The sequence below is a fragment of the Methylobacterium sp. PvR107 genome (genome assembly GCF_017833295.1).
GTDB lineage: Bacteria > Pseudomonadota > Alphaproteobacteria > Rhizobiales > Beijerinckiaceae > Methylobacterium.
Genome location: NZ_JAFIBW010000001.1, coordinates 3,373,443 through 3,427,500, shown reverse-complemented (window position 1 = coordinate 3,427,500; position 54,058 = coordinate 3,373,443). Strand labels below are relative to the sequence as shown.

General features: G+C 71.1%; 53 protein-coding genes and 1 pseudogene (2 of these 54 only partly in view). 26 read left to right on the top strand and 28 right to left on the bottom strand.

Features of this window, described 5'->3' with window-relative positions:
* The 5 genes from JOE48_RS16185 to metB form a co-directional block, all read left to right on the top strand.
* Positions 1-254, top strand: partial view of a putative bifunctional diguanylate cyclase/phosphodiesterase gene (locus tag JOE48_RS16185; RefSeq protein ID WP_210031379.1) — the 3' end only. It extends 1,474 nt beyond the left edge of the window; the window shows 254 of its 1,728 coding nt (coding positions 1,475-1,728); its start codon lies beyond the left edge, outside the window; the stop codon is at positions 252-254.
* A 25-nt stretch (positions 255-279) separates the two neighbouring features.
* On the top strand, positions 280-1,176 hold the full coding sequence (locus JOE48_RS16180; RefSeq protein ID WP_210031378.1) for a BLUF domain-containing protein: 897 nt from the start codon (positions 280-282) through the stop codon (positions 1,174-1,176).
* Between the two features lie 134 nt (positions 1,177-1,310).
* On the top strand, positions 1,311-2,420 hold the full coding sequence (locus JOE48_RS16175; RefSeq protein ID WP_210031377.1) for a catalase family peroxidase: 1,110 nt from the start codon (positions 1,311-1,313) through the stop codon (positions 2,418-2,420).
* Complete coding sequence (locus tag JOE48_RS16170; protein ID WP_210031376.1) at positions 2,417-2,980, top strand: cytochrome b/b6 domain-containing protein; 564 nt, start codon at positions 2,417-2,419, stop codon at positions 2,978-2,980. The genes JOE48_RS16175 and JOE48_RS16170 overlap by 4 nt, the downstream gene beginning before the upstream one ends.
* A gap of 77 nt (positions 2,981-3,057) precedes the next feature.
* Positions 3,058-4,218: a cystathionine gamma-synthase gene (metB, locus tag JOE48_RS16165; protein WP_210031375.1), complete on the top strand. Its 1,161-nt coding sequence runs from the start codon at positions 3,058-3,060 to the stop codon at positions 4,216-4,218.
* Positions 4,219-4,228: 10 nt separating this feature from the next.
* Here metB and JOE48_RS16160 read toward each other — a convergent pair whose 3' ends face one another.
* Both JOE48_RS16160 and JOE48_RS16155 read right to left on the bottom strand, forming a co-directional pair.
* The gene (locus JOE48_RS16160; protein ID WP_210031374.1) at positions 4,229-4,984 is read right to left on the bottom strand and encodes a hypothetical protein; all 756 of its coding nucleotides are present in this window, start codon (positions 4,982-4,984) and stop codon (positions 4,229-4,231) included.
* A 12-nt stretch (positions 4,985-4,996) separates the two neighbouring features.
* Complete coding sequence (locus JOE48_RS16155; protein ID WP_210031373.1) at positions 4,997-5,206, bottom strand: hypothetical protein; 210 nt, start codon at positions 5,204-5,206, stop codon at positions 4,997-4,999.
* Here JOE48_RS16155 and JOE48_RS30355 point away from each other — a divergent pair.
* Positions 5,205-5,859 (top strand): annotated as a pseudogene (locus JOE48_RS30355) (nucleotidyltransferase family protein); the annotation flags it as partial. The gene JOE48_RS16155 and the pseudogene JOE48_RS30355 overlap by 2 nt on opposite strands.
* A 360-nt stretch (positions 5,860-6,219) precedes the next feature.
* Here the strand turns inward: JOE48_RS30355 and JOE48_RS16140 are convergent.
* The 6 genes from JOE48_RS16140 to JOE48_RS16115 form a co-directional block, all read right to left on the bottom strand.
* Positions 6,220-7,917, bottom strand: a complete 1,698-nt coding sequence (locus JOE48_RS16140) for a methyl-accepting chemotaxis protein (protein ID WP_210031369.1) — start codon at positions 7,915-7,917, stop codon at positions 6,220-6,222.
* 424 nt (positions 7,918-8,341) lie between these two features.
* Positions 8,342-9,652, bottom strand: a complete 1,311-nt coding sequence (locus JOE48_RS16135; protein WP_312893244.1) for a TadE/TadG family type IV pilus assembly protein — start codon at positions 9,650-9,652, stop codon at positions 8,342-8,344.
* On the bottom strand, positions 9,637-10,194 hold the full coding sequence (locus JOE48_RS16130) for a TadE/TadG family type IV pilus assembly protein (RefSeq protein WP_312893242.1): 558 nt from the start codon (positions 10,192-10,194) through the stop codon (positions 9,637-9,639). The genes JOE48_RS16135 and JOE48_RS16130 overlap by 16 nt, the downstream gene beginning before the upstream one ends.
* Positions 10,195-10,271: 77 nt before the next feature.
* Positions 10,272-10,943, bottom strand: coding sequence for a TadE/TadG family type IV pilus assembly protein (locus JOE48_RS16125; RefSeq protein WP_245252846.1), 672 nt, complete (start codon positions 10,941-10,943; stop codon positions 10,272-10,274).
* Positions 10,944-11,261: 318 nt separating this feature from the next.
* A complete protein-coding gene (locus JOE48_RS16120; RefSeq protein WP_210031367.1) occupies positions 11,262-11,612 on the bottom strand; it encodes a helix-turn-helix domain-containing protein in 351 nt (116 codons plus the stop codon).
* On the bottom strand, positions 11,612-11,992 hold the full coding sequence (locus JOE48_RS16115; protein ID WP_210031365.1) for a hypothetical protein: 381 nt from the start codon (positions 11,990-11,992) through the stop codon (positions 11,612-11,614). Before JOE48_RS16115 ends, JOE48_RS16120 begins: the two co-directional genes overlap by 1 nt.
* A gap of 257 nt (positions 11,993-12,249) precedes the next feature.
* On the opposite strand from JOE48_RS16115, the gene JOE48_RS16110 reads away from it, so the two are divergent.
* The 6 genes from JOE48_RS16110 to JOE48_RS16085 all read left to right on the top strand — a co-directional run bounded on the left by JOE48_RS16110 (position 12,250) and on the right by JOE48_RS16085 (position 18,302).
* On the top strand, positions 12,250-12,963 hold the full coding sequence (locus JOE48_RS16110; protein ID WP_312893240.1) for a Crp/Fnr family transcriptional regulator: 714 nt from the start codon (positions 12,250-12,252) through the stop codon (positions 12,961-12,963).
* Positions 12,963-13,220: a DUF6894 family protein gene (locus tag JOE48_RS16105; protein WP_210031364.1), complete on the top strand. Its 258-nt coding sequence runs from the start codon at positions 12,963-12,965 to the stop codon at positions 13,218-13,220. The genes JOE48_RS16110 and JOE48_RS16105 overlap by 1 nt, the downstream gene beginning before the upstream one ends.
* Before the next feature lie 176 nt (positions 13,221-13,396).
* Positions 13,397-14,377, top strand: coding sequence for a hydroxyacid dehydrogenase (locus tag JOE48_RS16100; protein WP_210031363.1), 981 nt, complete (start codon positions 13,397-13,399; stop codon positions 14,375-14,377).
* A gap of 19 nt (positions 14,378-14,396) precedes the next feature.
* Positions 14,397-15,170: a LamB/YcsF family protein gene (locus JOE48_RS16095; protein ID WP_210031362.1), complete on the top strand. Its 774-nt coding sequence runs from the start codon at positions 14,397-14,399 to the stop codon at positions 15,168-15,170.
* A gap of 208 nt (positions 15,171-15,378) precedes the next feature.
* Positions 15,379-17,724: an Orn/Lys/Arg decarboxylase N-terminal domain-containing protein gene (locus tag JOE48_RS16090; protein ID WP_210031361.1), complete on the top strand. Its 2,346-nt coding sequence runs from the start codon at positions 15,379-15,381 to the stop codon at positions 17,722-17,724.
* A complete protein-coding gene (locus JOE48_RS16085; RefSeq protein WP_210031360.1) occupies positions 17,724-18,302 on the top strand; it encodes a GNAT family N-acetyltransferase in 579 nt (192 codons plus the stop codon). Before JOE48_RS16090 ends, JOE48_RS16085 begins: the two co-directional genes overlap by 1 nt.
* 135 nt (positions 18,303-18,437) lie before the next feature.
* On the opposite strand, the gene JOE48_RS16080 is transcribed toward JOE48_RS16085, so the two are convergent.
* The 3 genes from JOE48_RS16080 to JOE48_RS16070 are packed head-to-tail and all read right to left on the bottom strand — an operon-like array spanning position 18,438 to position 20,251.
* Complete coding sequence (locus JOE48_RS16080; RefSeq protein ID WP_210031359.1) at positions 18,438-19,022, bottom strand: YceI family protein; 585 nt, start codon at positions 19,020-19,022, stop codon at positions 18,438-18,440.
* A complete protein-coding gene (locus JOE48_RS16075) occupies positions 19,019-19,624 on the bottom strand; it encodes a cytochrome b (RefSeq protein WP_210031357.1) in 606 nt (201 codons plus the stop codon). Before JOE48_RS16075 ends, JOE48_RS16080 begins: the two co-directional genes overlap by 4 nt.
* 18 nt (positions 19,625-19,642) lie before the next feature.
* A complete protein-coding gene (locus JOE48_RS16070; RefSeq protein WP_210031355.1) occupies positions 19,643-20,251 on the bottom strand; it encodes a YceI family protein in 609 nt (202 codons plus the stop codon).
* Positions 20,252-20,352: 101 nt separating this feature from the next.
* Here JOE48_RS16070 and JOE48_RS16065 point away from each other — a divergent pair, with 101 nt between their 5' ends.
* Together JOE48_RS16065 and JOE48_RS16060 are read left to right on the top strand one after the other, a co-directional pair.
* A complete protein-coding gene (locus JOE48_RS16065) occupies positions 20,353-21,306 on the top strand; it encodes a LysR family transcriptional regulator (RefSeq protein WP_210031353.1) in 954 nt (317 codons plus the stop codon).
* A gap of 175 nt (positions 21,307-21,481) precedes the next feature.
* Positions 21,482-21,844, top strand: a complete 363-nt coding sequence (locus JOE48_RS16060) for a hypothetical protein (protein WP_210031351.1) — start codon at positions 21,482-21,484, stop codon at positions 21,842-21,844.
* Between the two features lie 24 nt (positions 21,845-21,868).
* Here the strand turns inward: JOE48_RS16060 and JOE48_RS16055 are convergent, their stop codons facing one another.
* From JOE48_RS16055 to JOE48_RS16045, 3 genes are all read right to left on the bottom strand, one after another.
* Positions 21,869-22,417: a hypothetical protein gene (locus JOE48_RS16055; RefSeq protein ID WP_210031349.1), complete on the bottom strand. Its 549-nt coding sequence runs from the start codon at positions 22,415-22,417 to the stop codon at positions 21,869-21,871.
* A gap of 267 nt (positions 22,418-22,684) precedes the next feature.
* Entirely contained in the window at positions 22,685-22,891 is a 207-nt protein-coding gene (locus JOE48_RS16050) for a hypothetical protein (protein ID WP_210031348.1), read from the bottom strand.
* A gap of 64 nt (positions 22,892-22,955) precedes the next feature.
* Positions 22,956-23,690, bottom strand: a complete 735-nt coding sequence (locus JOE48_RS16045) for a spermidine synthase (RefSeq protein WP_210031346.1) — start codon at positions 23,688-23,690, stop codon at positions 22,956-22,958.
* 172 nt (positions 23,691-23,862) lie between these two features.
* Here JOE48_RS16045 and JOE48_RS16040 point away from each other — a divergent pair, with 172 nt between their 5' ends.
* Complete coding sequence (locus JOE48_RS16040; protein ID WP_192710665.1) at positions 23,863-24,114, top strand: hypothetical protein; 252 nt, start codon at positions 23,863-23,865, stop codon at positions 24,112-24,114.
* A 21-nt stretch (positions 24,115-24,135) separates the two neighbouring features.
* Here the strand turns inward: JOE48_RS16040 and JOE48_RS16035 are convergent, their stop codons facing one another.
* The 3 genes from JOE48_RS16035 to JOE48_RS16025 form a co-directional block, all read right to left on the bottom strand.
* Positions 24,136-24,594 carry an SRPBCC domain-containing protein gene (locus JOE48_RS16035; protein WP_210031344.1) on the bottom strand — a complete coding sequence of 153 codons (459 nt, stop codon included), beginning with the start codon at positions 24,592-24,594 and terminating at the stop codon, positions 24,136-24,138.
* Positions 24,595-24,702: 108 nt separating this feature from the next.
* Positions 24,703-25,014 (bottom strand): hypothetical protein, encoded by a 312-nt coding sequence (locus JOE48_RS16030; RefSeq protein WP_210031341.1) that lies wholly within the window; start codon positions 25,012-25,014, stop codon positions 24,703-24,705.
* An 18-nt stretch (positions 25,015-25,032) separates the two neighbouring features.
* Positions 25,033-26,304: a Zn-dependent hydrolase gene (locus JOE48_RS16025; RefSeq protein WP_210031339.1), complete on the bottom strand. Its 1,272-nt coding sequence runs from the start codon at positions 26,302-26,304 to the stop codon at positions 25,033-25,035.
* 446 nt (positions 26,305-26,750) lie between these two features.
* On the opposite strand from JOE48_RS16025, the gene JOE48_RS16020 reads away from it, so the two are divergent.
* On the top strand, positions 26,751-27,314 hold the full coding sequence (locus tag JOE48_RS16020) for a PAS domain-containing protein (protein WP_210031337.1): 564 nt from the start codon (positions 26,751-26,753) through the stop codon (positions 27,312-27,314).
* 13 nt (positions 27,315-27,327) lie between these two features.
* Here JOE48_RS16020 and JOE48_RS16015 read toward each other — a convergent pair whose 3' ends face one another.
* Both JOE48_RS16015 and JOE48_RS16010 read right to left on the bottom strand, forming a co-directional pair.
* On the bottom strand, positions 27,328-27,762 hold the full coding sequence (locus tag JOE48_RS16015; protein ID WP_210031335.1) for a heme-binding protein: 435 nt from the start codon (positions 27,760-27,762) through the stop codon (positions 27,328-27,330).
* A gap of 64 nt (positions 27,763-27,826) precedes the next feature.
* Positions 27,827-31,120: a DEAD/DEAH box helicase gene (locus JOE48_RS16010; RefSeq protein WP_210031333.1), complete on the bottom strand. Its 3,294-nt coding sequence runs from the start codon at positions 31,118-31,120 to the stop codon at positions 27,827-27,829.
* A gap of 419 nt (positions 31,121-31,539) precedes the next feature.
* Here JOE48_RS16010 and JOE48_RS16005 point away from each other — a divergent pair, with 419 nt between their 5' ends.
* Together JOE48_RS16005 and JOE48_RS16000 are read left to right on the top strand one after the other, a co-directional pair.
* Positions 31,540-34,374 carry a PAS domain-containing protein gene (locus tag JOE48_RS16005; RefSeq protein ID WP_210031332.1) on the top strand — a complete coding sequence of 945 codons (2,835 nt, stop codon included), beginning with the start codon at positions 31,540-31,542 and terminating at the stop codon, positions 34,372-34,374.
* Positions 34,375-34,474: 100 nt separating this feature from the next.
* Positions 34,475-34,741, top strand: coding sequence for a hypothetical protein (locus JOE48_RS16000; RefSeq protein WP_210031330.1), 267 nt, complete (start codon positions 34,475-34,477; stop codon positions 34,739-34,741).
* A 354-nt stretch (positions 34,742-35,095) separates the two neighbouring features.
* On the opposite strand, the gene JOE48_RS15995 is transcribed toward JOE48_RS16000, so the two are convergent.
* Positions 35,096-36,100, bottom strand: a complete 1,005-nt coding sequence (locus JOE48_RS15995) for a DUF2891 domain-containing protein (protein WP_210031329.1) — start codon at positions 36,098-36,100, stop codon at positions 35,096-35,098.
* A gap of 147 nt (positions 36,101-36,247) precedes the next feature.
* On the opposite strand from JOE48_RS15995, the gene JOE48_RS15990 reads away from it, so the two are divergent.
* A complete protein-coding gene (locus JOE48_RS15990) occupies positions 36,248-37,003 on the top strand; it encodes a CDP-diacylglycerol diphosphatase (protein ID WP_210031328.1) in 756 nt (251 codons plus the stop codon).
* Positions 37,004-37,018: 15 nt separating this feature from the next.
* On the opposite strand, the gene JOE48_RS15985 is transcribed toward JOE48_RS15990, so the two are convergent.
* Entirely contained in the window at positions 37,019-37,921 is a 903-nt protein-coding gene (locus JOE48_RS15985; protein ID WP_210031327.1) for a LysR family transcriptional regulator, read from the bottom strand.
* A 170-nt stretch (positions 37,922-38,091) separates the two neighbouring features.
* Between JOE48_RS15985 and JOE48_RS15980 the strand changes: the two genes are divergently transcribed.
* The 6 genes from JOE48_RS15980 (at position 38,092) to JOE48_RS15955 (ending at position 45,234) form a co-directional block, all read left to right on the top strand.
* On the top strand, positions 38,092-39,624 hold the full coding sequence (locus JOE48_RS15980; protein ID WP_210031326.1) for an ABC transporter substrate-binding protein: 1,533 nt from the start codon (positions 38,092-38,094) through the stop codon (positions 39,622-39,624).
* A gap of 119 nt (positions 39,625-39,743) precedes the next feature.
* Positions 39,744-40,661: an ABC transporter permease gene (locus tag JOE48_RS15975; protein WP_210031325.1), complete on the top strand. Its 918-nt coding sequence runs from the start codon at positions 39,744-39,746 to the stop codon at positions 40,659-40,661.
* Between the two features lie 14 nt (positions 40,662-40,675).
* Positions 40,676-41,611 (top strand): ABC transporter permease, encoded by a 936-nt coding sequence (locus tag JOE48_RS15970; protein WP_210031324.1) that lies wholly within the window; start codon positions 40,676-40,678, stop codon positions 41,609-41,611.
* Between the two features lie 60 nt (positions 41,612-41,671).
* Positions 41,672-43,093 carry a M20 family metallopeptidase gene (locus tag JOE48_RS15965; protein ID WP_210031323.1) on the top strand — a complete coding sequence of 474 codons (1,422 nt, stop codon included), beginning with the start codon at positions 41,672-41,674 and terminating at the stop codon, positions 43,091-43,093.
* Positions 43,094-43,097: 4 nt separating this feature from the next.
* Positions 43,098-44,702, top strand: coding sequence for an ABC transporter ATP-binding protein (locus JOE48_RS15960; RefSeq protein WP_210031321.1), 1,605 nt, complete (start codon positions 43,098-43,100; stop codon positions 44,700-44,702).
* A gap of 190 nt (positions 44,703-44,892) precedes the next feature.
* Complete coding sequence (locus tag JOE48_RS15955) at positions 44,893-45,234, top strand: hypothetical protein (protein WP_210031319.1); 342 nt, start codon at positions 44,893-44,895, stop codon at positions 45,232-45,234.
* On the opposite strand, the gene JOE48_RS15950 is transcribed toward JOE48_RS15955, so the two are convergent.
* From JOE48_RS15950 to JOE48_RS15935, 4 genes are all read right to left on the bottom strand, one after another.
* Positions 45,207-45,656: a MucR family transcriptional regulator gene (locus JOE48_RS15950; RefSeq protein ID WP_312893238.1), complete on the bottom strand. Its 450-nt coding sequence runs from the start codon at positions 45,654-45,656 to the stop codon at positions 45,207-45,209. The two genes, JOE48_RS15955 and JOE48_RS15950, sit on opposite strands and share 28 nt — an antisense overlap.
* A gap of 268 nt (positions 45,657-45,924) precedes the next feature.
* Positions 45,925-47,013, bottom strand: a complete 1,089-nt coding sequence (locus JOE48_RS15945; RefSeq protein ID WP_210031316.1) for a putative sulfate exporter family transporter — start codon at positions 47,011-47,013, stop codon at positions 45,925-45,927.
* Positions 47,014-47,469: 456 nt separating this feature from the next.
* Positions 47,470-48,390, bottom strand: coding sequence for an ABC transporter permease (locus JOE48_RS15940; protein ID WP_210028646.1), 921 nt, complete (start codon positions 48,388-48,390; stop codon positions 47,470-47,472).
* Positions 48,383-49,153: an ABC transporter ATP-binding protein gene (locus tag JOE48_RS15935; protein WP_210028644.1), complete on the bottom strand. Its 771-nt coding sequence runs from the start codon at positions 49,151-49,153 to the stop codon at positions 48,383-48,385. The genes JOE48_RS15940 and JOE48_RS15935 overlap by 8 nt, the downstream gene beginning before the upstream one ends.
* 418 nt (positions 49,154-49,571) lie before the next feature.
* Between JOE48_RS15935 and JOE48_RS15930 the strand changes: the two genes are divergently transcribed.
* Positions 49,572-51,263, top strand: coding sequence for a methyl-accepting chemotaxis protein (locus JOE48_RS15930; protein WP_210031314.1), 1,692 nt, complete (start codon positions 49,572-49,574; stop codon positions 51,261-51,263).
* Positions 51,264-51,287: 24 nt separating this feature from the next.
* Here JOE48_RS15930 and JOE48_RS15925 read toward each other — a convergent pair whose 3' ends face one another.
* From JOE48_RS15925 to JOE48_RS15915, 3 genes are all read right to left on the bottom strand, one after another.
* A complete protein-coding gene (locus JOE48_RS15925; RefSeq protein WP_210031313.1) occupies positions 51,288-52,427 on the bottom strand; it encodes an amidohydrolase/deacetylase family metallohydrolase in 1,140 nt (379 codons plus the stop codon).
* An 81-nt stretch (positions 52,428-52,508) separates the two neighbouring features.
* On the bottom strand, positions 52,509-53,525 hold the full coding sequence (locus JOE48_RS15920; RefSeq protein WP_210031312.1) for an ABC transporter ATP-binding protein: 1,017 nt from the start codon (positions 53,523-53,525) through the stop codon (positions 52,509-52,511).
* A protein-coding gene (locus JOE48_RS15915) for an ABC transporter ATP-binding protein (protein ID WP_210031311.1) crosses the window boundary here: on the bottom strand, positions 53,522-54,058 show its 3' portion. Its footprint extends 462 nt past the window's final position; 537 of the gene's 999 nt are visible here — the last part of the coding sequence; its start codon lies off the right edge, out of view; its stop codon occupies positions 53,522-53,524. The genes JOE48_RS15920 and JOE48_RS15915 overlap by 4 nt, the downstream gene beginning before the upstream one ends.

Genomic DNA, 54,058 nt, shown 5'->3' with positions numbered 1-54,058 from the left:
TCGACAAGATCAAGATCGACCGCTCCTTCGTGAAGGACCTGACGAGCAAGCCCGACGGTGAGGCGATCATCCGGGCGATCGCGGGCCTCGGCAGGAGCCTCGGCATGACCACGGTCGCCGAGGGCGTCGAGACCGCCGAGCAGATGCAGCGCATCCGCTTGGAGGGCTGCACCGACGTCCAGGGCTACCTGATCAGCAAGCCCGTCCCCACCGAAGACCTCGCCCGGGTCTTCGCCGGCTATCCGCAGGCCTGACCCTCCTTCTCCCGGACGCAACGCCATGAGCGACCTCTACCGCCTCGTCTACGCCAGCAAGAACCTGCTCCAGGGACCGGAAGCCGAGGTGACGGCGGCGGTCCGCCAGATCCTGGACGCCTCGCAGCGGAACAACCGGGAGGTCGGCGTGACCGGCGCGCTGATGTTCAACGCGGGCGCCTTCGCGCAGGTGCTGGAGGGCCCGCGCCGGGGAGTCGAAGCCACGTTCGAGCGGATCCAGCGCGATCTCCGCCACAGCGACGTGACCGTCCTGCAATGCGGCCCCGCCGAGAGCCGCGGCTTCGCCAACTGGTCGATGGCCTTCGTGGGCCACTCGTCGCACGGGCAGGCCCGGTTCGACGGCCTCGCGGCCGAGAGCGGGTTCGACCTCGCGCGCCTCGACGGCGACCGGGTCTTCACCATGCTGCACGGCCTCGTCATGGAGGAAGAGGGTATCCCGGCCGCCGAAACGGCTGCCCCGGTTGCCGCGGAGGAACCGGAGCCGCGGGGCGCGGCCGGGCTCGACGTCGCACAGGTACGGGCCGAGATCGCGCAGATCCGCCCGGATGCCGGGCTGGCGGCGGCCGATCGTCCGCCGTCGACCAAGGCCGCCGCGGAGGCGCAAGCCCGCCCGGCAGCGAACCGATCCGCCGGGACCCGCGGGGCGACCGAGGCGGCCCTGTCGGTGCTCAAGGCGGCGCTGGCGAGCGAGCGGCAACGCACGACCGACCTGCGGGCCGAGATCGACGCCCTTCAGGTGGCCCTGGCGGCGGCCGAGGACCGGCTCGGCGCCATGCGCGGCGCGCGCGACCTCTGGGCCGGGCGGGCACGGATTCTCGCGCAGGCCATGGCCCAGGAGGCCGCCGGTATCGAGGACGGGGCCGAGGCGCCGGCCGCGCAGACCGAGAGCCGCGCCGCCTGACCGGCCCAGCGCGCCTGCCTTGCACAGCGCAACCCTCGGCCCTCACCAGCGCATGGCTCGAGACGGCCCGCGCGTGAAACCGCCGCATCCCGCGTTCGAATAGGCGCCATCGCGGCCTGTTGCCGAGGGATCCGATGACGCTTCTGAACGACCTCGCCGGGGCTCCGCCCGGGATGAGCCCGCGCGCCCTGCTGCTCCGCCTGGCCGCGATCGGCGCGCTGGTCGGCACGACGGCCGGCACCTTCGCGTATGCGGGGGGCTGGCTCTCGCCCGGCAGCCTCACCCCGGCGCGGGTCGTCGACCGCTTCGAGCAGGTCAACGGGCCGCATCCCGGCTTCCGGCGCAACCACGCCAAGGGCCTGTGCGTGGCGGGCGCCTTCACCGGCAACGGCGCCGGAGTGCCGCTCTCCCGGGCGGGTGTGTTCTCGGCGGGACGCGTGACCCCCGTCGAGGGGCGGGTCGCGCTGGCCGGCGGCCAGCCCTACGCGGCGGATGCCGGGACCACCGTGCGCAGCCTCGCCCTGCGCTTCCGTCTCCCGGACGGCGAGGAATGGCGCACCGGCGTGAACAATATCCCGGTCTTCCCCGTGCGCACCCCGGAGGCCTTCTACGAGCAGCTCCGCGCCGCCCAGCCCGATCCCGCTACCGGCAAGCCGGATCCGGAGCGCCTGAAGGCGTTCTTCGCCGTGCATCCCGAGAGCGCGAAGGCGGCCGCGCTGATCAAGGCCCGGACGGTGACCTCGGGCTTTGCCGACAGCACCTACTGGAGCCTCAACGCCTTCCGGTTCGTGGCTGCCGACGGCGGCACGCGGGCGGTGCGCTGGGCCTTCGTCCCGGACGGCATTGCGGCGCCGGAGACCGCCCAGGCCGTGCAGGACGACATGAATTACCTGTTCGACGATCTCGCCGCACAGCTGCGGCAAGGCCCGCAAAGCTGGCACCTCGTCGTGACGCTCGCTCAGCCGGAGGATCCGACCGCCGACGCGACCCGGCCCTGGCCCGCTGGGCGCGAGACCGTGGATGTCGGGACCCTGACCCTCACGGGGGCGACGCCGGAGGCCGCCGGCAATTGCCGCGACATCAACTTCGACCCCCTCGTTCTGCCGGACGGCATCGCGCCGAGCGACGACCCGCTCCTGAGCGCCGGCTCAGCCGCCTACGCGCAATCCTTCACCCGCCGCGCCGGCGAGGCGAAGACGCCCAGCGCCGTCACCGGCGCGCCGCACCCGGGAGCCGGCCTGTGACCGCCCCTGCCCGCTTCAATCGGCCGGCGCGCCTGCTCCACTGGGTCATGGCGGCGCTGATCCTGGCCATGCTGCTGATCGGCGTCGCCATGGTGACCTCGCTGGCCGACTACCATGCGCTCGTGGCGCTGCATCGGCCGCTCGGCATCCTGATCCTGATGCTGGCCGTGCTGCGGCTGGCGAACCGCTGGCGGCGCCCGCCGCCGCCTCTGCCGGTGGATCTGCCGGGCTGGCAGCGACGGGCGGCGCACGGCTCGCATGTCCTGCTCTACGGCCTGATGCTGGCGATGCCGCTGGTGGGCTGGGCCATGCTGTCGGCGGCGCGTTATCCGGTCGTGCTCGTCGGCCCGGTGGTGTTGCCGCCGATCCTGCCGCAGAGCCCGATCCTCTACGCAGCGTTGCGGCAGCTCCACACCGTGCTGGCCTACGGTCTGTTCGGCGTGATTCTCGCCCATCTCGGGGCGGCGCTGATGCACGGTCTGATCCGCCGGGATGGCGTCTTCGCCAGCATGGCACCCTGGCGGCCGCACCGGGCCGCTCTGCCCGCTGGGAAGACCTGATTGGCAGGATCGTTCTCTTGAAAGCCGGATCCGTTCTCCATAAAGAACGCGCCACGGATCCGGCGCGGAGAGAATCGATGTCAGAGGGATTTGCGGCTCGCACCGTCGCGGCGGCGAACGGCGTGGCCCAGGATGCGGCTTTCGGGGCCGTGATCGCGCCGATCCACCTGTCGACGACCTTCAAGTTCCCGGCCTTCGAGCAGGCCGGGCCCTACGATTACTCGCGCCTCGGCAATCCGACGCGCGACGCGCTGGCCGACACGATCGCCAAGCTCGAGGGCGGCGCCCGGGCCGTGATGGTCGCGAGCGGCATGGCGGCCCTCGACCTCGCGCTGTCGAGCCTGCGGCCGGGCGACCTGCTGGTCGCGCCGCACGATTGCTACGGCGGGACGCACCGCCTGCTCAGCTTCCGCAGCGCTCGGGGCCATTACCGGGTGGCCTTCGTCGACCAGACCGATCCGGACGCGCTCGCGGCGGCGCTGGCCGAACGGCCGAAGGTCATACTCGTCGAGACGCCGAGCAACCCGCTGATGCGGGTGGTGGATATCCGCCGCATCACCGCGGACGCGAAGGCCGTGGGCGCGTTGGCGGTGGTCGACAACACCTTCCTGTCGCCCGCCCTGCAGCAGCCGATCGCCCTCGGGGCGGATCTCGTCGTCCACTCCACCACCAAGTTCCTGAACGGCCATTCCGACGTCATCGGCGGGGCCGTGATCGCCGCCGACAAAGCCGTGGGCGAGGATCTGGCCGCCTGGGCGAACACGATCGGCGTTACCGGCTCGCCGCTGGACGCCTATCTGACCCTGCGGGGCCTGCGCACCTTGTTCGTGCGGGTGGAGCAGCAGCAGAAGAACGCCGCGGCCCTGGCCGCCTTCCTCGACGCGCATCCGGCGGTGGCCCGCGTGCATTATCCCGGCCTGCCCACGCATCCGGGACACGCCCTGGCCAAGACCCAGCAGGCGGGCTTCGGCGCCATGCTGAGCTTCGAGCTGACGGGCGGGCGCGAGGCGGTGAAGCGCTTCGTCGAGGCGCTCCGGGTGTTCACGCTGGCCGAGTCGCTGGGCGGCGTCGAGAGCCTGGTCGCCCATCCGCCGACCATGACGCACGCCGCGATGGATCCGGAGGCGCGGACGATCGCCGGCATTACGGATGGGCTGCTGCGTCTGTCGGTGGGGCTGGAGGCCGAGGCCGATCTCCTCGCCGACCTGTCGCGCGCCCTGGAGGCCGTGGGCGGCTGAGCCTGTCGGCTCACGCCTCCTCGATCACCTCGAAGCCGGATTCATCCTCGACCACGCGGAATCGGGACAGCCGCAGCGTCTGGGAGCGCTCGGCCGCTTCGTCGCGACACTTGTCGACATGGACGGCCCGGTTCACGACCTGCAGGTTCGGCGTGCCCCAGTAGGCCAGCAATTCCGGCCAGGGCCGGGTGCGGTGCTCGCGCCAGACCCGGTAGAGCGGCAGGGCGTGATCGACCTCGGCGCTGCGCAGCAGCCGCTTGCCGGAGGTCGCGCAGCGGTGCCGCTGGCGGAGCTTCAGCACCCGCACCTGCGCGTGCGGGGCGATCCAGAACTTCCAGGCGGCGACACAGGCCGCATGCCAGGCCGCATTCGCGTTGGGCTGCCCGCGCTTCCACAGGTCTTGGTGCCAGCCGAACTTGTAGACCGGCTGGCCGCAGATGCAGCAGGCGCCTTGGCCCCGGGCGAAGGCGGGCTCGCGAAAGGGCGCGGGCGGCATCCGGAAGCTGCCGGCGCGGCCCTCCGCGCCGAGCTGCCAGGTCCAGCCCTCCGGCGTCCCCGACCGGGCCGCCAGGGCGCGCGCCAGCCGGTCGGCCCGGAGAATATGGGCCCGCCAGTAGCTCTCGACGGCGAGCCGCGGCGTCGGCGGGATCAGGGGCCGCGCCAAAGCGTGATGCAGGACCGGCACGGGAAAGACCGGCGGCAGGGCCCGCTGCAGCCGCGCCCGAGCCTTCTCATTCCGAAGATCGCGCCAGCTCGATGTCGTCATGCTGAGAGGTTGCTAGCCCGCCGGGGCCGAACCGGCGAGGACACCGGAGACACAGGGCCCGGCTCTCGTCGCGGCGACCGAACCAGAGCGGAGATCCTGATCGCTCGCGACCGGTCCGACAAGCTGGCCGCCCTCGGTCGAGGCGACGCCGAGATCCGCCGCATCGCCGCGGCGGGCCGGGCCCGCACCCTGGCGGACCACCCCGCGGCGTGCGCCTGACATGTGGGGGATCGTGCCGGCGGCCGGGCGGGGGAGCCGCATCCAGCCCCTCGCCGTCTCGAAGGAGCTGCTCCCGGTGGGCAGCCGCCTGCGCGACGGGGTCGAGCGGATGATCCGCGGCGGCGCACGCAAGATCTGCTTCGTGATCTCGCCGGACGAGTCGGACATCGTCGAATGTTTCGGCGCCGGCTACGGTGTGACCCCGATCGCCTATGTTGTGCAGCCGAGGCCGAGCGGCCTGTGCGATCCGATCTTCTCCCCCGGCCGCTCATCCCCCCGGGCGAGCCGGTGATCGTCGGCCTGCCGGACACGATCTGGCTGCCCCAGGACGCACTGATCCAGCGGCCCGCCGACACCCTGTCGTTCCTGCTTTTCCCGGTCCAGCCGGAGCACTTCGACGCGGCGGTGGCGGACCGGGCCGGCGCGGTGCGCGAGATCCAGGTCGAGCAGCCGAACTCCACCTCCAGCTGGATCTGGGGCGCGCTCAAGATGCCGGGCCGCATGCTGATGGAGCCGCATGCGCGCTGGCGCGCCCGGCTCTGCGCCGACGAGTATAGCGGTACCGGGTCAAGGCCGACTTGGCAGCGGGCGGCCGGGCACCGGGCGCAGGCGTGGGCTCGGCCTATGTCGATGTCGGGACGCTGGGCGGATACCGGCGGACATGACAATGCCGACCGGCCCCGAGGATGCCGCCGCAGGGCCGCGGCCGGGTCCGGGCATGCCGGCCGCGCAGGCGCCTGCCGCCCCGTGGCCGGTCGGGTGAGCGCGGCCGGACGTGGTTAATGTTTCATGTGAAACATTTTGGCGTGCGGAAGGGTCTCCGCCACGAGGCTCCGACGGCGTGGTTCCGTCAGCGTGTCCGAGATGGTTTCCGACCGAGGCTTCGGACGCCCTCACGCACGACGCGAAACGACCCGGGGCGGCACGAGGCCGGTGAGCCTGGCGCCGCCCTGGATTGCTTCGCTCCGCGCGAATAGACGCGGGCCGCGGTTACCGGGTGGGCACGCCAGGAGCCCTTAGGCGGCCCGCACCGTGGCGAGGAAGCGCGTGACCTCCGCCCCGAGATGCTCGGACTGGCGCGAGAGATCGGACGCCGCCGACAGCACCTGACTGGCGGCCGCCCCCGTCTCCTCCGAGGCCTGGGCTACGCCGGCGATGTTGCTCGTCACCTCGCCGGCGCCCATGGCCGCCTGGCTGACGTTCCGGACGATCTCCTGCGTCGCTGCCCCCTGCTGCTCCACCGCCGCCGCGATGCTGGTGGCGACCGCGTCGATCTCGCGGATCTGGCCGGTGATGCCGCCGATGGCCGATACAGCCTGATGGGTGACGCTCTGGACCTCGCCGATCTGCCGGGCGATCTCCTCGGTGGCCTTGCCGGTCTGCTCGGCAAGCGCCTTCACCTCGGAGGCAACGACGGCAAAGCCGCGCCCGGCTGCGCCGGCCCGCGCCGCCTCGATCGTGGCGTTCAACGCCAGCAGATTGGTCTGACCCGCGATGCCCGAGATCATCCCGACCATGTCGCCGATCCGGGCCGAGGTCTGGCTGAGCGCCTGGACGAGGGCGGCCGTCTGATCCGCGGCCAGAACCGCCTGCTGCGCGAGGCGTGCCGAGCCGCTGACCTGCCGGCCGATCTCCTGAACGGAACTGCCCAATTCCTCAGCGGCGGCCGCCACAGTGTTGACGTTCGAGGCCGCCTCTTCCGCCGCAGCCGCCACGGTGGTCGACTGGCTCGCCGTCTCCGTCGCGGTCGCGGTCATGGTGCTGGCGGTCGCCTGCAGCTCGGTCGCCGACGCCGAGACCGTGCCGACGATCCCGCCCACCGCCCGCTCGAAGCCGTCCGCCAGCTCGATCATCGTGCGCCGCCGCTCGGCCGCAGCCGCGGCGTCGGCGCGGCCCTTGATCTCCGCCTCCTCGGCGGCCTTGCGGGCAACCATCGTCTTGATGTCTTCAACCGCCCGGCCGACCGCGCCGATCTCGTCGCCGCGCCTAGCCTCCTTGATCTCCGAATCGATCTCACCCTGCGCCATGCGCTGCAGCACGGCGACCAGATTGGCGAGCGGACGGGTGATGCCCTGGATGACGATGGCGCCGAGCAGGCCGAATGCGGTCAGCAGGCCGATCGCGGCGCCCAGGGTCAGGGTCCGGCGCGCGGCCTCGGTGGTCTCCGCCGCCTTGACCTTCGCGGCCTCCAGATCCCGGATGTTGGCTTCCACCCGCTTGGTCACGGCCTCCACGATCGTCAACCGCGCAGGACGAACCTCCGTGTTCGACACCTTCGCGGCCGCGTCGTTCTGGTTCTTGAGCCCCAGCGCGACGGAGCGCTCGGCCACGGCAAAGAAGTCGAGCAAACTCGCCTTGATGCCTGCGTTGGTCGTCCGGCGGGTCTCGGTGTCGGCCATGGCGATGAGCCGATCAACCGCGGTCAGAGCGCGCTCCTTCGCGGCCTTGAAGTGCTCGAAATGGTCCGCCATCAGGGCCGGATCCGTCTCGATGATGACGTTCTTCTCGCGAATGATCGCCTCGTCCACGGCGGTCTCAAGGCGCAGCGCGATGATGGCCCGCATCGCCTGCACGTCGACGATCGCGCGGGTGTTCTCCTCCAGAGCATCGAGATTCGCGCGCGCAATGACAACGACGCTTCCGGCAACGAGGGCCAAGATCAGAGCCGGTATCGCAAGCTTGACGATAATCCTGAGATTACGAAATAGAGACATGGCGCGCGCCCCCGTGACGGTCGAGTCAACAAACTGCAGACCATTTGATCGACATCGGAAACTTAATGTTCATTAATTAATGAATAGAGAATACAGAAACCGATTGGAAACAAATTCGCGAACCTGCGGCATTTCTGTCGATACGCGCGGTACGGCTGTTCAATCCGCCCGCCGCTGCCGCGATCCTTGAATGATGCGCGTGCCCAACCGTCGTCCCGCAGGCCTGAACATCCGGGAGGCGAACATGGATATCGGGTCAACGGCAGGATGAGGGCGCTGGCCGTGCCGGGATTCGCCGCGGCCGAACCTTACAAGGCTCGGGCTCCCTGGGATGCGCGAGCGCCTGGACGGGGACGCGCCATCGCTCGTGCGGGAACGTCCGCTCCCGGGTCACGCAAAGCGCCGCACCGCACCGCGACCGGCCTCAATTGGTGATGCGCACCGACGCCAGGGCCGCGCTGAACAGCTGCTGCATCGCCTGGTTGATGTCGCCGTCCGTCGACACGGGAAAATACAGGCCGTCGGTCGCGCAGCTCTTCAGCAGAGGGCCGATGTTGTTCTCGTATGGCTTCACGTTGGAATTGTAGAAGTCGTTGTCATACAACGGCAGATACTGCGTGTAGATGATCCCGATCCGGATGTTGCTGTTCTTCATCGCCTGGCAGGTCGAGGGGCTGATCGGGCTGATGAACCGGTTGTTGTTGATCTTGTAGCCGGAACTCGCATTGCTCATCGTGCCGTCGATGGGCGTGTCCTGGACGCCGTCGGTGACGAAGAACAGGAACCGGATCGGGGTGGCGGTGGTCACGCCGTTGCCGCTGGCCGGGATCGTGCTGGTCATCTTGGCCATCGCCCGCTCGTAGGCGGTCTGGCTGTCGCGCTGATCCTGGTAGGAATACGCCAGATCGATCTGGGCGGCCGCGGTGCTGACCTGATCGAGCGACGGCGTCAGCTGGATCAGCCGGGTCTGGATGTCGCTGAAGGTCCACATCTCCATCCGGAACTGCTGCGTCAGGCTCATGCTCGCCTTGGCGGAGGTCACCAGGTTCGCGACGGCGTCGCGCAGGACCTGGATCCGGAGCTTGATGTTGTTCCTCTTGGCGATGTTGTAATTGTCGTTGGTATTCTCGGTGCCGTTGCCGTTGAGAAGATGGCAGGCGAAGGCGCAGGCCGGCGAGGTCACGCGCTTCATGTTGGCGATGTCGGCGGTGGTGGCGGCGAGACCCATCGACGGCGAATTGTCCAGGAGCAGGTAGAAGTCGATGTACTGCGCGACGTTGCGCACGCTGGCCGACTGGCCGCCGATTTTCATCGTCACGACGTTCATCATGCTGCCGAGCGTCGTCCGCACGGTGGCAGTGTAGGTGGCGGTCAGGCCGACCTGCGTGGCGCCCGGCGCCGGGGTCAGGACGAACGAGGTGATCGTCACGCCCGGGACCTTCGCGGCATCCGCCAGGAACTGCGTGCGGGCGTTGGCGAGCATGACGTCGGTGAGCGTGTTGGTCTTCTGGGTGATCACGCCCAGCACGGCCGCGTCGACCGCGACATCGAGCTGCGCCTTGGCGGCGTTGCGCCGGCCGAGATCGATCGCCGCCCCGGACGCGAACAGCATCGGGATGGCCATGACGGCGAAGAGGATCGCCACCTGGCCGCTCCGAGCCCGCCCGAAGCGGGCGCCGGGCCGGTGCGCCCGGGGGGCGAGCCAAGCCGAGAGACGGGTCAGAAGCTTGGGCACTTCGCGCCTCCCGGCATGATCACCTCGCCCTTGTCGAGGCGCTGGGCCCACGAGACCTGCCGGCTGAACACCAGTCCCCGCGTGCCGAAAATCGAGCGGAACAGGGTCGAGCCGATGACCGGCGCGTAGGCCAGGGAGACCTCGGCCAGAACGTACCGGGCGCCGTCGTACTGGAAGGTCGCGGGTGTCGCCGGCAGCCCGTTGCTGCCGTTGAGGGTGAGGACGGGACGGGCGTTCTGCGGATAGCTGGAACACACGCCGCCGATCAGGGAGCCGGAGACGTTCTCGACGCCCATGGCGTGAATGGCGACCTGCAGGTTCGCCGTCGGGTAGGGCCGCATGATCGCACCGGACGCGTTCAGGATCGCGGCCATGTCGTTCACCGTCGGGCTGCCGTTGGTGGCGCGCCCGGCCAGGTCGGCGATGGTGCGCGCGTAGAGCGTGGCCTTGCGGCTGGTGTCGACGGCGCGCACGAGCTCGGTCATCCCGAAATACAGCGCGACGAGCACCGGCAGGACCAGCGCGAACTCGATCGCCGCCACCCCGCGCGCGTCATCCCGAAACCGGGTCGGGAACCCGGCGCGCCCCGGCAGGACAGGGCCTGGCAGGACAGGCCCTGTCACGAGCTGGAGGGGCAGGCGTTGGAGGAGTTGAACGGCTCGACCTGGAAGACGCTGGCGGCCTGGAGGACGCGGCGCCCATTGGGCAGCGTGGCCTTGGCGGCACCGAGCAGCGGGAAGAAGACCGGCATGTCGACCGCCGCCTGGACGACGACGACGTCGCTCGCCCGGGCGCAGGTGTACGACGCGAAGCCCGCATTCCAGTCCGACACCCCGGTCTTCGGGTTGGTCGCCGTCGCCTGTACGGGCGCGGCCGAGTCGAAGCTCGCGGCCTTCGTGATGCTGATGCGCACGTTGGCGCAGGGAAAGATCGTGACCCGCGGCTTGCCGCCGGGGAAGCACATGGCGGTGCGGAAGTTGTTGAGCAGCGTCGTGGAATCGGTGACGCCGGCATTGTTCCCCTGGAACTGGCCCGTGTAGATCTGGCGGCCGGCATCGGTCACCGCCTGCTGCAGGATCTCCTGCGCGAAATAGGTTATGCCGGCCTCCAGGGTGGCTCCGACCAGCGCCAGGAACGGCATCGCCACGATCGCGAATTCCACCGCCGAGGCGCCATCCCGGCTGCGGGAAAAGGCCAGCAGGGCGCGAGGCCCCAGGCGGCGATCCGCCCCGGCCGTCTCCGCATGCGCCGCGCGGCTCATGATGGCTGCCGTCTTGAGACCGATCCACATCGCTGGTGTGTCGCGCGGCCGTCCGGGATCCCGGGCCAGGCAAGCCCCCGCCGCCGCGTCACGATGGCGGCCAGACCTTGCCAATTCGTTGCCATTGGCGCCGGGACCGTTCGGCCGATCCGACAGATCGGCACTCGGATACCAAATTATCCGAAAACATTTTGCGCAATATTCGGAGCCCAGCGGCCGGATCGGGCGGGTTCGAGGCGATCCACGCGGCGGTCAGCGAATGCCGGTCCGGCAGCGCGACCGGTCGGCCCCTCACCACCGATGCGCGGCCCCGGATCGTCCGGGCCGCGAAGGCCTGCCGCCCGTTCCCTACGCGGCGTCGCGCCCGGTCCGCTGCAGATAGGCCGGGTCGAACGCGGCGCGGGCGCGCAGGCGCGGCAGGTCGAGGATGCGCGGGCGGCGCTCGCGCCGCGCGATCGGACCGTCCTGTCGCATGTCCCGGAGCGAGCGGTTGACGGGGACGCGGGTCAGGCCGGTCGTGTCGGCCGGATCGATCGGGGTGCTCGGCAAAGGATCGCCATCCTCGCTGACGAGGCCCACCGCTACCCAGCGCGAATCGGCCATGATCGCGCGCAGCGGCGCGCGGTCCGCCTCCGGCAGCGGGCCGACGCCGTCGAGCTTGGCGAGGACGGGATTGGCGGCGGCCGGGAGCGGCCGCATCAGCGTGGCGTGCCGGCGGGTTGCGGCAGCTGCGCGAGCAGCTCGACGATGTCGCGCGTCCAGGCGGGCTTGCACAGGCGCGGCGCCCCCGCGAAGGCGTCCGGCAGGGTCTTGTGGGTCGCGAAGGCGGTGTGGACCACGAAGGGGATCTGCCGGCCGCGCAGCACCTCGGCCGCCGCCGCGCTGGACCGGCCGGCGAGCTCGACATCGAGAACCGCCAGGGCCGGCGTCCGGCCGGCGAGCCACGCCTCGACCGCGGCGGCCGTCCGGAACGGCCCCACGACGTGGTAGCCGGCCGCCTCCAGCGCATCCGCCAGATCGAGACCGACGATCGGATCCGGCTCGGCGACGAGGACGATGCGCTGTGGGTCGAGGTCCATCGCTCTCCCTGACAGATTGGGTTTCAGCGCCGCGCCGCTCTTTGCGACTGTAATCCGGCCTTCAAGTATTCCCGGTCAATAATGTAGATTTAAATCTTCCTCCTGTGCGAAAACAAATCTTGAGCTGGCACGAATCCGGCGAGCATGGAAAACCATAACGTCGGTTAGTTTCAATCGAATGCGTCCGATCTATCTTCGGCGCTTACGGCCCGGTTCGGCGACACCGCCAGGCCGCTCCTTCCGATTCCAGAGGATCCGTGGACCACACGGCACAGCGCGACACGCGCAACCAGCTCCTGCGGGCGATGCGGGCTGAAGATTTCGCTACGCTCCGGCCGCATCTGCGCCACGCGGAGCTGCCGCTCGGGGAGCCTCTGATCCGGAGCCATCAGCCGGTCGAGGACCTGTACTTCCTGGACAGCGGCGTCGCCTCGATCACCGCCGAGGCCAGCCAGGGCCGGGCCGAGGTCGGCATGACCGGCCGGGAGGGGATGGTCGGGGCCGTGCCGGTCCTGCTCGGCTCCGACCGGGTGGCGAGCGCGTGCTTCGTCCAGATCGCCGGCGCGGCGTGGCGCATCCCGGCCGCGGCCCTGTCGGCGGCGACCGAAGCCAGCCCGAGCCTGCACCGCCTGCTTCTGCGCTACGTGCAGACCGAGCTCGTGCAGGCGCGGCACACGGCCTACGTCAACGCGACCTTCACGCTCGAGACGCGCCTCGCGCGCTGGCTGCTGATGTGCCACGACCGTACGGACGGGGACGACCTGCCGCTCAAGCACGAATGCCTGTCGATGATGCTCGGCGTGCAGCGCTCGGGCGTCACGCTGGCGTTGCAGAACCTAAAGGGCGGCGGCGGCATCCGCGGCCGGCGGGGCCGCGTCCAGATCCTCGACCGGGAGCGGCTCCGGCTGGTGGCGAATGCCAGCTACGGGGCGGCGGAAGCGGAATACGCGCGGCTGATCGGGGGCGCCTGATGGGCCGCTACTTCTTCAACCTCCGCTACGGGACCGACCCCGGCCGGATCGCGATCGACCCGGAGGGCAGCGTCCTGCCGGACGCCGCGGCGGCGCGGGCCTATGCGCTGCAGGCGGCCCGGGACCTGATCCGCCGCGGCCGCTCGGACGCGGTGCGGGATTGGTTCGCCTGCGCGTTCGACATCGTCGACGCGGCCGGCCGGCCGGTTCTGACGGTGCCGTTCAGCGAGACCATCCCGGACGCGGCGGAGGAGTGACGCGGTTTCCGGTTGAAGCCTTCGGGGATGCAGCCCGCCGGTCATCGTCGGGCAGCGATCGGCGCGGGGCCAGGACCGACGGGTCCGCCCGTTGTCAGGATGGCGCGCTGCGCCTAGACGATCCCCGCGCGGGCCTTGCGTTCCGCCACCGCTTTCCCATCAGGGGCTGCCCTTCCGTGATCACCGGTCCGTGCCTCATCGTCCAGCCGATCCACGCGGCGGGCCTCGACCGGCTGCGCGCGGCCGGGCTGGAACCGCGCCCGGCCAGCGGCACCGACGCCGAGACCCTGGGGCGCGAGGTCGCCGGCTGCGTGGCCGTCATCACCCGCAACACCGGCTTCCCGGCCGGCGCCATCGCGGCGGCGCCGGACCTTCGGGTGATCGGCGTCCACGGGACCGGCACCGACCACGTCGCCAAGGCGGCGGCGACCGAGGCCGGGATCGTGGTGGTCAACACGCCGGGCGCCAACGCCGTCTCGGTGGCCGAGCAGACGCTGGCGCTGATCTTCGCCCTGGCCAAGGCCCTGCCCGGCGCCGACCGCTCGGTCCGGGCCGGCGACGACAGCTTCAAGTTCACCACCCGTCTCGTCGAGCTCGCCGGCCTGACGCTCGGCCTCGTCGGCTTCGGGGCGATCGGGCAGGCCACCGCGCGGCTCGGCGCCGCGCTGGGCCTGCGGGTGCTGGCCTACGGGCCGAGCCGCCCCGACGCCGATTTCGCCAATGCCGGCGCGCTGCGGGCCGCCTCGGTCGACACGCTCCTCGCTGAGGCCGACATCGTCTCGCTGCACGTGCCGCTGACCCCGGACACACGCGGCCTGATCGGCCGGGCGCAGCTCGCCCGGATGAAGCGGGACGCGTTCCTGATCAACACCAGCCGCGGCGGCCTGATCGACGAGGCGGCCCTGATCGAGGCGCTGGAGGCCGGCACGATCGCGGGCGCCGGGCTCGATGTGTTCGCGCAGGAGCCCCTGCCCGCCGACCATCCCCTCGCCCGCCAGGCGCGGGCGATCCTGACGCCCCATGTCGGCGGCTCCACGGAGGCGGCGCTGATCCGCACCGCCGAGACCGCGGCGGGCCGGGTGGTCGACGTCCTCGCCGGCCGGCGGCCGGGCGGGCTGGTCAACCCGGATGTCTGGCCGCACCGGCGCGCCCTGTGACGCCGCCCGGAGCGCCGCGATGATCGTCGACCTGAACTGCGACATGGGCGAGGGCTTCGGCATCTACCGCCTGGGCGACGATGCCGGGATGCTGACCATCGCCACCTCGGCCAACATCGCCTGCGGCTTCCACGCCGGCGACCCGCTCGTCATGCACGAGACCCTGCGGCTTGCCGCCGCGAACGGCGTCCAGGCCGGCGCCCATCCGGGCTTCCTCGATCTCTGGGGCTTCGGCCGGCGCCCGATCCACGGCGAGCGGCCGGCGGATGTCGAGAAGGCCGTGCTCTACCAAGTCGGCGCCCTGCTCGCGCTGGCGCAGGACGCGGGCTGCCCGGTGCGGCACGTGAAGACCCACGGGGCGCTCGGCAACATCGCCAACGAGGACGCGGATCTCGCCCTGGCGGTGGCCCGGGCGATCCGCACCCTCGACCGCGACCTGATCTTCGTGGTGATGCCCGGCCTGGAGACCGAGCGCGCCGGGGAGCGGCTCGGCCTGCCCCTCGTCCGCGAGGTCTACGCCGACCGGGCCTACGCGGAGAACGGCAACCTCGTCTCGCGCAAGCTGCCCGGGGCGGTGCTGCACGCGCCCGACGCGGTGGCCGAGCGGGTCGTGCGGATGCTCGGCGACGGGGCGATTTCCTGCATGTCCGGAGGGCGGATCCCGACCCGGATCGACAGCGTCTGCGTCCACGGCGACACGCCGGGCGCCGTGGCGATGGCCGCGCGGCTGCGCGACGGCCTCGCCGCGCAGGGCATCGCGCTCCGGCCCATGGCCGAAGTGATCGGCGCCTGAAGGCGGGGCGACACAGATCCGGCTACGGCGGTCCAGATCTCCCACGCGCCCTCCCTCCCCCGCAGAGGGGGGAGACGCACGGAGAAGCCGCGCTCACCCGGATCACGACCTTTCGTCCCGGATCGGCCGCCACCACGGACGCGTGTCATGCAATCGTCGCAGACGGGCCGGAAAGCCACGCGCTGCATTCGAGGCCAGAGAGGGCTCCATGGACTTCCACCGCCGCTTCACGGTCCTGATGTGCGCCCCGGCCTTCGATCCGGACGATCTGGAGGGCGCGCGCCTCAACCAGATCGTGGCGGCCGTGGAGCAGCGCGGCTTCGAGGTGGTGCGCGCCCGACGCGTCGAGGACGCCGCCATCGCCGTGCAGACCGACGCGGCGGTCGGCTGCCTCGTGGTCGATTGGGGCAAGCGCGGCCTCGACGGCAAGGGCGCCGCCCTCATCGACATGATGCGTCGGCGCGGCCTGGAGATGCCGATCGTCATCATGGTCCGCCGCAAGCGGCTGGAGGACATCCCGGTCGAGCTCCTCGACTTCATCGACGGCTACATCTTCCTCGCCGAGGAGACGCCGGAATACATCGCCCGCGGCCTCGTCAGCCGGGTCACGCAATACGCCGAGACCCTCAAGACGCCGTTCTTCGGCGCGCTCGTCGACTACGCCGAGAAGGGCAACCAGCTCTGGACCTGCCCGGGCCACAACGGCGGCATCTTCTACAACCGCTCGCCGATCGGCCGGATCTTCGTCGAGCACCTGGGCGAGGCGATCTTCCGGGACGACCTCGACAATTCGGTCCTCGACCTCGGCGACCTGCTGACCCACGAGGGCCCGGCGCTGAAGGCCCAGAAGGAGGCCGCCAAGATCTTCGGCGCGGAGAAGACCTACTTCGTCCTCAACGGCACCTCGGCCTCCAACAAGATCGTCCTGTCCTCCCTGGTGGCCGAGGACGACCTGGTCCTGTTCGACCGCAACAACCACAAGGCGGCCCATCACGGCGCCCTGTTCCTCGGCGGCGGCATCCCGATTTTTCTGGAGACGGACCGCAACGCCTACGGGCTGATCGGCCCGATCTTCCACGAGGCCCTGGACGAGACGCGGATTCGCGAAAAAATCCGCCGCAACCCGCTGGTGACCGATCCGGAGGCGTGGCGCCGGGAGCGGCCGTTCCGCGTCGCGGTGATCGAGCAATGCACCTACGACGGCACGATCTACGACGCCCAGGAGATCCTGGAGAAGATCGGCCACCTCTGCGACTACATCCTGTTCGACGAGGCCTGGGCGGGCTTCATGAAGTTCCACCCGCTCTACGCCCGCCGCTTCGCCATGGGCCTGACCGGGCTCGACGAGACCTCGCCCGGCATCGTCGCCACGCAATCGACCCACAAGCAGCTCGCGAGCTTCTCCCAGGCCTCGCAGATCCACACCCGGGACGGGCACATCCGCGGCCAGACCCGGCGGGTCGAGCACAAGCGGCTCAACGAGAGCTTCCTGGTCCACGCCTCGACCTCGCCGTTCTACCCGCTCTTCGCCTCGCTCGATGTCGGCGCCCAGATGATGAAGGGGCGCTCGGGCATGATCCTGTGGGACGACACGATCCGGCTCGGGATCGAGTGGCGCAAGAAGGTGCGGGCGATCCGGCGCGAGTTCGAGGAGAACGAGCGCGACCCGGCGCGGCGCTGGTTCTTCGACCCGTTCGTGCCGGACGTGACGGTGAACGCCGACGGCGCCGAGGTGCCGTGGGAGAGCGTGCCGACCGACGAGCTCGCGGCCACGCCGCGCCACTGGGAGCTGAAGCCCGGCGCGCGCTGGCACGGCTTCACCCACGTGGCGCCGGGCTACGCGATCACCGACCCGAACAAGCTCACCGTGCTGACCCCCGGCTTCGACCGGCACACCGGCGCCTACGCCCAGCACGGCGTGCCGGCGCCGATCGTGGCGCAATACCTGCGTGAGAACCGGATCGTCGCCGAGAAGAACGACCTGAACTCGCTGCTCTTCCTGCTGACCCCGGGGGTCGAATCCTCGAAGGCCGGCACGCTGATCTCGGGCCTCGTCGCCTTCAAGCGGCACCACGACGACAACGTCCTGCTGGAGGAGGCCATGCCGGAATTCGTCAATCGCCGGCCGAACCGCTACCGCGGCGTGCGCCTGCGCGACCTCTGCGGCGAGTTCCACGCCTTCCATCGGGAGGCCGGCACCTCCACGCTGCAGCGGCGGCAATTCGCCCCCGAGCACCTGCCCGAGATGGTGATGCCGCCCAAGCGCGCCGCCCAGATGCTGACCCGCAACAAGGTCGACTACGTGCCGATCGCGGAAGCGGAGGGCCGGATCGCCACCACGCTGATGCTGGTCTACCCCCCGGGCATCGGCACGGTGCTGCCGGGTGAGCGCCTGGACGATAGGGCGAAGCCGATGCTCGACTATTTCAAGATGTTCGAGGCCTCCGCCAACCTGTTCCCGGGCTTCGAGGCCGAGATCCAGGGCGTCTACCGCGAGGTCGATCCGGACGGGCGGATCCGCTTTCACACCTATGTCGTGCGCGAGGGGGCCTGATGGAGATCGAGGTCGAGACGCCCGGCCCGCTCCCGGCCCGGTCCTGCCCCGACATCGTCATCCGCCCCTCGTCGGACGCCGATGTCGAGGCGATGGTGGCGATCTACGAGCACCATATCGGCAAGGGCGTGACCGATGTCAGCGTCGCCGAGGAGGACCGGCTGCTCCCCGACGACCTGAAGCGGCGGCGCAAGACCATGCGCAAGAAGCGCCTGCCGCACCTCGTCGCCGACCGGGACGGCGCGGTGGCGGGCTACGCCTACGCGGTGCCGTTCCGGAAGCGGCCGGCCTACCGCTACACGCTGAAGCACTCGATCTACGTGCATCCCGACCACCTCCATGCCGGGATCGGCCGGCGGCTGCTGCCGGCCCTGATCGAGGCCTGCGCGGCGGGCGGCTACCGCCAGATGATCGGCTACATCGACGCCGAGAACGCGGCCTCCCTGCGGCTCCACGAGGCCTGCGGGTTCGAGCGGGTCGGCTACCTGCGGGCGGTGGGCTTCAAGTACGGCCACTGGTCGGACAGCGTCATGGTCCAGCGGGCGCTGGGCACCGGGTCGGAGGACCGGCCGGGGTAGCGGGCCGGGACCGGGCGGCCGCCGACGGCCCGCCTCGACGCATGGCCGCCGTCGATGCGCGCGCGGCGAAGCAATCCAGCAGCGCCGGGTTCTCGGAGGTCGCGCTTCGCTGCGCTCGCGATGACGGGGCCGGGATCAGTGGCCGGTCGCCGGCCGCGCCGCCGCGACGAGGTCGACCTCGACGCCGACGTCGAGGGCCACCCACTGGCCCGAGGCCCAGGCCCCCTGCCCGACGCCGAACTCGGTGCGGACGAGGCCGACGCGCCCGGTGGCGTGCGCCGCGCCGCCGTCGAGCGTCATGTGGAACGGCAGCGTCACCGGCCGGCTCGTGCCGCGGATCGTTAGGGTGCCGATCGCCGCGTAGTCGCCCTGCCCCTTGTCGACGAAGCGGGTCGCCTCGAAACGGGCCTCGCTCGCCGCCCTGACGTCGAACCAGTCCTTCTGCGGCAGGGCCTCGTCGCGCTGGACGTCCCCGGTCCGCGCGCTGGCGAGGTCGACCAGCACGAGCGCGTGCCCGGCCTCGGGCTTGGCGGGGTCGAAATCCACATCGGCCTTGAACCGCTCGAACCGCCCGGTGAACGGGACGCCGACCTGCACGCCGGAGAACCGGATGGCACTCTTGGCCGGATCGACCGCCCATTCGGCGGCGGAGGCCGGCAGGATTGCGCCGAGGAGTGCGCCCTGCAGCGCCGCGAGCAGGCAGAGGTGACGGGCGTTCATCGGGTCGGCTCCACAATGGGGGCGGCCGAAGGCCGGCGCCCCGGCAGCATGCGGCGCAGCACGTCGTCGCGCAGGAGGAGGTGGTGGCGCAGGGCCGCCGCCACGTGGATTGCGAGCAGAGCCGCCAGGAACCACGCCCCCAGGGCGTGGACCCGCTTGAGGATCCCCTCGGCGGCGGCGGGGTCGGGGACGAGGCCCGCCAGCGGCAGGTGCGGCCAGGGCACGATCCCGTACAGCACCGTCGGGATGTTGAACGGCGACAGCGACACCACGGCCCAGCCGGTCAGGGGCAGCCCGACGAGGAGCAGGTACAGCGCGTGATGCGCCGCCGCGGCCGCCCGGCGCTCCCGCGTCGGCATCCCGGCCGGGTGCGGCGGCGGCCGGTGGGTCAGGCGCCAGAGGACGCGCAGGGCCGTCAGCGCCAGCACCGTGATGCCGACGGATTTGTGCCACTGGTAGAGCTGGAACTGGCGCAGCGGCGCCAACCCCGCATGGGTCATGGTCAGGCCCATGCCGATGAGGGCGAGCACGCACGCCGCGCTCGCCCAGTGCAGCAGGATCGCCACGGCGGAGTACCGCCGCGCGGAAACCGCGGTCGCCATGGGGCGGATCCTCTCAGGTCAGTCCTGCTTCTCGAAGGCACCCGCGATGGTGAGGTGCAGCTCGTCGCCGATCAGCGGCACGTAGGTCTTCACCCCGAACTCCGAGCGCTTGAGCGTGCCGGTGGCCTCGAAGCCGACCGTGACCTTCTTGCTCAGCGGGTTCACGCCGGCGCCGACCAGCGTGACGTCGAGCGTCACCGGCTTGGTCACGCCGTGCAGCGTCAGGTCGCCCGTCACCTTCGCGTGGTCCTTGCCGGCCGGCGCGACCTTGGTGGACACGAAGGTCATGTCGGGGAACTTGGCGGCGTCGAGCCACTGATCACCCTTGAGCTCGTCGGTGAGCTTGGCGCTGGTCGTCGCCACCGAGGCGACCGGGATCTTCACAGACAGCTTGGCGGCGGCCGGGTTCTTCGGCTGCAGCTCCAGCGTGCCGGACACGTCCGAGAAGCCGCCGGCATAATTCGAGAAGCCCATATGGGAGACCCGCCAGCCGACCTGGGTGTGGCCGGGATCGACCGCGTAGGTGCCGGCCTGGATCTGCGCGGGGTCGCGGGTCGGCGGAGTCTGAGCCAGCGCCGGGGTGGCGACCAGCAGGGCGAGAAGGCCGGAGGCGAGAATCGACTTCAAGGGTGTCTCCTGCAGAGCAGACGGTCGAGCGCGATTCGTTGCGCCGCAGCGACCCTGTAGCCCCGTTCACGGCCCCGGTTGAGCCTGCTATCCGGAACCGCATGGTTGCGAGAACGGAAACCTTCCGGGGTGGGCTGGACGATGTGCGGGCCTTCTGCACCGTCGTCGATCTCGGCACCGTGACGGCGGCGGCGGCCAGCCTGCGCGAGACCAAGGGCAGCGTCAGCCGGCGGATCTCGCGGCTGGAGCGGGCGCTCGGTGCCCGGCTGATGGCGCGAACCTCCCGGGCGGTCTCGCCGACCGCCGAGGGTCTGGCCTTCTACGCCAAGGCCCAGGAGAGCCTGACGCTCCTCGACGAGGCGGCCGAGACCGCGCGCGACGCCCGCACGGTGCCGGCCGGGCACCTGCGATTCACCACCTCGATCGATTTCGGGATCGAGGTGATGCCCGAGATCGTCGCGAGCTTCCGGGACGCCTACCCGCAGATCACCGTGGAGATGCTCAACACCGACGCGCGCCTCGACCTTGCGGCCAACCGGATCGACATCGCCCTGCGGCTCGGCGGCGCGGAGGAGACCGGATATCGCGCGCTGGTCCTGGCGACCCTGGCGGTCGGCCTCTACGCCGCCCCCGCCTACCTGCTGCGCCGGCCGGCCCCGACGCAGCTCGCCGATCTCGCCGGGCACGACCTGATCCTCGCGCGCGAGCGGTTCGGCGCGGCGGGGTTGCCCCTCTCCGACGGGCAGGGCCGCACGGAGCCGCTCTCCGTGAGTCCGGCGATCCGGGTCAGCGACTTCGCCAGCGCGCACCGCCTGACCCTGGCGGGCGCCGGGATCGGTCATCTGCCGAGCCTCGTCGCAGCCCGGGCGGTGGAATCGGGCGCACTCGTGCGTGTCCTGGCGCCCTGGGCGACCCGCGGGGCGGCGCTGCGGGCCGTCACCCTGGCCGGACGCGAGCTGCCGGCCCGGGTCAACGTGTTCCGGGAGCATGTGCGCGCGGCGCTCGCGGCCCGCGACTGTCGCGAACACTATGATCCTGTAAACGAATACAGTTAAACAGCTTGTTTTTCAATATATGACCAGAGCAGACCGCGAGGTCGATAAAATTTTATCGTGACGCGTATCGGGATGGAGAGGGATGCCGGGCATGATGCGCGGCAGCGGATCCCGGACCGCTCGATGAACGACCCCTCCGTCCCGGGACGCCTCGGACTTCGCACGGACGCCCGTCATGCCCCCTTGCAGCAGGTGCCTGCGCTCCACGCTCATCATCGGGACCCTTGCGCTGGCCGCTTCGGGCTACGCCGGTGGGACAGCCTGGGCGATGCTGTCGAGCACGGTCCGGATCGTCCTGCAGAAGGGGCGCCACTACGCGCCGACCGACCTGTACTTGCGCCTCGGCGACACGATCACCCTGCGCAACGGCGACGAGAGCCTGACCCATCACGCCTTCATCGAGGCGGACCGGTTCTCATTCGATGCGGGCGATCAGGATCCCGGCACCGAGACGCGTCTGACGCTCAAGGAGCCCGGCGATTTCGTGATCCAGTGCGGCATTCACCCGAAGATGAAGCTGACCATCCACGTCGAATAGGCGTTCCGGTTCCGGGGCGCGCGGTCAGCTGTCGCGGCCGAAGCCGAGACCGCGGATGATGTCGCCGATCGGGTCGATCCGGGCGCTGGAATCCGGGGCGGCCTGCACGGGACCTGCGGCCGGCGGCGCGACGGCAGCCCGGTCGGCCTGAGCGGTGCGGGCGAGCGGTACGTGGCGCAGGCGGGCACCCCGGCGTGCGGCGCGCTCGGATCCGCGGGCACGATGGAACGCCGCCGTCCTGTGGAGCGGCTCGGCCGGATTCGCCATCTCGCGCGGGAGCGGCAAGGCCGGCGTCGCGTCGGGCGGGATCACCGCGGCCAGTTGCGGAGCCGGGACGGCGGACGGGAGCGCGCTCGCGCTCTCCGCGGCGCGCCGGATCGCACCGGTCGTCTCGGGCGCGGCGATCCGCGCCGGCGGATCGGTCCAGGCAGCCTGGGCTGCGACCGGAGCAACGACCGGACGTGCCGGACGCGTCTGCTCCTCGTAATTGCCCGGATGCAGAGTATGCGCTGCCACGACCAGCCCGAATACGGCAATGGCGGTGGTTGCCAGGGTGGAGCGATAGTGTTCCATGGCGTGAAAAACGAACCGCCAAGCTCCTGGTTCCGCTTGATCCGGACCGAATCTGCGCAAACAAAAAAGGCCACTCCCGAAGGAGCGGCCCGAAGTCTAGGGAGGAAACGCCCAAGAAGGGCAGCGGGACGGCGACGCCATCGCCATCCCGCAATGCAGAGATAAGATACCGCATTGCGGCAGGCAAGAGTTCGACGGCCCGGGAGGTATGCATAAGTGGCGCAATTGGGCCGAGTCTGTATGCGCGAAAGGCATGGAACGACGGGTCTAGGTCCCGCCCGATTGTCCATCATGGCCAATCATGCGTTCGACCTCGGCCAGCGCGACGGCGCGCGCGGCATGCTCGGTGGCGTGAGGACGGTACGACCCCCGCACCAGCTTGCCCCGGTCGCGGATCGCCCAGGTGAAGCGGCCCGGATCATGCCGGCTCGGCCTGACCTCAACCGTGTAGAGATGCCCGCCATTCGCACCCATACGTAGAATGTGCGGAACATCGCGGGGCGGGCCTAGGGGGTGCGACCGTGAGCGGCAGCAGGCCCTAGAGCGAGCGGGCGGCGCGCGGCTGCCCGGTGCCGGGGCGGCCGGTCTCCGCGGCCCCCTCGGTCCGGGTCCCGATCCAGACCACGTGCTTGGGCCCGCTGCCCCGGCCGCTGGCATGGACCCGCTGCTCGTCGACCGCGAAGCCGGAGCGCTGCATCCGGCTCTTGAACTTCCGGTCCGGCGCGCCCGACCAGACGCCCAGGATGCCGCCCGGCCGGAGCGCCCACCGGGCGCGCTTCAACCCCCAATTGTCGTAGAGCCGGTCGTTCGACCGGCGCATCAGCCCCTCCGGGCCGTTATCCACGTCGAGCAGGATCGCGTCGTAGCGTTCCGGCCCCGCCTGGATCAGGCGGTTCACGTCGGATTCCTGCAGGTCGACGCGCGGATCGTCCAGGCAGCCGGCGAAGACGTGGGCGAGCGGACCCCGGGCCCAGGCGATCACGGCCGGGACCAGCTCGGCCACCACGACCTGCGCGTCGGGACCGAGATGCTCGAGCGCCGCCCGCAGGGTGAAGCCCATGCCGAGGCCGCCGATCAGGATCCGGGCCCGCGGCCTGTCCTTGAGCCGCGCGCAGGCCAGCGCCGCGAGCGCGACCTCGGAGCCGCTGCGGCGGTTGTTCATCAGCTCGATCGTGTCGGCGAGGATCGCGAACTCGTCGCCGCGCCGCATCAGGCGCAGATCCGTGCCGCCGCCGGGCACCGACCCGGTATCGAGATGAACCCAGGGTATCACGGGAATCGTCCTCGGTTGGTGACAGGGCCGCGCGTGCAGGACGGGCAGCAGGGTCGGTGACGGCCCGCGGAGCGGCGCCGGGTGCGGCTTGTGTGCGGCACGTGCGCGCCGTGCAACCCTGCGATTGCCACCGCGCCTTGCCGCGAGCGATTCCGGCGGCGTATCAGCACCTATGGCCAAGCGCATCAAGTCGAGACCGCAGGAGCGGGGCTTCGTCCTGTTCGATATCGTCTACACGGACGGCTCCCGAGCCTCGAACCGGCGCGTCCCGGTCGAGATCCTCGGCGGCCTGGACGGCGACGAGCCCGCCCGGCAGCTCATCGCCGAGCAGGAGGAGGAGATCGCCCGCAAGTCGGGGCGGCCCGGCCGCGAGATCGAGAGCCTGTCGCGCTCCCCGATCGTCAAGCCGAAGCCGGTCGTCTGAACCGGGCATGGCCGCGATCGCCTAGGCGGTCTCGGCCATCCGGCGGGCGACCTCGTCCCGCACCGCCTCGTTCATCTCGGCGAGGCGCGCCTGCGTGCGGGTCCGCAGCCAGGGGAACAGGCCGGGCGCGAGCAGGCCCGAGACGGTCACCGCCTGGACGAGGCAGACCCCCTGGCGGGTTTCGGTGATCCGGACATCGTGCGCGCCCGTGAGGAGACGCGGCATCGCCGGAACGCCGCCGCGCCAGGTCAGCCGCCGGCCGGGCTCCCAGCAGGTGACCTGCGCGCGTACCGTCAGGTATGCGCGGCCGTTCAGGGTCACCTCCAGGCGCCAGCGCGCCCCTGCGCGCCGCTGCCCTTCGGCCTTGCGGATGAACGGGTTCCACGCCGGATAGGATTCGAGATCCGTCAGCACCGACCAGACCATCCCGGCCCGCGCCGGGATCGGAAGCTCGGCGCTGCTGACCCTGCCGATCGTCATCCATCCCTCCCGATCGAACCGCCGCCCGTTCGGGCTCGCGGTGCCCCTCGCGCGGTGCTCCTTGCACTGCGCCTCCTGGAGAACACGCTCCCTGGGAGCCGGTGCGGCTCAGATCGCGCCCTCGACCACCTCCAGCGCCCGCAGGATCGCGAAGCCGATCCGCTCCGCCTCGGCCTCCGCGTCGGCGGTCGCGGGTATGAGCGCCACGGTCTCGACGGCGGGCTCGTCCTCCGGGCCTACGACCACGCGGACCACGTCGCCCTCCTCCGCCGACGGATCGCGGATCAGGCCGACCCGGTGGCCCGCCCCCGTGCCGAGGACGCGGAGCGGCGCCTGCGCGGGTTCGGGCTCCGGCCGCGCGGCCGGCGCGGCCTTTCGCGGGACCCCGAAGGCCGGACGGATGACGTTGTCGTCGGACATGCCGGACCGTGCCTCCTCTCAGCGCCGCGCGATCCCGGCCGTCGCCAGAACCGCGTCGGCCAGGACTTCCATGCCGGCCCGCGCCCATTCGGGCGTGATGCTCTCGGCCTCGTTGTGGCTGATGCCCCCGTGGCAGGGGCAGAACACCAGGGCCGCCGGCACCGCGCGGGCGCAGTACACGGCGTCGTGGTAGATCGCGGTCGGCATGCGCGTCCAGGCATGGCCCCGGGCCTCGGCCGCCGCCTGGACCCGGTCCACCAGCACCGGATCGAACGGGGTCGGCGGCGCGCGCCAGAACTCCGCGACGCGGATCGTGACATTGCGCTCGGCCGCCAGCGCGTCGGCCCGGGCCAGGATCCGCATCCGCATCGCCTCAAGCTGGGCGGTGTCGCCGTGGCGCGTATCGAGGCTGAACCAGACCCGGCCCGGCGTGATGTTGCGGCTCGACGGCTCGGCTGTCAGCACGCCCACGGTGGCGCGGCCGCGCTCGTCGCCGGCGCCGACCGCCTCCCGGGCGATCCCTTCCAGGGACGCGATCAGCGCCGCCGCGGCCATCATCGCATCCCGGCGGCCGGCCATGGGGCTGCCGGCATGGGCCTCCTCGCCCAGCACGGTGATCTCGTACCAGATCTGGGCCAGCGCCCGGTCGACCACCCCGATGGTCAGGCCGGCATCCTCCAGGCGCTTGCCCTGCTCGATATGCAGCTCGAAATAGGCGCCGATCTCCCGCAGTCCGGCCGGATCGGCCGCGCCCTGCCAGCCGATGCGCCGCAGCTCGTCGCCGAAGACGTGGCCGGCAAGGTCGCGGGTGGCCAGGATCTCAGCCTCGGGAACGATGCCCATGGCGACGCCGCTGCCGCTCATCGGCGGGGCGAAGCGAGCGCCCTCCTCGTTGCACCAGTTGATCAGCAGGAGCGGCGCCTCGGTCTCGATCCCGGCCTCGTGCAGGGCCCGCATGATCTCCAGCCCGGCGAGCACGCCGAGCGGCCCGTCGAACTTGCCCCCGGTGGGCTGGGTGTCGAGGTGGCTGCCGATGGCCACGGGCCTCAGGCTCGGATCCCGCCCGGGGCGGCGGAAGATCATGTTGCCGATCCGGTCCACGGTGAGCGTCAGCCCCACCGCCTCGCCCCAAAGCCGGAACAGGGCCCGCCCCTCGGCATCGCGATCGGTCAGGGTCTGGCGGTCGTTGCCGCCATTGGGCAGCGCGCCGATCCGCGCGAGCTCCATCAGGCTGTCCCAGAGCCGGTCCTGCGAGAGCGGGATGTTGGTACGATGCGAACCGTGATTCATGGTGCCTCTGCCCGACATGTACCGGAAGTTGCAAGGTTAGGACGCGATCCGGGCCCGCACCAGGGATCGCCAGGGCAAAGATTTCGGTCCTCCGGGCGCCGTCATGATCCCACGGCGCGGCCGATCCGCGAGATCACGGCGCGGCGCGGCGGCGTCACGGCGCCACCCGGCCGCCCTCTCTCGCCCGACAGGCAAGTATCCGCCAACGCAAACCGCGTCATTCGCTTGCTGTCGTGCCGACGAGGACTATTCGATTTCGCATCTTCAAGTTGCCAATGTCCTTGAAGTCTCATATGGCACTGTGCGTACGGCCGCGACGACATGTCCGGGGCCGCGCCCTGATTAACGCGCCTACGCCCCTGGACATCGCAGCGACCGGCTGCCTGTGTCGTCACGGGTCCGTCCGTCACCGTACGATCGCCGGTCATGCCGGCCAGGGAGGTTCGATGCTTCTGGGTTCCACGGCAGCCCCTGCCCTGCAGGCTGCAGGGTTCGTCGGCACCTGGGATACGGATGTTCCTGCCGGCCGGTCCGTGCTCGACGCCGGCGCCGCCACGCTGCTCGCGGGCGACCTGAGCCTCGCCGGCCAGCCCCTGCCCCTCGACGTCGCCCTCGGGCGCGTCCATCCGGAGGACCGCGACTGGGTCTTCGGGAAGATCCGGCGCGTCCGGCAGGAAGGCGGGCCGGTCTCCCTCGAGTTCCGCGTCGTGACCGGGACCGGCGAGACCCGCTGGATCCTCAACCGGGGCTGCCTGACGCCCGACGCGGCCGGCACCCTGCGCGGGCAGGGCGCCTATATCGACATCACCGACCTCCACAGCCGGTCGGCGGCGCTGCCGGACGGCAGCGGCTCGCCCGGGCCCTTGGATGCGGAACATCTGGACGCGGCGGCCGATCACTGCCTCCGGGTCCACACCGCCCTGGAGCGCCACGGCGACACGTACCTGCGGATGATCTCCGGCATGCTGCTCCTCGGGATCGGCCGCGCGATCGCGCGGCGCGTGGCCTGAGCAACCTCCGGGCTCAGGTCCGCCAGGGATGGGCCGGCAGCTCGGTCTGGCCGATGGCCTTGGCGCCGGCCTCCGCGACGGCGTGGTCGTTCTCCACCGTCGAGCCGCTGACGCCGATCGCTCCCGACATCACGCCGTCGGCGTCGACGATCGGGATCCCGCCCGGGAAGGTGATCAGTCCGTCGTTCGAGTGCTCGATCCCGTAAAGCGGGCCGCCGGGCTGCGACAGCTGGCCGATCTGGCCGGTCATCATGCCGAAGAACACCGACGTCTTGGCCTTCTTCTGGGCGATGTCGATCGAGCCGACCCAGGCGTCGTCCATGCGGTGGAACGCCTTCAGGTTGCCGCCGGAATCGACCACCGCGATGCACATCTGGGTGCCGAGCTCGGTCGCCTTCGCCCGGGCGGCGGCGATGGCCTTCTCGGCCTGCTCAATTGTGACGTGCATGGGACACTCCCGTTCGCGTTTCTCCCGGGACAGCCTGTGACGGTTTGTCCGGCCTCGCGCAAGCTCAGCCGGCGCTGTCCCGGGCGGCGCGAATGCGGTCGAGGAGATCGGCCGCCAGCGCCGCGCAGGCGGCGGCGTCGGGACAGGGCCGCTTCCAGACCACGCGGCCCTCGCGCAGGACGATCCCGTCCTCCACCGCCAGGGCAGCGAGCGGCCGGTCGGGCCTGAGGTCGGCCGCGACGCCCTGCGGACCGCCCCGGAGCCGGGCCACGCCCAGCTCGCAACAGGCGGCGCGCAGCCGCGCGAGGTCGAACAAGGCGAGAACCGGGGCCGGGGCCGTGCCGAACCGGTCCTCGACCTCGCCGGCCAGCGCCTCGATCGCCTCGGGCTCGCGCAGGCGCAGCAGCCGCGTGTACAGGCTGAGGCGGATCTCCGGCTCGGGGACGTAATCCGCGGGGATCCGGCTCGGCAGGCCGAGCGCGATCTCCGGGCTCCAATCCTCGGCGCGCCCACCCTTGGCGGCGGTGAGCGCCAAATGCAGCAGGTGCTGGTAGAGGCCGAGCCCGACGAGCTTGGCGTGGCCCGCCTGATCCTCGCCGACGAGATCGCCGGCGCCGCGCAGGTCGAGGTCGCGGGCGCTCACCGCGAAACCGGCGCCGAGGCGATCGAGGGCCTCCAGGGCGCGCAGGCGCTGGAGCGCGGCCGCCGGCGGCGGCGCGGCCGGGTCGCTCAGCAGGTGGACGGTGCCGCGGCGCTGGCCGCGGCCGACGCGGCCCCGGAGCTGGTGGAGCTGCGCCAGCCCGAACCGGGCGGCGTCCCAGACCAGCATGGTGTTGGCCCGCGGCACGTCGAGGCCGCTCTCGACGATGGCGGTGGCGAGCAGCACGTCGCCGTCGCCCTCGGCGAAGCGGACCATGACCTCGTCCATGGCCGACGGCTTCAGGTCGCCGTGCGCCACCAGGATGTCGAGGCCCGGCACGAGGGCGCGCAGGCGTTCGGCCATCGGGGCGATGTCCTCGATCCGCGGGCAGACCACGAAGCTCTGGCCGCTCCGGCGGTGCTCGCGGATCAGCGCCTCGCGGACCGCGTCCGCGTCGAAGGGCGCCACCACGGTGCGGACCGGCTGGCGCAGCGCCGGTGGCGTGGCCAGGACGCTCAGGCTCTGGAGGCCGACCAGCGCCGCCTGGAGCGTGCGCGGGATCGGGGTCGCGGTCAGCGTCAGCACGTGGCCGCCTTCCGCGAGCCGGCGCAGGTCGGCCTTCATCCTGGCGCCGAAGCGCTGCTCCTCGTCGATCACCGTCAGGCCGAGATCGGCGAAGCGGACGCCGCTGCCGGCGAGCGCGTGGGTACCGACCACCAGCCGGATCGTGCCGTCGGCAAGACCCGCCTTGACGCGCTTGGCCTCGGCCGGGGCCACGAGGCGCGAGAGTTGCGCGACCTCGACACCGAACCGGCCGAAGCGGCGGCGCAGGATCTCGGCATGCTGGCGCGCCAGCACCGTGGTCGGGGCGATCAGCGCGGCCTGCCTGCCCGAGAAGATCGCGGCCGCGAGCGCCCGCAGGGCGACCTCGGTCTTGCCGAAGCCGACATCGCCGCAGACCAGCCGGTCCATCGGCCGGCCGGAGGCGAGATCGGCCATCAGCGCGTCGACCGCGGCGGCCTGATCGGGGGTCGGGGCGAAGCCGAAGCCGGCGGCGAAGCGCTCCATGTCGCGGGCCGGCGGGGCCAGGACCGGCGCCGCGGTCTCACGGCGGGCACGGGCGGCCTCCAGCATCAGGCGGGCGGTCCGCGCCATGGTGGCCTCCGCCTCCAAGCGCCGCCGGGGCCAGGTGCCGCCGTCGAGCTTGTCGAGGGTGACGGCGTCCGGCTCCGGGCCGTAGCGCCAGATCCGGTCCGCCTGGGAGACCGGGACCATCAGGATCGCGTCGCCGGCAAAGCGCAGGCGCAGGGCCTCGGACGGCGCCTCGCCCTGCGCCGTCACCGGCTCCAGCCCGTCGAACACGCACAGGCCGCGGTCGCGGTCGACGGCGACGTCGCCGGGGCGCAGATCGACCTCGCCCATCGGCAGGATCGCCCGGGCGCCGCCCGTGACGGCGGCATCCGGACCGAACAGGTCGGCGGCGGCGATCACGGTGACGCCCTGCTCGGGAACCCGGAAGCCGGCTCCCAGCGGCGCCTCCAGGGCGAGAATATCGCCGGGCGCCCCCGCGGCGACGTCGGCCCAGCCGTCGATGAGGCGGATCGGGCGCTCGGCGATCCGGCTGCCCTGGCGCACGAGGCGGCGGAGCGGGCGGGCCGTTCCGGCGAGCACGACGACGTCGCCGGCCTTCAGCCGCTCGCGCAGGATCCTGGCGAAGGCCGTTCCCGGCCGGCGCTCCCCGGTAAAGACCGGCATCGCGCGGGACTCGCCGGCCGCTTCCGTGGCGGTGAGCCGGGCATGCGCCGCCACGAGGTCCCGCCACGCGTCTTGCGTGAGGTAGAGCCCCGCGCCGGCCTGCCCGCGGTCGTCGCGGGCCTTCAGCCGCGCCCGGGCCTCCTCCATCTGCTCGAAGAAGGCGTCGATCCGGGCCTGCGTCCCGTCCTCGACCGCGAGGTGGGCCTCGGGCAGGTAATCCAACAGGGTGACGAGGCGCGGGTAGTAGCGGTCCAGGCGATGCTCCTGGCCGGTGAAGGGCTGGAAGCTCTGGCCGGAGCCGGGCTCCAGGATGATCTCGGTGGCCGGATCGATCACCAGCGCGTCCGCCTCTGCCACCGAGCGCTGCGAGATCGGATCGTAGGAGCGGATCGCGGTGACGCGGCCCTCCGCGTGCTCGATCCGGCAGGGGCGCGGCGCGGCCGCCGGGAAGACCTCAACGGTCCGCCCGCGCACGGCGATCTCGCCGGGCTCGTCGACCCGCTCGTCGAGGATGTAGCCGAGGCGCTTCAGGTCGGCCGTCGCCGCGGCGACGTCGAGCGGGTCGCCGACCCGCAGGGTCACGCGGGCCGTGGCCCAGGTCTCCGGCGGCGGCACGCGCTGGACCAGGGCCGGGGCCGTGGTCAGCACGAAGTCCGGCAGCGCGTCCCGGTCGGTCAGCCAGCGCATCACGGCTGCCCGGGCGCCCATCGTGGCCCGCGACGGCGAGGCATGGTCGAAGGGCAGGCAGTCCCATTCCGGATAGACCGCGACCTGCGCGTCGGGATCGAGCGCCCGGAGGGTCGCGGCGAGATCCTCCAGGCGCCGTGCATCCCGGGCGACGTGCACGACCGGGCGGGCCGTCTCGGCGAAGCCGAGGAGCGCCACCGCGAGCGCACCGGTGGGCATCAGCGGTGCCTCCTCCGAAGCCTGCTGCGCGCCCGTTCTCGTCCTGCGCTTGGCCATGCCCGATCCGAACCCGCCCCCGTTGAGCCGGCAACGCCGCATCCGCCGCCGAGGCTCCCGTCCGCGGCGATCCGATCCACAGGACGCGCCGTCCACCGCGCCCTTCCGGATCCGCGTGCGCCGCCCCCGGGACACGCAAACGTGACCCGGGCGGCGCGGGCCGCTCCAGGCTGGCGTGGCCGGTTGGACCCGAGGGCCACCGTACAATCTGCGATTGCAGATACCGGTATCCACCGCCGTCCCGCTCAGCTATCGGACATCCGAAAAGTCCGGGCCGCCGCGGGATCCCGCACGGCTGATCAGAAGCTTGTCGTCGTGGAAACGGCCCGCGCGTCACTCCGCCAGGGCTGCGCGGCCGGAACACACTTGGGAGGGTCAGGGACGTGAGCTATGACGCTCCCGTGTCGCGGAACAAGACAATGCCCCGCTCGGCGGGGTTCGAGCCCCAGCATCCCCAGCGGCTCGCCGCGCTGCGCGCCTACGCCATCCTGGACACGCCTCCCGAGCCTGCCTTCGACGAGATCGCCGAGATGGCCGCCCAGGCCTGCGGCACGCCGATGGCGCACATCAATTTCATCGATGCCGACCGGCAGTGGATCAAAGCCGCGTTCGGCCACGCGGCGCGGTCGATGCCCCTCGATGCCGGGTTCTGCACCGCGGCGATGCGCGAGGACGGCGCCCTGGTGCTGCCGGACCTGGCGGCGGTGCCGGAGAGCGCCGCCAATCCCCTCGTGACCGGCGCGCCGCATCTGCGCTTCTACGCCGGCGTGCCCCTCGTGACACCGGACGGCTGGGCGATCGGGACGCTCTGCGTCCTCGACCGCGAGCCGCGCACGCTGTCCGACCAGCAGCTCTTCATCCTCAAGGCGCTCGCCCGGACCGTGATGACGCAGCTGGAGACCCGCTGCGCCACAGCCGCCCTGCGCCGGAACGAGGAGCGCTACCGCTCGCTGTTCGAGTTCATCGATGCCGGCTTCTGCCTCATCGAGGTGAAGTTCGCGGATGGCGACCGCCCGGTCGATTACCGCTTCCTGGAGGTCAATCCCGCCTTCGAGCAGCAGACCGGCCTGACGGACGTGGTCGGCCGCTGGATGCGGGATCTCGCCCCGGATCACGAGCAGCACTGGTTCGACGTCTACGGCCGGGTCGCGCTCACGGGGGAGCCGATCCGCTTCGAGCAGGCGGCCGAGGCCCTCGGCCGCTGGTACGACGTGCATGCCTACCGGGTCGACGGGCCGGGGCGGCACCACGTCGCCGTCCTGTTCAACGACATCACGGAGCGCCGCCGGAGCGAGCTGGCGCTCCAGGCGCGGGAGGCCGAGCTCCGGCTGGTCGCGGACGCGATGCCGGTGCTGATCGCCTTCATTGACCGCAACCTCGTCTACCGATTCGCCAACGCCGCCTACGAGACCTGGACGGGCCACGCCGCCATGGCGGTCGTCGGGCAGACGATGCACGGCCTCCTCGGCGCCGCAGCCTTCGAGGCGCGGCGCCCCGCCATCGAGCAGGCGCTGGCCGGCCGCGAGATCCGGTACGAATGGTCCTGGACCTTCCCCAACGGCGAGGCCCGGATCGCCGATACCCGCTATCTCCCGCGGCGGGGGCCGGACGGCGCGGTCGACGGCTTCTACGTCTTCGCCCACGACGTCTCCGAGCGGAAGCGGAGCGAGATCCTGCTCAAGTCCCGGGCGGAGCGCCTGGAGGCCCAGGTGGCCGCGCAGATCCGCGACCGCGACCGGGTCTGGACCCTCTCGCCGGTGCTGAAGCTCGTCTCGGACCGGGCGGGGCAGGTCCAGTCGGTGAATCCGTCCTGGAGCCGGGCGCTCGGCTGGTCCGAGGAGGAAACCCTCAGCCGCACCGCCCTGACTTTCATCGCACCTCCGGAGCGCGAGGCGGCCCTGGCGGCCCTGCGGCCGCTCTGCGAGGACCGCCGGGTCGAGGATGTCGAATTGTCCTGCCTGACCCGCGCCGGCGAGCCGCGGCGGGTGCTCTGGACCGTGGTCCCGGAGGACGGGCTGTTCTACGGCTTCGGCCGCGACATCACCGAGCAGCGCCAGGCCGAGGAGGCGCTGCGGCAGTCGCAGAAGCTCGAGGCCATCGGCCAGCTCACCGGCGGTGTGGCGCACGACTTCAACAACCTGCTGACCATCATCCGCTCCTCCGTCGAGTTCCTGCGCCGGCCCGACCTCGCGGAGGAGCGGCGCCGCCGCTACCTCGACGCGGTCTCCGACACCGTCGATCGCGCCGCCAAGCTCACGGGCCAGCTCCTCGCCTTCGCCCGGCGGCAGGCCCTCAAGCCGCAGGTCTTCGACATCGGCGCGCGCCTGCGCAGCATCGCCGACATGCTCGACTCGGTGACCGGCGCGCGCATCCGCGTCGCCATCGACCTGCCGGAAGCGCCGCGCTTCGTGCGCGCGGACGAGAGCCAGTTCGAGACAGCGCTGATCAACATGGCGGTCAACGCCCGGGACGCGATGGACGGGGAAGGCACCCTGACCCTGCACCTCGACGGCGATCATCCGATGCCGCCGATCCGCGGGCATGCCGGCGCCCCGGGGCCGTTCGTGGCGGTGCGGGTCACCGATACCGGGGCGGGCATCCCGGCCTCGGATCTCGGGCGGATCTTCGAGCCGTTCTTCACCACCAAGGAGATCGGCAAGGGGACCGGGCTCGGCCTCAGTCAGGTGATCGGCTTCGCCAAGCAGTCCGGCGGCGACATCGACGTGGAGAGCGCGGTCGGCCGCGGCACCACCTTCAGCCTCTACCTGCCGCAGGTCGCGGCGCCTTCGGGAGCGGCCGGGGCCGGCCGCGACGACCGGCGAGAGACGGAGCCGCAACGGGGCCTGTGCATCCTGGTCGTGGAGGACAATCTCGGGGTCGGGCGGTTCTGCACGCAGATCCTGGAGGATCTCGGCCACGCGCCGATCTGGGCGAAATCCGCCGAGGAGGCGCTCGCCGAGCTCGACCGGACGCCGGACCGCTTCGACGTGGTCTTCTCGGATGTGGTCATGCCGGGCATGGGCGGCTTCGCCCTCGCGCGGCAGTTGCAGGCCAGCCGCCCCGACCTGCCGGTGGTGCTGACCTCGGGCTACAGCCACATCCTGGCCACGGACGACGCGCACGGCTTCGCCCTCGTGCGCAAACCCTATTCGGCCGAGCAGCTCGCCCAGGTTCTCTACGAGACGGCGAAACGGCGCAGGCGGCCGACCTCCGGCGCCCGCTACGTCGAGGCGGAAGACTTCACGCAAGATTAACAGTCTTGACCAAGATTTTAAGCGCCTTAGCCCAGATTGTTTTCGGCCTTTCGAGGCAGATGTATTGTCGGGGCCTCGAATACCGAGGCTCGATTCAACCATGCCCCTGACCGGACGATTCTGGTTCCGCCGGACCTGGACCGGCAAGCTGATCCTGCTGGTCGAGGAGGAGGGCGGGCGCTGGTTTCGCCGACGCCGCGGCGGCAAGCTGCGCTGGCGCGACGCCCAGCTGCTCGATCTCGCGGAGGCGCCGCTGCGCGGCCTGATGACCCTGGAGCGGACCTACCGGCCCGCCTTCGGCCCCGGGGATGCGCGCCGTCCGCACGGTCTCCCGGCTGCCGTCACGCCGCCGCCCGGCTCCGTGTGAGATGGCGGAGGGCCGACCTTCGGAACAAGGCCGGCGATCTCCGGTTGACGCAGTGCAGCACAGCGATGGCGTCGCTGTGCTGCAGCCCCTCGTGGGCGTTTCCTCCCTAGACTTCGGGCCGCTCCTGCAAGGACGGTCCTTTTTTTTGGTCAGCGAGGGTCAACGCGGCCTGCGACAAGAAGTTCTCAGAAATCTCTCATAGCGGTTCCGGATGATGACTCCGGCCTCACCGTCCTTGCGAGCCGAGCGAAGCAATCCGGCGGGCGCCCCGATCCCGGAGGTCGCGCTGCCCCGGGGTCACGTCGATGCGCTCGTGATGACGGACAGGGACACCACAGCCGGAGCAGGGCCGCGTCAGGCCTCGAGCGCCAGCAGCGCGAAGCTCGCGAGCCAGTGCTCGCCCATGTAGTCGCCGGACACGTGCGGGAGTCCTGCCGCGAGGTGGGCCTCGGCCGCCGCGGCGAGCGGCGTGCGCCGGGGATCGGCGGGATCGAGCGCGGCGGCGAGCGTTCGGAAGCACCAGGCGCGGCTGAGATTCAGGCCATCGAGATGGGCGATCTTCCCGTCGCTGCGGTCGGTCACGTCGGCCGGCCGGAACAGGGTGGCCGGCCGGCCCGCCGCCAGATCGGGGAGGAAGCGGCCGAACCAGGGCCGGAACCGCGCCGGCGGCAGGAGCCGGCGCATGCACTCGGCCTCGATCAGCGCGGAGGAGAGGAAATCGTCCCCGCCCGGCTCGCCCCAGGCGGGGCAGGCCGCGTCCGCGCCGTACCAGCGCTCGGCGGTCCGCAGCAGCAGGGCGCCGAGCGCCGCCTCCCCCGCCCCCTCGGCGTAATCGGCGGCGAGGCGCAACGCGAAGGCGGTGTTGAAATGGGTCCCCACCCGCACCGGATAGGGCGCGATCGGCAGGAACTCGCCGAACCGCTGGACGACGATCGCGGCGAGCGGCGCGAGGGCCTCGGACCAGCGGGTCTCGGGCAGGTGGGCGAGTTCGTCGGCGAGCTTCAGGAGCCACGCCCAGCCGTAGGGCCGCTCGAAGCCGCGCGCATTCGGAGCGGCGAAGGTGGCGCATTCCCCCGCCACCCGGCCGGGCGTCAGCTGCGCGTCGAACCGCGCGCGGATCGTGCCGGCCTGCGCGCCGTCCGGGAACCGTCGCAGCACCCGCGCGAGCAGCCAGTATCCGTGGACGCAGGAATGCCAATCGTAGCTGCCGTGGAAGACCGGGTGCAGGTCGGCGGGCGTGCGCGCATCCTCCGGACCCGCCAGGACGTGGCCCGGCTTGTTCGGGTATTCGCGGGTGACGTGGCCGAGCGCGACCGCGGCGAAGCGGGCGCCGATCTCCGGGGTGAGCGTACGCGCCATCGGGGCTCCGGGTTCGGAACGGGCCGGGATAGCGGGTTTCCGGCCCGGCGTCAGGGTATCCGGACGCTTTGCCGGCACGGGTCCGGATCGGCTATCGCGGGTCCTGGCCGCGCGGGGCAGTCCCGCCCGGCGTCTCCGGGAGCTCCCATGCGCCGCGCGCTGCTCGTCGCCCTCCTCGTCGCGGTCTCGCTGCCGGCTTCGGCCGCACCGGATCCGAGCCGCGACGTCCTCTGGGCTGCCCTGAAGACCTGCGTGCTCGCCAAGCGGATCGCCAACCGGACCTTTCCGTGCCTCTCGGTCGACCTGGGCGACACGGAGCGCCCCGGCTCGGCGGTGCTGCGCGCGCCGGGCGAGCCGACCCATATCGTCGTCATGCCCACCGACACGGTCGCGGGCCTCGAGGCCCCGATCCTGCGCGGCCCGTCCGGGATCGCCTATTGGCGGGCGGCGCTGGCCGCGCGCCCGTTCGTGTCGGACGTGCTGAAGGGGCGGCTGACACCCGAGGCGGTGGGGCTCGCGGTCAACTCGGCCCGGGGCCGCAGCCAGGACCAGCTCCACATCCATCTCGACTGCCTGAAGCCGAGCGTGCTGGCCGCCCTCAAGGCGCATGGCCGCCAGATCCGCGCAGCTTGGTCCCGCTTCCCGGTGCCGCTCGCCGGCGACCGCTATTTCGCGCTGCGCGTGCCGGAGGCGGAGGCCGCGCGCTTCAACCCGTTCGCGGCCCTGCACACCCTGCCGGGCGGGCGGCCGAACCTGCACCGGACGAGCTTCGCGGCCGTGGCGACCCTGCCGGGCGACCCCGAGCGGGGCATCCTGCTGCTGGCCTACCGGGTGCCCAGCGCGAGCGCCGAAGACGTGATGGATCACAGCTGCGCCGTCGCTGCGGGCCGCGGCGGCGCCTGACCGGCCCGCGCGGTCCTATCCGGACACCCTGGGCGGCAGCGCATCGGTGAGCTGACGCAGGAAGGCCTGCACCGCCTTCGGGAGCCGCCGGTCGCGCATGGCCTGGACCTGGATCCCGCGGGCGAGGCTCGCCCGGGCGTGGATCGGCAGGCTGACCAGCTCGTTCAGGCGCAGCGGCGTCGTCACCGAGAGCGCCGACATCAGCGCCAGCCCACGGGAGCGCCGGACGAAGGGCAGCAGCGCCGAGAGCTTGTTGGCGGTCAGGACCGGCTCGACCGCGAGGCCTTCGAGGGCGCAGGCGGCATCGAAGACCTGCCTTAGGGTCGTGTCCCGCGTCGGCAGGGCCAGCGGGTAGTTCGACAGGTCGGCGAGGCGCAGGGCCGGCGCTCGCGCCAGAGGGTGATCGGGGGCGGCGAGGGCCAGCATGTCCACCTGCCCGTCATAGAGCACCTCCACCTGGGGGCTCGGGGTGAGCGCGAAGGTGATGCCGAGATCGGCATCCCCCACCGCCACCGTCTGTGTCACCTGCGCGGGCGGCAGCACCGTCACCTCGAAGCGGATGCCGGGATGGGCCATGTGAAAGGCCGCGATGGCGTTCGGCACGATGTCCAGGGCGAAACCCTCGGAACTCGCCACCCGGATCAGGCCGCGGGCGAGCCCTTCGAGCTCGCGGATCTCCGTGACCACCTGCTCGGCGCGGATCAGCACCTGATGGGCGTGCTGGGCCAGCAGCTCGCCCGCCGGGCTCGGCACCATGCCGCGCGGGCGCCGCTCGAACAGCACGCAGTCGAGCTCGGCCTCCAGGTTGGCGATCTGCCGGCTGATCGCCGAGGCCGCGACGTTGAGTTGCGCGGAGGCCGCAGCAATCGAGCCGGTGCGGGCCACGGCCAGGAAGTAGCGAAGGCCCGTCGTTTGCACTATCGTACCTCGATACGGCTATAACGCCATATCCGTTGCCGATATGGCAAGGCAGCACTCGCCAAATTCTACTTGTTGCGATCCCAGATGCACAACATCATGGCAGGGTGAAAAAGGCGGCAGCCGCGGAACCTTCCGCCGGGCCTGTCCGCCGCGCCGTCGGAGCCTGCATGCCGCTACGGACTCTCACCCGGGCCGCCACCTTGGCCGCCTCGCTCGCGACCCTGGTCGCCGCGCATCCGGCGCTCGCCGGCAAGGCCGACGACACCCTGGTCTACGCCTCGGACAGCGAGCCGGAGAACGTCAGCCCGTATCACAACAGCGCCCGCGAGGGCGTGATCCTGGCCCGGAACTGCTGGGACACGCTGCTGTACCGGGACCCCAAGGACGGCACCTACAAGCCGTTTCTGGCGACCGCCTGGACCTGGGCGGACGACACGACCCTGGATCTCACGATCCGCGAGGGCGTGGTCTTCCACAACGGCGACCCGCTCGGGCCGGAGGACGTGGCCTTCACGTTCAACTACGTGCTGACGCCCGAGGCGCGCACGGTCACCCGCCAGAACGTCGACTGGATGAAGTCCGTAGAGGTGACCGGCCCGCATAATGTCCGCATCCACCTCAAGGCGCCGTTCCCGGCGGCGCTGGAATACCTCGCCGGCCCGACCCCGATCTTCCCGGCCAACTACTTCAAGAAGGTCGGCCTCGACGGCTTCGCCAAGGCGCCGGTCGGCAGCGGCCCCTACCGGATCACCAAGGTCGACAGCGGCCGCGGCGTCAGCATGGAGCGCTTCGAGAAATACTGGGCTGGCAGCCCGCTGGGTAAGCCGAAGATCGGCAAGCTGCAGTTCCGCGTCATCCCGGACGGCGAGAGCCGGATGGCCGAGCTGATGACCGGCGGCGTCGACTGGATCTGGCGGGTGCCGAGCGATCAGGCCGAGCAGCTGCGCGCCGCGCCCAACATCACGGTGCTCAACGCCGAGACGATGCGGGTCGGCTTCCTGCAGTTCGACACGCTGGGCCGCGCCAAGGAGAACTCGCCGCTCAAGGACTTGCGCGTCCGGCAGGCGATCGCCTACGCCATCGACCGCAAGGCGATGGTCGACAACCTCGTGCGGGGCGCCTCGCGGGTGATGAACGCGCTGTGCTTCGTCGACCAGTTCGGCTGCACCGACCAGGGCGTGCCGCGCTACGCCTACGACCCCGCCAAGGCCAAGGCGCTGCTCAAGGAAGCCGGCTATCCGAATGGATTCGAGATCGATCTCGGCGCCTATCGCGAGCGCGACTACGCCGAGGCGGTGATCGGCTATCTCGCCGCCGTCGGCATCAAGGCGCGGCTCAACTACCTGCGCTACGCGGCGTTCCGCGATTCGCTGCGGGCCGGCAAGGTCTCGATCGGCTACCAGACCTGGGGGTCGTTCTCGGTCCTGGACGTCTCGGCCTTCGACGGCGTGTATTTCCGCGGCGGCGAGGAGGATCTGACCCGGGATCCGCAGGTGATCGCCGACCTCCAGAAGGGCGACGGCTCCACCGATCCGGAGACCCGGAAGGCCGCCTACGCCAAGGCGCTCCAGCGGATCGCCGCGGAGGCCTACGCCCTGCCGATGTTCTCCTACGCGACCAACTACGCCTTCACGTCGGACCTGAACTTCACCGCCCAGCCCGACGAGGTGGCGCGGTTCTACGCGGCGTCGTGGAAATGAGGGCGGTGGCCGCGACGCGCCGCGCCCCCTATCCCGCGCGGGAGCGGGGACCCGCGATCCAGCCGGGTTCCGTGAGTGCCAACCGATCCGTTTCCCGTCGCCAGGAAGGAGCCTGAGCCATGCTGGCCTTCACGGTCCGGCGCATCCTGGTCGCCCTGGCGGTGGCCTTCACGGTCTCGGTGGCGAGTTTCCTGCTCCTCCACCTCTCGGGTGACCTCGCGACCGCGATCGCCGGGCCGGAGGCCACCGGGCCGCAGATCGCCCAGATTCGCCAGGATTACGGCCTGGACCAGCCGTTGCTCACCCAGTTCCTCACCTGGGGCTGGCGGGCTCTACACCTCGATTTCGGCAACTCCTTCTATTTCCGCGAGAGCGTGATCGACCTGCTGGCCGCCCGCCTGCCGATCACCCTCTATCTCGGCATCATCGCGCTCGCCGTCGCGCTGTTCGTGGCCATTCCCCTCGGCGTCGTCGCCGCCGTGAAGCGGGACACCTGGATCGACCGGACGGCGCTGGCCGTCTCGGTGCTCGGCCAGGCGATGCCGAGCTTCTGGTTCGGCCTGACGCTGATCCTGATCTTTTCCGTGAATCTCCGCTGGCTGCCGGTCTCGGGCAACGCCACGTGGAAGAACTTCGTCCTGCCGGCGATCGCGCTGGGCTACTACGCGATGCCCGCCGTGATGCGCCTCACCCGCAACGGCATGCTGGAGGTGCTGGCCTCCGACTACGTCCGCACCGCCCGCGCCAAGGGGCTGCCGCCGCGCAAGATCCTGGTGCGGCATGCGCTGCGCAACGCCGTGATCCCGGTGATCGCCCTGGCGGCGGTGCAGTTCGGCTTCATGCTCGGCGGCTCGATCGTGATCGAGGCGGTGTTCTCGCTCCAGGGGCTCGGGCAGCTCGCCTGGGAATCCATCGCCCGCAACGACTTCCCGGTCGTCCAGGCGATCGTGCTGGTCCTGGCCATGATCTACATCGGCCTGACGCTCGCCGCCGACCTGCTGAACGCCTTCCTCGATCCGCGCCTGCGCCAATCGTGAGGACGGAGCCCGCCATGAGCCTCCCCCCCGACACGGCGGCGCTCGCCGCCCCCGCCCTGCCCCCGGACGCGCCGATCGCCCTGGCACCGGTGCCCTCCCCGACGCACCTGATCCTGCGGCGGGGCCTGCGCCACACGGGCTTCCTGATCGGGGCCGGGATCCTCGGGCTGATCGTGCTGGCGGCGCTCGCTGCCCCGCTCATCGCCCCGCACGATCCCTACGCGCAGGACGTGTCCCGCCGCCTGATCCCGCCAATCTGGCAGGCCAAGGGGACCTGGGAGCACGTGCTCGGCACCGACAAGCTCGGCCGTGATTACCTGAGCCGTCTGCTCTACGGCGGCCAGATCTCCCTCCTGATCGGGATCTCGGCGGCGCTGATCTCCGGGCTGATCGGCACGACGCTGGGATTGTGCGCCGGCTATTTCGGCGGCTGGGTCGACTCGGTGGTGAGCTACGTGGTGACCACGCGGCTCGCCATGCCGGTGGTGCTGGTGGCGCTCGCCATGGCGGCGCTGGTCGGCGGCTCCCTGAAGGTGGTGGTGCTGGTATTGGGCTTCCTGCTCTGGGACCGCTTCGCCGTGGTGACCCGGGCCGCGACCCAGCAGATCCGCAACCAGGATTTCGTCAGCGCGGCCCGGGCCGCCGGGCTCACGGATCTGCGCATCATCGGCCAGGAAATCCTGCCCAACATCATGAACGCCCTGATCGTCGTGGCGACCCTGGAGATGGCCCATGCGATCCTGCTGGAGGCCGCCCTGTCGTTCCTCGGGCTCGGCGTGCAGCCGCCCCTGCCCTCCTGGGGCCTGATGATCGCCGAGGGCAAGCAGTACATGTTCTTCCAGCCCTGGGTGATCACCATCCCGGGCGTGGCGCTCCTCCTGCTCGTGCTGGCGATCAATCTGCTGGGGGACGGCCTGCGCGACATCACGGCGCCCGAGGCACGCCACTGACGGCTGCGCCGGGCCAGTGCCCGCCGACAGGTTACCAAAATGTTTCACGGGAAACACACCATGACGCGAGACGCCGCCATCGCGCGCGCCACAGAGGCCTTCGACTCGGGCGCGTTCCTTGCCCTCCTGCGGAAGGCCGTGGCGATGCCCACCGAGAGCCAGGCCCCCGGCCAGGAGGCGGCCCTCCGCGCCTATCTCGACGCCTTCATCGTGCCGCTCGTCGCCAGGCTCGGCTTCGAGACCCCGAAGATCTTCCCGAACCCGGACGGGGTGCACGGCCCGTTCCTGATCGCCGAACGGCGCGAGGGCGCGGACCTGCCGACCGTGCTGATCTACGGCCACGGCGACACGGTGCGGGGCTATCCCGAGCAGTGGCGCGCGGGCCTCGGGCCCTGGGAGATCGTGGTCGAGGGCGACCGCTGGTACGGGCGCGGCACCGCCGACAACAAGGGCCAGCACGTCCTCAACCTCGCCGCCCTGGAGCAGGTGATCGCGGCCCGCGACGGCCATCTCGGCTTCAACGTCAAGCTCCTGATCGAGATGGGCGAGGAATCGGGCTCCCCGGGCCTGCGGCCCTTCTGCCGGGAGCAGGCCGATTCCCTCCGCTCGGACGTGCTGATCGCCTCGGACGGCCCCCGCCTCAACGGCGAGCGCCCGACCCTCTTCCTGGGCTCCCGCGGCGCCTACAATTTCGAGCTGAGCCTCAACCTGCGCGAGGGTCCCCACCATTCCGGCAATTGGGGCGGCCTGTTGCGCAACCCCGGCACGGTGCTGGCCTCGGCGATCGCCTCGATGGTCGACGCCCGCGGCAGCATCCTGGTGGACGCGCTGCGGCCGCCGCCGATCCCCGAGGGCGTGCGCGCCGCCCTTGCCGACATCCGCGTCGGCGAGGACCCGACCGCGCCGACGATCGATGCCGATTGGGGCGAGCCGGGCCTGACGCCGGCCGAGCGGGTCTTCGCCTGGAACACGCTGGAGGTGCTGGCCTTCAAGACCGGCGACCCGGACGGGCCGCTCAACGCCGTTCCGCCCCACGCCAAGGCGACCCTGCAGCTGCGCTTCGTGGTCGGCACCGACTGGCAGAACCTGATCCAGAACGTGCGCGCCCATCTCGACGCCCACGGCTTCCCGATGATCGAGGTCCGGCCGGCCCGCGCCGCCGAGGTGTTTCAGGCGACACGTCTCCCCGTCGAGGATCCCTGGGTCGAGTGGGCGCTCCACTCGATCGAGGCGAGCTCCGGCAAGAAGCCGGCGCTGCTGCCCAATCTCGGCGGATCGCTGCCGAACGACGCCTTCTCGGAGATCCTCGGCCTGCCGACCCTCTGGGTGCCGCATTCCTACCCGGCCTGCCGCCAGCACGGGCCCGACGAGCACATGCTCGCCTCCGGCACCCGCGAGGGCCTGGCGATCATGGCCGGCCTGTTCTGGGATCTCGGCGAGGCCGGACCCGACATCCTCCGCCGCCGCACAGCGAGGGCCTGACACGATGAGCGCGCCGGTCGTCCGCATCCGCGATCTGACGATCGCGCTCCCCAAGGGCGCCGATCGCCCGCACGCGGTCGAGGGCCTGAACCTCGACCTGGAATCCGGGAAGATCCTGTGCGTGGTCGGGGAATCGGGCTCGGGCAAGTCGATGAGCGCCTACGCGCTCACCGGCCTCCTGCCCCGGGCGCTGACGCCGACTTCCGGCACGATCCTGTTCGAGGGCCGGGACCTCCTGACCCTCGACGAGCCCGCGTGGCGCCGCTTGCGCGGCCGGCGCATCGCCATGGTGTTCCAGGAGCCGATGACGGCGCTGAACCCGGTGATGCGGATCGGCGACCAGATCGCCGAGATGTTCGAGGCGCATAACCTGCTCACCCGCAGCGAGCGCCGGGCCCGGGCGGTGGCGCTCGCCACCGAGGTCGGGCTGCCGAACCCCGAGGAGGCGGTGCGGGCCTACCCGCACCAGCTCTCCGGCGGCCAGCGGCAGCGGGCGATGATCGCCATGGCGCTGGCGCTGGAACCCTCGGTGCTGGTCGCCGACGAGCCGACCACGGCGCTCGACGTCACCACCCAGGCCCAGATCCTCCGGCTGATCCGCGACCTGCAGCGGAAGCGCGGGATGAGCGTCCTGTTCATCACCCACGATTTCGGCGTGGTGGCGGAGATCGCCGATCACGTGGCGGTGCTCCAGCGCGGGCGGCTCGTGGAATCCGGCACGGCCGAGGCGGTGCTGCGCAACCCGCAGGCAGCCTACACCAAGGCGCTGCTCGCCGCCGTCCCGAGCCTGACGCCGCCGGCGCGCTCAGCCCTGGCGGCAGCCCCGGTCGCCCTCTCGGTGACCGGGCTGTCCAAGACCTATTCCGGGCGCTCCGGCCTGTTCGGCAAGCCGCGGGTCGTGGCCGCCGTGAAGGAGGTCTCGTTCGACGTCCGCCGCGGCGAGACCCTGGGGATCGTGGGCGAATCCGGGTCGGGCAAGTCGACCACGGCGCGGCTCGCGATCCGGCTGATCGAGCCCGACGGCGGAACGGTCCGGCTGGGGGATCTCGACTACACGGCTCTCGGGAAGGCGGCCTTGCGCGACAAGCGCAACCGCATCCAGATGATCTTCCAGGACCCGTTCGCGTCCCTGAACCCGCGCCGCACCGTGGAGCAGATCATCACGGCGGGCCCGATCGCCCACGGAGTCCCGGCCGCCGAGGCGCGGGAGCGGGCACGCAGCCTCCTCGACCTCGTCGGCCTCGATCCCAAGGCCGCCGCCCGCTACCCGAACGCCTTCTCGGGCGGGCAGCGCCAGCGCATCGGCATTGCCCGGGCGCTCGCCATGGAGCCGGACGTGCTGGTAGCCGACGAGGCGGTCTCGGCGCTGGACGTCTCGGTCCAGCGGCAGGTGCTGGATCTCCTGGAAGACCTGAAGCAGCGCCTGTCGCTCGCGATGCTGTTCATCACCCACGACCTGCGCGTAGCCGCCACGATCTGCGACCGGATCGCCGTGATGCACCGCGGCGCCATCGTGGAGATGCGGGGCACCGCAGACCTGTTCGCCGCACCGGACCACGCCTACACGCGCAGCCTGCTGGCGGCAGTGCCGGGGGCGCGCGCATCCTGAGCCGCCGCGGCCCGGATTGGGCCGTTCTGGGACGCAGAGACAAGTTTTTTGGACGGAGTCGCCCTATCCGGTTGCGCACAACCGGATAGGATAGCGGCGTTGTCGAAGGTAGAGCACCCTGGCGGATCCACGGCCGAACCCGCTGCCCGTCTCCCGCTCGCGCTTCGAACGCGGACGGGGGTTTTTCAGCGTGTCGACCTCAGACAAGCCCGATGACGTCGAGCCGGCCCGCCAGCGCCTGGAGCCGCTGCTCCGGCGCGGGAAGCGGGTGGAGCGCTGGATCGGTTCCGGTCGCCGCAAGTCGCCGGCCGCCGACAGGGTCGACGACAGCGCCGCTGAAGCCCTGAATGGCCGCGTCATCACCTTGCGGTGGGCCGACACGTTCGGCCGGCCGGCGCGTCCCGATCCCACAGGGTGTGGCCGGCCCGCTCCGGACTCCGCGCAGGTGCTGCCGTTCCAGAGCCGCGCGGACCGGAGCGATCGGACACGGAGCGGCGCCGACGATCAGCCGTTCGTGCCGGTCCTGCGCTGACCGACCCGCCCGCCGGGCACGCCGAGACCGATGGCCTTCGCGAGCGCCGAACGCTGGGCGGCGTAGCCCGGCGCGGTCATCGGGTAATCTGCCGGCAGGCCGAAGCGCTCGCGGTAGCGCTCCGGCGTCAGGCCGTGGGCGTTGAGGTGACGCTTCAGCGTCTTGTAGGATCGGCCGTCGATGAAGCTGAGGATCCCGTCCTCCTGGACCGACTTGCGGATCTGCGCGGGCGTCGGCTGCTCGACGGCGGGGGGCGCGTCGGCTTGCGGCCGTCCGGTGAGGACCGCCAGGGTTCCGTGCACGCTTGCCATCAGTTCGGGCAGCGCCGCCGGCGGAACGGAATTGTTCGACACGTAAGCCGCAACGATCTCGCCGGCCAGCGTGACGAGCTTGATGGAGCGCTCGGGACTTTTTTCGGGCACTGCGCGGGTCCACTTGAAGGTTTCAACGATGACGCCGCGGGTTCCAAAAGCAAAAACCCCTTGAGTGTCAAGATGGTCCCGGCAGCTCGCCGGATGCGGAACGCGCATTTTGGTGCAGGACGACCGAGGCCGGGCCCCGAACCGGGCCGCTCACCTGCACAGAAGCGCCGATCCCCGGGCGTTTACAGCCCGGACCTCCATGGCCTGCCGGGAATACGGCAGCGCGGAATAACCGGCAGGCCCCGGTCGGTCCGGAATCCCGGCGGGGTCATTCGATGCCGAGGCCGCGGATCAGCGCCAGGCTGAGGAGGACGAGCACCGCCAGCGAGGCGGTCACCGCCAGGGTCACCCGGCCGCCGACCCGGGCGAGGATGCGCACGTCGACGCCGAGGCCGAGCGCGGCCATCGACAGGACCGTGAGCACCCCGGCGAGCTGCGTCAGGGGCTTCACTGCCGCATCCGGGACGAGGCCCGACGAGCGCAGGGTCGCCAGGGCCAGGAAGCCGAGGATGAACCACGGGACCAGCTTGGTGAGCCCGGGCCGGCTCGGTGCAGGCGGGGCGCCGGCCGCCCGCGGCAGGCGGGGCGCGATCAGCGAGAACGCCACCACCACCGGGCCGAGCATCAGCACGCGCACGAGCTTCACCAGGGTGCCGATCTGCGTCGACAGCAGGCTCACCGGTACGGTGGCGGCCAGCACCTGCGGCACGGCGTAGACGGTCAGCCCTGCCAGCACCCCGTACTGGCTGTCGTTCATGCCGGCGAGGGGGACGAACAGCGGAAGCCCGAGCACCATCAGCACGCCGAGCACCGCCGTGAACGCGATGGCGGCGGCGATGTCCTTCGGCTCCGCCCCGATGACGGGCGCCACCGCGGCGATCGCCGAGTTGCCGCAGATGGCGTTGCCGCAGGCCACCAGGATTGCCATCCGGGCCGGCAGGCCGAGCGCCCGGCAGATCGCCACGCTGGCGGCGATGCCGAGCACCACGGTGGCGACGATGCCGGCGAGCAGGGCCGGGCCGGAGGCGAGGATCGCCCCGAGGCTCAGGGAGGCGCCGAGCAGAACGACCGCGACTTCGAGGAGCTGCTTGGCCGAGAAGGCGATGCCGGTCCGGAACCGGGCATGGGGCGTCCAGGCGGTCCGCACCGCGATGCCGATCAGGATCGCCAGGACCAGGGCCTCGACATAGGGATGGCCCGCAACGCGCTCCTCCAGCGCCTGCGCGGCCATCGCCACGGCGGTGATCGCCGCGCACAGGCCGATCCCGGGCAGGACCGAGGCGGAAGGGCTCGACCGGCTGCCCCCGCCGGAGCGGGCGACAGGCGGGGCGGTGCGGGAAGGGGCGTCAGGACTCACAGGACGTGGCTCCGGGGTCGCCCCAGAGGGTATAGGAAGAAAACGGCTGCGGCACGCGACGAAGGGAGATTTTTTATCTCTAATGCGCGGCTAATGTAGATAATGTCACTCTCAAGCCTCCTGAACGTCCGCAAGACTCGATGTCCGTGGGTTTCCGTGGGCGAGCCGCTTTCGTCTGCCGTTCGGGCAGAGCGCTCGATCCCCTTCGCGGTGGAGGCACATCGCAGCCGCCTCACCCTGTCATTCCGGGGCCGCGCAGCGGAGCCCGGAATCCAGACCCGCCGACATGTCAGGATGCGGCGCGCTCAGCGGTAATGGATTCCGGGCGCGCCTGCGGCGCCCCGGAATGACCGCGTCGATCGTCAACACGCAGAGGAATGTTCCAAACCGTGCAGCCCGAGCCTCTGCGGCGGGCGGGCGCGTGCCGCGCCCCGGCGGCTCGCTGACATCCGCCGCTCAGGCCTGCATGCCCCAGCGCTGGATGGTGCGGCGCTCGATTGTCTGGAAGATCAGGTTCTCGACGACGAGGCCGATCAGGATGACGGTGAGCAGCCCGGCGAACACGTTCGGGATATCGAGCATGTTCTTGTTCTCGAAGATGAACCAGCCGAGCCCGCCTGACCCCGACGAGACCCCGAAGACCAGCTCGGCCGCGATCAGGGTGCGCCACGCGAACGCCCAGCCGACCTTCAGGCCGGTCAGGATCGAGGGAAACGCCGCCGGGATCAGGATCTTGCCGATCAGGCCCGGCCCCGACAGCCCGTAATTGCGCCCGACCATCTTCAGCGTCCGGCTGACCGACAGGAAACCCGAATGGGTGTTCAGCGCGATCGCCCAGGTCACCGAGTGGACGAGCACGAAGATCAGGCTGCCGCTGCCCAGGCCGAACCAGATCAGCGCCAGCGGCAGCAGCGCGATCGCCGGCAGCGGATTGAACATCGAGGTCAGCGTCTCGAGGAAGTCGGTCCCGATCCGCGACGCGATGGCGAGGCCGGTGAGCGCGGTCGCGAGCGCGACGCCGGCGGCGTAGCCCATCAGCAGCACCTTGAGCGAGGTCCAGGCGCGGGCCGGCAGCGTGCCGTCCGCGATGCCGCGGACAAACGCCTCCACGGTGGCCGAGAAGGTCGGAAACAGGAGATCGTTGTCGAGGTAGCGCCCGTACGCCTCCCAGATCCCGGCCAGGACGAGCAGGATCACGATCTTGCGCAGCCACGCTTGGTTGTAGAGCCGCTCGGCGACCGACAGGGGCTTCTCCACCACCGTGGCGCCGTGGGCGTGGCCGGTCTCGCGCACGATCTCGGGACGGCTCGGATCCGCGGCGGACGGGCGCGCGGGTGCGGCGCGCGGCAGGCCGGTCAGGACGGGCGCGCTAGACATTCTCCGCCTCCTCGATCTCTTCCGAGAACAGCATCTGCTGGATCCGGTTCTCCAGCCCCATCGCGGCCTCCGGCGAGTCCGCGCTGTTGAGCTCCGCCTTCACCTCGCCGGGATGGGGCGAGAGCAGCAGGATGCGCGAGCCGACCTTGATCGCCTCGGGGATCGAGTGGGTGACGAACAGCACGGTGAAGCGCGTGCCCTCCCACAGCATCAGCAGCTCGTCCTGCATGCGCCGCCGGGTCAGGGCGTCGAGCGCCGCGAAGGGCTCGTCCATCAGCAGGATATCGGGCTCCATCGCCATGCCGCGGGCGATGGCGACGCGCTGCTTCATGCCGCCCGAGAGCGTGTGCGGGTAGCTGTCGGCGAACTTCGTGAGATTGACCTTGTCGATGTACAGGTTCGCCCGCTCCAGGGCGGCGCGCCCTTTCAGCCGGCCCGAGGCTTCGAGGGCGAAGACCACGTTCTGCCGGACCGTCTTCCAGGGCAGGAGCTGGTCGAATTCCTGGAACACCATCATCCGGTCGGGGCCCGGCTCGGTCACAGGCCGGCCCTTGAGCCGGATCTCGCCCTCGGTCGGCGCCATGTAGCCGCCCACCGCCTTGAGCAGGGTCGACTTCCCGCAGCCCGAAGGCCCGAGCAGCACGAACCGGTCTCCCGGCCAGATCCGGAAGCTCACCCGGTAGGTGGCCGTGACGAGGTGATCGGGCGTCTTGTAGCGCAGCGTGACGCCGTCAACTTCCAGCAGGGGCTGACCCGTGTCCATCCATCCTCCCTCGCGCCGCGGCTTGAGCCGCGTGTCGCTGACGGCCGGATATGGTCCGGCCCTCACAAAAACGTGTATCGGTCGTCATCCGAGCCTGTAAAGGCGGACCCGTCCCGGAATGCGTACCGGACGGCCCGTGTGTCAGGACCGCGCCGCGGGAATCCGGTGAGTCCGCTACGGCCGGCAACGCCGTGCCGGTCTGCCGAGACGCGCGCCCGGACGTCTTGGCCCAGCCAGCCTGCGCGCAAGATCCGGGGACCTGACGGAACAGATCCGCGCAATGTTCGATCGCGCCGAGGCGTGTCCCGGCGACGGTCGCACGCAGGGCTTCCTTAATTAATATCTCGCATTTCTGCCGCCATCAGGTCTAAACGCGGCCTGACCGATCTAGACTGAGATAAATTGTCGGGGCCACTCAATGCGATTTCAGTTCTCCATCAAGACGGCCCTGATCGGAGCTTTCGGATGCCTTGCCCTCATCGCCGCAGGACAGGGCGCGCTCTCTCTGATTAGGCTGTCCGGTATCCGTTATTCTGTGAACGAAGTGACGAAGAATTGGCTTCCGTCCGCATTAATATTGGGGACGATACAGAACGACATTGCCGATATTCGCGTCAAACAATTTCGCATGCTCACATACAACGCCACGCCGGAGCAGCGTGCCGACAATCAGAAGCTTCAGGCGGCGGTCATGGCCAAGCTCGCGGCTGACCGGGCGATCTACGAGCCCATGATCGCCTCACCCGAGGAGCGGTCCCTGTGGCAGACGTTCGGCAGGCTATGGACGCGGTACGAGGCCTCCTACCGCACGATGACGCAGCTCCTTGAGCAGGGCCAGCCAGCGGAGGCGCTGGCGCTCATCGGCAGCCGCGATCAGCTCGACATGTACAACCGCATGCGCGAGGCCCTGGCGGCGGACGCGGAGCTGAACAACCGCAGCGCGCACCAGGAGGCCAGCTCCGCTCTGGCACAGGCCGAGGCCGCCACGCTCGCCGCCTACGTCGCCGTGGGGTTCGCGGTCGCGGCGGCGCTCGCGGCCTCCCTGTTCGGCATGCTGCGGGTCTCCCGCCCGATCACGGTCATGACCCAGGGCATGGCGGTCCTGGCCGGCGGCGACGCCGTTGCCGAAGTGCCGTACCAGAATCGCCGGGACAAGATCGGCGCGATGGCCGCCGCCGTCCAGGTGTTCAAGGACAACCTGATCCGGACCCGGCAGCTCGAGGCCGAGACCGCCGAGGCGCGCCGCGCCGCGGAGGAGCAGCGCACGAGCGGCATGCGCCAGATGGCCGACAGTTTCGAGCGGGCGGTCGGCGGCATCATCGGCCTGGTCTCGTCCTCGGCCACCGAGCTGCAGGCCACCGCCGGGTCGATGTCGGCCATGGCCGCCCAAACGTCGGCCCAGTCCACGACCGTGGCGGCCGCGGCGGAAGAAGCGGCGTCGAACGTCAACACGGTCGCGGCCGCCGCCGAAGAGCTGGGAAGTTCCGTGCAGGAGATCGGCCGGCAGGTGGACGGCTCGGCGGAGCTCGCCCGGCGCGCCGTGGGCGAGGTCGACCGGACCGGTGCGCTGGTGCAGGAGCTGAGCACGGCCGTCACCCGCATCGGCGACGTGGTCGGCTTGATCTCGTCCATCGCCGGACAGACGAACCTGCTGGCGCTCAACGCCACGATCGAGGCGGCCCGCGCGGGCGCGGCGGGGCGCGGCTTCGCGGTGGTGGCCTCCGAGGTGAAGGCCCTGGCCGAGCAGACCGCCAAGGCGACCGAGGAGATCTCCGGCCAGATCGCGCGGGTTCAGGATTCGACCGGTCAGGCGGTCACGGCGATCGGCGCGATCACCGGGCGGATCCAGGAGATCAGCGGGGTCGCGACCACCATCGCCGCGGCCGTGGAGGAGCAGGGCGCGGCGACCCAGGAGATCGTCCGCAACGTCACCCAGGCGGCGCAGGGCACCGGCTCGGTGACCAGCAACATCTCCGGGGTGGCGGGCGCGGCCGAGCAGACCGGCGCGGCGGCCAGCCAGGTGCTGGGCGCGGCCTCCGAGCTGTCGCGCCAGTCCGAGCGCCTGTCCGCCGAGGTTGGCCGCTTCCTGGCGACCGTCCGGGCCGCGTGAGGCTCCGGCCTTCTGGCACCCGGCTCAGGTCGGGTGCCACCACCGGCCCTTCAGCACCACGCCCTCGGCGGTGATCCGCCGGTCGCCCGTCATGTGCTCGCCCCTCGTGTCGACGTAGTCGAAGGCGCCGTCCCGCACCGCCAGCACGGTGGCGTCGCCGAGCGCCCCGACCTTCAGGGTGCCGTACTCCATCCGCTTCAACGCCAATGCGGCGTTCACCGTGGAGGCGGCGATCACGTCGGTGAGGCTCATGCCGAGGCAGAGCATCTTGGACATGGTGGTGACCTGATCGAAGGCCGGCCCCTCGATGCAGAGCTGGTGCACGTCCGACGAGATCGTGTCCGGCAGGAAGCCGCCGGCCAGCATGGCCCGCGCCGTCCTGAAGGCGAACGAGCCCTTGCCGTGGCCGATATCGAACAGCACGCCCCGCGCCCGCGCCTCGCGGAGCGCCGGCTTCACCGCTCCTTGAGCGGTCACCGGCGCATTCGGGAACGGCCGGAACGCATGGGTCAGCACGTCGCCGGGGCGCAGCATCGCCAGCACCGCCTCGTAGCTCGGCGGCGGCTCGTCGATATGGGCCATCAGCGGCAGACCGGTCTCTTCGGCGACCTGCAGGGCGATATCGAGGGGCGCGGTGCCCTGGTCGCCCGAGGCGTGGCGCCCGACCCGGACCTTGATGCCGACGATCACGTCCCGGTTGGCCTCGGCCACCTCCACGGCCTCGCGGGGCGCCATCAGCCGCGGATCCTCGCTCTCGCCGACCATGATGGTCTTCGAGAAGCCGAAGATGCCGGCGAACGAGACGTGCAGGTAGGCCAGGATCCGCGCCTCGGACCGCTCGATCACGTGGCTGCGGAAGCCGGCAAAATTGCCGGGCCCGGCGCTGCCGGTATCGACCGAGGTGGTCACGCCCGAGGTCCTGCAGAATTCATCGGCGTCGATGCCGAGCGAGGTGCCCCCCCAATAGACATGGGTGTGCAGGTCGATCAGGCCGGGCGTGACGATGGCGCCGGCCATGTCGCGCACCTGCGTGCCGGGGCCCGCCGGCAGGTCGCGGCCGAAGCCCGAGACCCGCCCCGCCGCGAAGGCGACGTCGCAGATCCCGTCGTGGTTCTGCGACGGGTCGATGACCCGCGCGCCCTTCAGGATGAGGTCGTGCTGCACTGGGGGCTCCGGATATTGGTCGCGAGGTGGAGGCGGATCGGCCCGAGACACTTCCGTGCTCGCGATCACGGCACGGCTCCGTCAGGCCGCCTGGGCCGGCACGGCCGTGTCGTTGAGATGGCACGCCGCGAAGTGGCCAGCGCCGACCGCGTCGAGGCCCGGCACCTCGGTCCGGCAGCGGTCGAAGGCATGCGGGCAACGGGTGTGGAAGCGGCAGCCGGAGGGCGGGTTGATCGGGCTCGGAACGTCGCCCTTGAGCACGATCCGGGTGCGCCCGGCCCCGGGCTCCGGGATCGGCACCGCCGAGAGCAGCGCCTGGGTGTAGGGGTGCTTGGGTGCCAGGAACAGGTCGCGGCGCGGGCCGATCTCGACGATCTTGCCGAGATACATCACCGCCACCCTGTGGGTCATGTGCTCGACGATGGCGAGGTCGTGCGAGATGAACAGCATGGCCAGATCGAGCTCGCGTTGCAGGTCGCGGAGCAGGTTGACGATCTGCGCCTTCACCGAGACGTCGAGGGCCGAGACCGCCTCGTCGCAGATGATCAGGTCCGGCTCGGCGGCGAGCGCCCGTGCGATGCCGATGCGCTGGCGCTGGCCCCCCGAGAACTCGTGCGGGAAGCGCCCGAGCGCCTCGCGGGGCAGGCCGACCCGCTCCATCAGGCTGGCGAGGCGCTTCTCGAGGTCGGCGGCATTGTGGGCCAGCCCGAAATTGCGGATCGGCTCGGCCAGGATCGCCCGGACCCGCATCCGTGGGTTGAGCGACGAGAACGGGTCCTGGAACACCATCTGGATGTGGCGCCGCAGGGGCCGCAGCGCGCCGGCCGAGAGGTCGTCGATGCGCCGTCCGTCGAGCACCACCTGACCGGCGGTGGGCGCGTAGAGGCGCATCAGCGCCTTGGCGACGGTGGACTTGCCGCAGCCGGATTCACCGACGAGCGACAGGGTCTCGCCGCGGGCGACCGTGAAGGACAGGCCGTCCACCGCCTTGAGCACGCGCTTGGACTGGCCGAACAGGCCGCCGCCGAGGGCGAAGTGCTTCTTGAGATCGTTGACCTCCAGCAGGATACGACCGGCGGGTGCGGGCGTGGCGCTCATGCCGCGAGGGCGTCCTTCGGCGCGTAGTGGCAGGCGGCGAGATGGCCCGGCGCCTTCGGCTCCAGGGCCGGTGCGTAGGCGCGGCACAGGTCGGTGACGTCCGGGCAGCGCCCGGCGAAGACGCAGCCCTCGATCCGGCCTTTCAGGCTCGGGACCATGCCGGGGATCTCGGCCAGCCGCGCGTCGGCGCCGTGCTCCACGGCGCCGAGCTTCGGCACCGCCCCCATCAGGCCGCGGGTGTAGGGATGGCGCGGCGAGCGGAACAGGTCGCGGACCGGCGCCTCCTCGACCTTGCGGCCGGCATACATCACCACCACCCGGTCGGCGACCTCGGCGACCACGCCGAGATCGTGGGTGATCAGCATGATCGCGGCGCCGACCCGGGCCTTCAGGTCGCGCATCAGGTCGAGGATCTGGGCCTGGATGGTCACGTCGAGGGCCGTGGTCGGCTCGTCGGCGATCAGGAGCTTGGGCGAGCAGGCGAGCGCGATGGCGATCATCACCCGCTGGCGCATGCCGCCGGAGAGCTGGTG

Excerpts from the sequence above, each read along its gene's own strand:
- JOE48_RS16180 (WP_210031378.1), top strand. The coding sequence starts at position 280 with ATGAGCGACCTCTACCGCCTCGTCTACGCCAGCAAGAACCTGCTCCAG.
- JOE48_RS16175 (WP_210031377.1), top strand. The coding sequence starts at position 1,311 with ATGACGCTTCTGAACGACCTCGCCGGGGCTCCGCCCGGGATGAGCCCG.
- metB (WP_210031375.1), top strand. The coding sequence starts at position 3,058 with ATGTCAGAGGGATTTGCGGCTCGCACCGTCGCGGCGGCGAACGGCGTG.
- JOE48_RS16160 (WP_210031374.1), bottom strand. The coding sequence starts at position 4,984 with ATGACGACATCGAGCTGGCGCGATCTTCGGAATGAGAAGGCTCGGGCG.
- JOE48_RS16155 (WP_210031373.1), bottom strand. The coding sequence starts at position 5,206 with ATGTCAGGCGCACGCCGCGGGGTGGTCCGCCAGGGTGCGGGCCCGGCC.
- JOE48_RS16140 (WP_210031369.1), bottom strand. The coding sequence starts at position 7,917 with ATGTCTCTATTTCGTAATCTCAGGATTATCGTCAAGCTTGCGATACCG.
- JOE48_RS16125 (WP_245252846.1), bottom strand. The coding sequence starts at position 10,943 with ATGTGGATCGGTCTCAAGACGGCAGCCATCATGAGCCGCGCGGCGCAT.
- JOE48_RS16120 (WP_210031367.1), bottom strand. The coding sequence starts at position 11,612 with ATGCGGCCGCTCCCGGCCGCCGCCAATCCCGTCCTCGCCAAGCTCGAC.
- JOE48_RS16115 (WP_210031365.1), bottom strand. The coding sequence starts at position 11,992 with ATGGACCTCGACCCACAGCGCATCGTCCTCGTCGCCGAGCCGGATCCG.
- JOE48_RS16105 (WP_210031364.1), top strand. The coding sequence starts at position 12,963 with ATGGGCCGCTACTTCTTCAACCTCCGCTACGGGACCGACCCCGGCCGG.
- JOE48_RS16095 (WP_210031362.1), top strand. The coding sequence starts at position 14,397 with ATGATCGTCGACCTGAACTGCGACATGGGCGAGGGCTTCGGCATCTAC.
- JOE48_RS16090 (WP_210031361.1), top strand. The coding sequence starts at position 15,379 with ATGGACTTCCACCGCCGCTTCACGGTCCTGATGTGCGCCCCGGCCTTC.
- JOE48_RS16085 (WP_210031360.1), top strand. The coding sequence starts at position 17,724 with ATGGAGATCGAGGTCGAGACGCCCGGCCCGCTCCCGGCCCGGTCCTGC.
- JOE48_RS16080 (WP_210031359.1), bottom strand. The coding sequence starts at position 19,022 with ATGAACGCCCGTCACCTCTGCCTGCTCGCGGCGCTGCAGGGCGCACTC.
- JOE48_RS16075 (WP_210031357.1), bottom strand. The coding sequence starts at position 19,624 with ATGGCGACCGCGGTTTCCGCGCGGCGGTACTCCGCCGTGGCGATCCTG.
- JOE48_RS16065 (WP_210031353.1), top strand. The coding sequence starts at position 20,353 with ATGGTTGCGAGAACGGAAACCTTCCGGGGTGGGCTGGACGATGTGCGG.
- JOE48_RS16060 (WP_210031351.1), top strand. The coding sequence starts at position 21,482 with ATGCCCCCTTGCAGCAGGTGCCTGCGCTCCACGCTCATCATCGGGACC.
- JOE48_RS16055 (WP_210031349.1), bottom strand. The coding sequence starts at position 22,417 with ATGGAACACTATCGCTCCACCCTGGCAACCACCGCCATTGCCGTATTC.
- JOE48_RS16050 (WP_210031348.1), bottom strand. The coding sequence starts at position 22,891 with ATGGGTGCGAATGGCGGGCATCTCTACACGGTTGAGGTCAGGCCGAGC.
- JOE48_RS16040 (WP_192710665.1), top strand. The coding sequence starts at position 23,863 with ATGGCCAAGCGCATCAAGTCGAGACCGCAGGAGCGGGGCTTCGTCCTG.
- JOE48_RS16035 (WP_210031344.1), bottom strand. The coding sequence starts at position 24,594 with ATGACGATCGGCAGGGTCAGCAGCGCCGAGCTTCCGATCCCGGCGCGG.
- JOE48_RS16030 (WP_210031341.1), bottom strand. The coding sequence starts at position 25,014 with ATGTCCGACGACAACGTCATCCGTCCGGCCTTCGGGGTCCCGCGAAAG.
- JOE48_RS16025 (WP_210031339.1), bottom strand. The coding sequence starts at position 26,304 with ATGAATCACGGTTCGCATCGTACCAACATCCCGCTCTCGCAGGACCGG.
- JOE48_RS16020 (WP_210031337.1), top strand. The coding sequence starts at position 26,751 with ATGCTTCTGGGTTCCACGGCAGCCCCTGCCCTGCAGGCTGCAGGGTTC.
- JOE48_RS16015 (WP_210031335.1), bottom strand. The coding sequence starts at position 27,762 with ATGCACGTCACAATTGAGCAGGCCGAGAAGGCCATCGCCGCCGCCCGG.
- JOE48_RS16010 (WP_210031333.1), bottom strand. The coding sequence starts at position 31,120 with ATGGCCAAGCGCAGGACGAGAACGGGCGCGCAGCAGGCTTCGGAGGAG.
- JOE48_RS16005 (WP_210031332.1), top strand. The coding sequence starts at position 31,540 with ATGCCCCGCTCGGCGGGGTTCGAGCCCCAGCATCCCCAGCGGCTCGCC.
- JOE48_RS16000 (WP_210031330.1), top strand. The coding sequence starts at position 34,475 with ATGCCCCTGACCGGACGATTCTGGTTCCGCCGGACCTGGACCGGCAAG.
- JOE48_RS15995 (WP_210031329.1), bottom strand. The coding sequence starts at position 36,100 with ATGGCGCGTACGCTCACCCCGGAGATCGGCGCCCGCTTCGCCGCGGTC.
- JOE48_RS15990 (WP_210031328.1), top strand. The coding sequence starts at position 36,248 with ATGCGCCGCGCGCTGCTCGTCGCCCTCCTCGTCGCGGTCTCGCTGCCG.
- JOE48_RS15980 (WP_210031326.1), top strand. The coding sequence starts at position 38,092 with ATGCCGCTACGGACTCTCACCCGGGCCGCCACCTTGGCCGCCTCGCTC.
- JOE48_RS15975 (WP_210031325.1), top strand. The coding sequence starts at position 39,744 with ATGCTGGCCTTCACGGTCCGGCGCATCCTGGTCGCCCTGGCGGTGGCC.
- JOE48_RS15970 (WP_210031324.1), top strand. The coding sequence starts at position 40,676 with ATGAGCCTCCCCCCCGACACGGCGGCGCTCGCCGCCCCCGCCCTGCCC.
- JOE48_RS15965 (WP_210031323.1), top strand. The coding sequence starts at position 41,672 with ATGACGCGAGACGCCGCCATCGCGCGCGCCACAGAGGCCTTCGACTCG.
- JOE48_RS15960 (WP_210031321.1), top strand. The coding sequence starts at position 43,098 with ATGAGCGCGCCGGTCGTCCGCATCCGCGATCTGACGATCGCGCTCCCC.
- JOE48_RS15940 (WP_210028646.1), bottom strand. The coding sequence starts at position 48,390 with ATGTCTAGCGCGCCCGTCCTGACCGGCCTGCCGCGCGCCGCACCCGCG.
- JOE48_RS15935 (WP_210028644.1), bottom strand. The coding sequence starts at position 49,153 with ATGGACACGGGTCAGCCCCTGCTGGAAGTTGACGGCGTCACGCTGCGC.
- JOE48_RS15930 (WP_210031314.1), top strand. The coding sequence starts at position 49,572 with ATGCGATTTCAGTTCTCCATCAAGACGGCCCTGATCGGAGCTTTCGGA.
- JOE48_RS15920 (WP_210031312.1), bottom strand. The coding sequence starts at position 53,525 with ATGAGCGCCACGCCCGCACCCGCCGGTCGTATCCTGCTGGAGGTCAAC.